This window comes from Cupriavidus sp. 8B (assembly GCF_054589115.1).
Genome location: NZ_BAAILO010000299.1, coordinates 18,326 through 63,315, shown reverse-complemented (window position 1 = coordinate 63,315; position 44,990 = coordinate 18,326). Strand labels below are relative to the sequence as shown.

Annotated in this window: 41 protein-coding genes and 5 pseudogenes; 25 read left to right on the top strand and 21 right to left on the bottom strand. The window is 62.1% G+C overall.

Features of this window, described 5'->3' with window-relative positions:
* The 5 genes from ACYP5B_RS29805 to ACYP5B_RS29785 all read right to left on the bottom strand — a co-directional run.
* On the bottom strand, nt 1-452 hold a 452-nt coding region (locus tag ACYP5B_RS29805; RefSeq protein WP_459572055.1), incomplete at its 3' end, for an amidohydrolase family protein.
* Between the two features lie 13 nt (nt 453-465).
* Entirely contained in the window at nt 466-1,767 is a 1,302-nt protein-coding gene (locus ACYP5B_RS29800) for an MFS transporter (protein ID WP_459572054.1), read from the bottom strand.
* Between the two features lie 91 nt (nt 1,768-1,858).
* Entirely contained in the window at nt 1,859-2,791 is a 933-nt protein-coding gene (locus tag ACYP5B_RS29795; protein WP_459572053.1) for a YncE family protein, read from the bottom strand.
* A gap of 23 nt (nt 2,792-2,814) precedes the next feature.
* Nucleotides 2,815-3,861, bottom strand: a complete 1,047-nt coding sequence (locus ACYP5B_RS29790; RefSeq protein ID WP_459572052.1) for a 4-hydroxythreonine-4-phosphate dehydrogenase PdxA — start codon at nt 3,859-3,861, stop codon at nt 2,815-2,817.
* Between the two features lie 4 nt (nt 3,862-3,865).
* Complete coding sequence (locus tag ACYP5B_RS29785; RefSeq protein ID WP_459572051.1) at nt 3,866-4,828, bottom strand: Bug family tripartite tricarboxylate transporter substrate binding protein; 963 nt, start codon at nt 4,826-4,828, stop codon at nt 3,866-3,868.
* A gap of 120 nt (nt 4,829-4,948) precedes the next feature.
* Here ACYP5B_RS29785 and ACYP5B_RS29780 point away from each other — a divergent pair, with 120 nt between their 5' ends.
* The 4 genes from ACYP5B_RS29780 (at nt 4,949) to ACYP5B_RS29765 (ending at nt 8,488) form a co-directional block, all read left to right on the top strand.
* Nucleotides 4,949-5,899: a LysR family transcriptional regulator gene (locus ACYP5B_RS29780; RefSeq protein ID WP_459572050.1), complete on the top strand. Its 951-nt coding sequence runs from the start codon at nt 4,949-4,951 to the stop codon at nt 5,897-5,899.
* A gap of 652 nt (nt 5,900-6,551) precedes the next feature.
* The gene (locus tag ACYP5B_RS29775) at nt 6,552-7,598 is read left to right on the top strand and encodes a porin (RefSeq protein ID WP_459572048.1); all 1,047 of its coding nucleotides are present in this window, start codon (nt 6,552-6,554) and stop codon (nt 7,596-7,598) included.
* A 27-nt stretch (nt 7,599-7,625) separates the two neighbouring features.
* A complete protein-coding gene (locus tag ACYP5B_RS29770; RefSeq protein WP_459572047.1) occupies nt 7,626-8,048 on the top strand; it encodes a group II intron maturase-specific domain-containing protein in 423 nt (140 codons plus the stop codon).
* Nucleotides 8,049-8,233: 185 nt separating this feature from the next.
* Nucleotides 8,234-8,488, top strand: a complete 255-nt coding sequence (locus ACYP5B_RS29765) for a hypothetical protein (RefSeq protein ID WP_459572046.1) — start codon at nt 8,234-8,236, stop codon at nt 8,486-8,488.
* A gap of 203 nt (nt 8,489-8,691) precedes the next feature.
* On the opposite strand, the gene ACYP5B_RS29760 is transcribed toward ACYP5B_RS29765, so the two are convergent.
* Nucleotides 8,692-9,546 carry an SDR family NAD(P)-dependent oxidoreductase gene (locus ACYP5B_RS29760; protein WP_459572045.1) on the bottom strand — a complete coding sequence of 285 codons (855 nt, stop codon included), beginning with the start codon at nt 9,544-9,546 and terminating at the stop codon, nt 8,692-8,694.
* 83 nt (nt 9,547-9,629) lie between these two features.
* Between ACYP5B_RS29760 and ACYP5B_RS29755 the strand changes: the two are divergent.
* Nucleotides 9,630-9,710, top strand: a pseudogene (locus tag ACYP5B_RS29755) (IS6 family transposase); the annotation flags it as partial.
* A gap of 130 nt (nt 9,711-9,840) precedes the next feature.
* Here the strand turns inward: ACYP5B_RS29755 and ACYP5B_RS29750 are convergent.
* Both ACYP5B_RS29750 and ACYP5B_RS29745 read right to left on the bottom strand, forming a co-directional pair.
* Nucleotides 9,841-10,743 carry an NAD(P)-dependent oxidoreductase gene (locus ACYP5B_RS29750; protein ID WP_400094612.1) on the bottom strand — a complete coding sequence of 301 codons (903 nt, stop codon included), beginning with the start codon at nt 10,741-10,743 and terminating at the stop codon, nt 9,841-9,843.
* A 534-nt stretch (nt 10,744-11,277) separates the two neighbouring features.
* A pseudogene (locus ACYP5B_RS29745) lies at nt 11,278-11,555 on the bottom strand (helix-turn-helix domain-containing protein); the annotation flags it as partial.
* 389 nt (nt 11,556-11,944) lie between these two features.
* On the opposite strand from ACYP5B_RS29745, the gene ACYP5B_RS29740 reads away from it, so the two are divergent.
* Entirely contained in the window at nt 11,945-12,700 is a 756-nt protein-coding gene (locus ACYP5B_RS29740) for a sulfite exporter TauE/SafE family protein (RefSeq protein ID WP_267602969.1), read from the top strand.
* 38 nt (nt 12,701-12,738) lie between these two features.
* On the opposite strand, the gene ACYP5B_RS29735 is transcribed toward ACYP5B_RS29740, so the two are convergent.
* Entirely contained in the window at nt 12,739-13,407 is a 669-nt protein-coding gene (locus tag ACYP5B_RS29735; protein WP_459572044.1) for an AAA-type ATPase lid domain-containing protein, read from the bottom strand.
* Between ACYP5B_RS29735 and ACYP5B_RS29730 the strand changes: the two are divergent.
* A pseudogene (locus ACYP5B_RS29730) lies at nt 13,370-13,674 on the top strand (sigma 54-interacting transcriptional regulator); the annotation flags it as partial. The gene ACYP5B_RS29735 and the pseudogene ACYP5B_RS29730 sit on opposite strands and share 38 nt — an antisense overlap.
* A gap of 50 nt (nt 13,675-13,724) precedes the next feature.
* Entirely contained in the window at nt 13,725-14,159 is a 435-nt protein-coding gene (locus ACYP5B_RS29725) for a lecithin retinol acyltransferase family protein (RefSeq protein WP_459572043.1), read from the top strand.
* 467 nt (nt 14,160-14,626) lie between these two features.
* On the opposite strand, the gene ACYP5B_RS29720 is transcribed toward ACYP5B_RS29725, so the two are convergent.
* The 3 genes from ACYP5B_RS29720 to ACYP5B_RS29710 all read right to left on the bottom strand — a co-directional run bounded on the left by ACYP5B_RS29720 (nt 14,627) and on the right by ACYP5B_RS29710 (nt 17,725).
* On the bottom strand, nt 14,627-15,247 hold the full coding sequence (locus ACYP5B_RS29720) for a flavodoxin family protein (RefSeq protein ID WP_459572042.1): 621 nt from the start codon (nt 15,245-15,247) through the stop codon (nt 14,627-14,629).
* An 854-nt stretch (nt 15,248-16,101) separates the two neighbouring features.
* A complete protein-coding gene (locus tag ACYP5B_RS29715) occupies nt 16,102-16,425 on the bottom strand; it encodes a hypothetical protein (RefSeq protein WP_459572041.1) in 324 nt (107 codons plus the stop codon).
* 28 nt (nt 16,426-16,453) lie between these two features.
* On the bottom strand, nt 16,454-17,725 hold the full coding sequence (locus tag ACYP5B_RS29710; RefSeq protein WP_459572040.1) for an MFS transporter: 1,272 nt from the start codon (nt 17,723-17,725) through the stop codon (nt 16,454-16,456).
* A 420-nt stretch (nt 17,726-18,145) separates the two neighbouring features.
* Between ACYP5B_RS29710 and ACYP5B_RS29705 the strand changes: the two genes are divergently transcribed.
* The 4 genes and pseudogenes from ACYP5B_RS29705 to ACYP5B_RS29690 all read left to right on the top strand — a co-directional run.
* Nucleotides 18,146-18,334, top strand: coding sequence for a 2Fe-2S iron-sulfur cluster-binding protein (locus tag ACYP5B_RS29705; RefSeq protein WP_459572121.1), 189 nt, complete (start codon nt 18,146-18,148; stop codon nt 18,332-18,334).
* Nucleotides 18,335-18,358: 24 nt separating this feature from the next.
* Complete coding sequence (locus ACYP5B_RS29700) at nt 18,359-19,114, top strand: FMN-dependent NADH-azoreductase (protein WP_459572039.1); 756 nt, start codon at nt 18,359-18,361, stop codon at nt 19,112-19,114.
* 66 nt (nt 19,115-19,180) lie between these two features.
* Nucleotides 19,181-20,449: an MFS transporter gene (locus ACYP5B_RS29695; RefSeq protein WP_459572038.1), complete on the top strand. Its 1,269-nt coding sequence runs from the start codon at nt 19,181-19,183 to the stop codon at nt 20,447-20,449.
* Nucleotides 20,450-20,548: 99 nt separating this feature from the next.
* Nucleotides 20,549-20,720: pseudogene (locus ACYP5B_RS29690) on the top strand (methyl-accepting chemotaxis protein); the annotation flags it as partial.
* A 30-nt stretch (nt 20,721-20,750) separates the two neighbouring features.
* Here ACYP5B_RS29690 and ACYP5B_RS29685 read toward each other — a convergent pair.
* On the bottom strand, nt 20,751-21,656 hold the full coding sequence (locus ACYP5B_RS29685) for a helix-turn-helix domain-containing protein (RefSeq protein WP_459572037.1): 906 nt from the start codon (nt 21,654-21,656) through the stop codon (nt 20,751-20,753).
* A 262-nt stretch (nt 21,657-21,918) separates the two neighbouring features.
* Here ACYP5B_RS29685 and ACYP5B_RS29680 point away from each other — a divergent pair, with 262 nt between their 5' ends.
* The 8 genes from ACYP5B_RS29680 (at nt 21,919) to ACYP5B_RS29645 (ending at nt 32,190) form a co-directional block, all read left to right on the top strand.
* Complete coding sequence (locus tag ACYP5B_RS29680) at nt 21,919-22,677, top strand: nitroreductase (protein ID WP_459572036.1); 759 nt, start codon at nt 21,919-21,921, stop codon at nt 22,675-22,677.
* A gap of 533 nt (nt 22,678-23,210) precedes the next feature.
* Nucleotides 23,211-24,527, top strand: a complete 1,317-nt coding sequence (locus ACYP5B_RS29675; protein ID WP_459572035.1) for an aromatic ring-hydroxylating dioxygenase subunit alpha — start codon at nt 23,211-23,213, stop codon at nt 24,525-24,527.
* A gap of 76 nt (nt 24,528-24,603) precedes the next feature.
* On the top strand, nt 24,604-26,040 hold the full coding sequence (locus ACYP5B_RS29670; RefSeq protein WP_400094632.1) for a glutamine synthetase family protein: 1,437 nt from the start codon (nt 24,604-24,606) through the stop codon (nt 26,038-26,040).
* Between the two features lie 21 nt (nt 26,041-26,061).
* Complete coding sequence (locus ACYP5B_RS29665; protein WP_459572034.1) at nt 26,062-26,385, top strand: 2Fe-2S iron-sulfur cluster-binding protein; 324 nt, start codon at nt 26,062-26,064, stop codon at nt 26,383-26,385.
* Nucleotides 26,386-26,388: 3 nt separating this feature from the next.
* The gene (locus ACYP5B_RS29660; RefSeq protein ID WP_459572033.1) at nt 26,389-27,615 is read left to right on the top strand and encodes an NAD(P)/FAD-dependent oxidoreductase; all 1,227 of its coding nucleotides are present in this window, start codon (nt 26,389-26,391) and stop codon (nt 27,613-27,615) included.
* Nucleotides 27,616-27,747: 132 nt separating this feature from the next.
* On the top strand, nt 27,748-28,476 hold the full coding sequence (locus tag ACYP5B_RS29655; protein WP_400094636.1) for a GntR family transcriptional regulator: 729 nt from the start codon (nt 27,748-27,750) through the stop codon (nt 28,474-28,476).
* A gap of 501 nt (nt 28,477-28,977) precedes the next feature.
* A complete protein-coding gene (locus tag ACYP5B_RS29650; protein ID WP_459572032.1) occupies nt 28,978-30,405 on the top strand; it encodes an MFS transporter in 1,428 nt (475 codons plus the stop codon).
* A 63-nt stretch (nt 30,406-30,468) separates the two neighbouring features.
* The gene (locus ACYP5B_RS29645; RefSeq protein ID WP_459572031.1) at nt 30,469-32,190 is read left to right on the top strand and encodes an amidohydrolase; all 1,722 of its coding nucleotides are present in this window, start codon (nt 30,469-30,471) and stop codon (nt 32,188-32,190) included.
* On the opposite strand, the gene ACYP5B_RS29640 is transcribed toward ACYP5B_RS29645, so the two are convergent.
* Nucleotides 32,187-33,107 (bottom strand): oxygenase MpaB family protein, encoded by a 921-nt coding sequence (locus ACYP5B_RS29640; protein WP_459572030.1) that lies wholly within the window; start codon nt 33,105-33,107, stop codon nt 32,187-32,189. The genes ACYP5B_RS29645 and ACYP5B_RS29640 overlap by 4 nt on opposite strands.
* Nucleotides 33,108-33,420: 313 nt before the next feature.
* On the opposite strand from ACYP5B_RS29640, the gene ACYP5B_RS29635 reads away from it, so the two are divergent.
* Complete coding sequence (locus ACYP5B_RS29635) at nt 33,421-33,897, top strand: 4-hydroxylaminobenzoate lyase (RefSeq protein WP_459572029.1); 477 nt, start codon at nt 33,421-33,423, stop codon at nt 33,895-33,897.
* Between the two features lie 297 nt (nt 33,898-34,194).
* On the opposite strand, the gene ACYP5B_RS29630 is transcribed toward ACYP5B_RS29635, so the two are convergent.
* The 6 genes from ACYP5B_RS29630 to ACYP5B_RS29605 form a co-directional block, all read right to left on the bottom strand.
* A complete protein-coding gene (locus ACYP5B_RS29630) occupies nt 34,195-35,697 on the bottom strand; it encodes a DHA2 family efflux MFS transporter permease subunit (RefSeq protein ID WP_459572028.1) in 1,503 nt (500 codons plus the stop codon).
* 402 nt (nt 35,698-36,099) lie between these two features.
* Complete coding sequence (locus ACYP5B_RS29625) at nt 36,100-36,951, bottom strand: pirin family protein (protein ID WP_459572027.1); 852 nt, start codon at nt 36,949-36,951, stop codon at nt 36,100-36,102.
* Nucleotides 36,952-36,996: 45 nt separating this feature from the next.
* Nucleotides 36,997-37,527: a carboxymuconolactone decarboxylase family protein gene (locus ACYP5B_RS29620; RefSeq protein WP_400094643.1), complete on the bottom strand. Its 531-nt coding sequence runs from the start codon at nt 37,525-37,527 to the stop codon at nt 36,997-36,999.
* 28 nt (nt 37,528-37,555) lie between these two features.
* Nucleotides 37,556-38,461 (bottom strand): NmrA/HSCARG family protein, encoded by a 906-nt coding sequence (locus ACYP5B_RS29615; protein WP_459572026.1) that lies wholly within the window; start codon nt 38,459-38,461, stop codon nt 37,556-37,558.
* Nucleotides 38,462-38,501: 40 nt separating this feature from the next.
* Complete coding sequence (locus tag ACYP5B_RS29610) at nt 38,502-39,110, bottom strand: FMN-dependent NADH-azoreductase (protein WP_459572025.1); 609 nt, start codon at nt 39,108-39,110, stop codon at nt 38,502-38,504.
* A gap of 21 nt (nt 39,111-39,131) precedes the next feature.
* Nucleotides 39,132-39,428: a hypothetical protein gene (locus tag ACYP5B_RS29605; protein WP_400094649.1), complete on the bottom strand. Its 297-nt coding sequence runs from the start codon at nt 39,426-39,428 to the stop codon at nt 39,132-39,134.
* 124 nt (nt 39,429-39,552) lie between these two features.
* Between ACYP5B_RS29605 and ACYP5B_RS29600 the strand changes: the two genes are divergently transcribed.
* Nucleotides 39,553-40,485 carry a LysR family transcriptional regulator gene (locus tag ACYP5B_RS29600; RefSeq protein WP_400094651.1) on the top strand — a complete coding sequence of 311 codons (933 nt, stop codon included), beginning with the start codon at nt 39,553-39,555 and terminating at the stop codon, nt 40,483-40,485.
* Between the two features lie 277 nt (nt 40,486-40,762).
* A pseudogene (locus ACYP5B_RS29595) lies at nt 40,763-41,422 on the top strand (Fic family protein); the annotation flags it as partial.
* Nucleotides 41,423-41,495: 73 nt separating this feature from the next.
* Here ACYP5B_RS29595 and ACYP5B_RS29590 read toward each other — a convergent pair.
* Complete coding sequence (locus ACYP5B_RS29590; protein WP_318233769.1) at nt 41,496-42,428, bottom strand: LysR family transcriptional regulator; 933 nt, start codon at nt 42,426-42,428, stop codon at nt 41,496-41,498.
* Nucleotides 42,429-42,666: 238 nt separating this feature from the next.
* Between ACYP5B_RS29590 and ACYP5B_RS29585 the strand changes: the two genes are divergently transcribed.
* Both ACYP5B_RS29585 and ACYP5B_RS29580 read left to right on the top strand, forming a co-directional pair.
* Entirely contained in the window at nt 42,667-43,440 is a 774-nt protein-coding gene (locus ACYP5B_RS29585) for a putative hydro-lyase (protein WP_318233817.1), read from the top strand.
* Nucleotides 43,441-43,610: 170 nt separating this feature from the next.
* Nucleotides 43,611-44,948 (top strand): MFS transporter, encoded by a 1,338-nt coding sequence (locus ACYP5B_RS29580; RefSeq protein WP_459572024.1) that lies wholly within the window; start codon nt 43,611-43,613, stop codon nt 44,946-44,948.
* Nucleotides 44,949-44,990: the final 42 nt, after the last annotated feature.

The following is a 44,990-nucleotide window of genomic DNA, read 5'->3' as shown; positions in this document are numbered from 1 at the left end:
CCGCGCACGCTGTGCGCGGGCGACGGCGCCGTCACGGGCTTGCTGCGAATGCCGCGTACCAGCGGGTATTGCAGGTGCTGCAGCAGACGTTCCTCGGTGTCCGGACGATCGAACCAGGCGTGCGCCACGACCGCACGCGGCAGGCCGTGCTTCTCATTAAGCTCGTGCAGCCAGGCCGTCTCGGCCACCTGCTCGTCGCGGCAACGCTCGGCCTCGACATGGACAGTCGCAACCACGCGAACGCCCCGGGCCGCAACCCGATAGTCAACCGGCAGGAAGTCCCGGCACAGTGCCCGGTAGTCTCCGAGGAAGAAGCGTTGTGGGTCGTAGTCCTCCTGTAGCCACGGGTAGTGGCCTTGCGACAGGTCCCACAGGTGGTGGTGCGCGTCGACGATCGGTACTGGCTCGTCGTCGGGGCGTGCCGGGTGGGAGGACGTAGATGCCGTCGTCATGGCGGGTCTCTCTTCAGCGCTCGCAACGAGCGGGCAACGTGCTCGAGATCACGGCGGCCAGCACCAGCGCCCCGGCCAGGCAGTAGACCCCAACGCCACCGTCGTAGCGCTGGATCAGCACCCCCACCGCGTAGGGTCCGCAGAACCCGCCAAGGTTGCCCAGGGCATTGATCAGCCCGCGGGCACCGCCGGCCACCTCCGCGCTGCACAGCTTGGGCGGGATGGTCCAGAAGACGCCAGCGGCGGCCTGCAGGAAGAAGCCGCTGCCGATCAGAAACAGGTAGGACAGTGCGACGGACGATTGAAAATGTACGGACAGGAACAGGCATAGTGCGAAGCCCAGCAGCGGACCGGTTACGAAGTGCCGGCGCATGCCTGTGCGGTCGGAGAGGTAGGAGGTCGCCCACATGCCGGCCATGGTCCCGATATAGGGCAGGATGGCCAGCATGCCGACCTGCCCCATGCCGCCGTGCGTTAGGTTCTTCAGGATGGTGGGCAACCACAGCGTGTAGCCATAGATGCCGGCCTGGTAGAAGAAGTTGAGCGCGATCAGGCGCCAGATGGTGGGGTCGCGCAGCACCGCGCCGAAGGATGCCGAAACTACCGCCTTCTCGCGCGCCGCGTTGCGTTCGGCCCTCAGCGAGGAAAGGATGTAGTCCTTTTCCCCGGGCGACAGCCACTTCGCCTTCTCCGGGCTGTCACTGGCAAACGGGATCCAGACGAACAGGAACAGTAGCGACAGCGCGCCCGTCGTGAAGAACAGGTAGCGCCAGTCCATCGTTGCCAGGATCGCGCCGGACAGCGGGGCGGTGATCATGCCGGCGAGCGGGACGAACATGATGACCATGGCGTTGGCCCGTCCGCGCTCCTGGTCCGGAAACCAGTTGCTGACCATGGTGAGCACCACGGGCAGCATGCCACCCTCGGCCACGCCGAGCAGGAAGCGCAGCGTGAGGAGCTGCCAGACCTCGGTGACCAGGCCGGTCAGCACCGAGATCACGGCCCATGCCACCAGCGACCACGCGATGAATTTCTTGCCGCTGCCCAGCGCCGCGAGCCGGCCGCCGGGAATCTGCAAGAACAGGTAGCCGACGAAGAAGATGCCGCCCGCCAGGCCTGCCATGCTAGCGGTCATGCCGAGCCCGGCGCTCATGCCCCCGGGCATGGCGAAGGCGATGTTGACGCGGTCCATGTAGGAGATGATGCAGGCCAGCAGGATGGGCGGGATGATGCGTAGCCAGCGCTTGCGCGGAATCGCGGCCACGGAGGCCGACGCGGCCAGGTTCGCCCGCTCGCTTGAATTGAGGGTTGTCATGTTGTCTCCACGATGGCGCCCGTTCGGGAGTCCCGACGCGGCGCCTGTTTTCTCTTTGTGTTGTGGCCTGTTGCCGCCTCGGCGGTGCCGTCTAGCCGCCCAGCACTACCAGGCCGTCGGGCTCCTTGCCGGTCGGGAACGCGTGTGAAAGCACCAGCGTCTTCAGATCCAGCCTCGCGACGCTGTTATCGTTCAGCGGGATATAGGCGAAGGACTCCGTCGGATGGAATGCCAGTGCGATGGGCTTGTGCTCGGTCGGCACGCGATGCAGCTCGGCCAGGGTCTCGGGGTCGTAGATGCCGATGCTGCGTTCGCCGTAGTTCGTGACGAACAGCCGGTTGTCGCGCGACAGGTAGATGCGGGTCGGGTCCTCGCCGGTGGGAACGGTCGCCAGCAGCTGCATGCTGGACGCGTCCAGCATCGACAGGGTGGCGTCATCCCGGCTCGCCACGTAGAGGATGGATTCGTCGTGGTTCAGGCAGCAGCCCTCGGGCCGCCCGCCGACGCTTGCCGCCACCGGCGCCTGTGAAGGATCGTGCGGATGCACCAGCGTGACGTTGTGCGACTGCAGGTTGGTCACATAGGCCTTTTCACCGTCGCGGCGCACGACGAACAGGTGGCTCTTCACGCCGCCTACCGGCACAGTGCGCGCCGGCACCCGGCTTTCCTGGGGCTGATCGAAAACCAGGAGCATGTTGTCATGTTCGCTCAGCGCATAGACACGATCCTGGCGGTCGATCTGCAGGCCGTGGATACGGTGATAGGGGGCGCAATCCAGCGAGGCGACATGCTCGCCGCGCGCGATATCCACCACGAAGACCTCGTGCCCGCCCAGACCCTCGTGGGCAAAGGTCTGCACGCCATAGTGGCCGACGTAGGCGAACGCGCCGCGAGAATCCACGACAAATTCGTGGGGGTATGCCGGCAGCTGCGCGCGGAAGGCCAGCGCACCAGTGTCCAGTTGATAGCCGCTGAAGCTATTGCCGAATTTCTCGACCAGTACGGCTTTGAGGGGGGATGTCATTGGGTCTCCGGAGTTGGAATGGTTCATGCGGGAGTGCCTGCCCGCTGATAATGCGCGGCGCCCATGCGGCAAGCGATCTGGAAGGCCTGCCACGTTGCTTCTACGTTGGCTTTGCCCTGGCCCGCGATGTCGTAGGCGGTGCCGTGGGCTGGCGTGGTGATGGGGATCGGCAGGCCACCCTGCACCGTCACGCCGCGCGAGAAGCCCAGCAGCTTGATCGCGATCTGGCCCTGGTCGTGGTACATGGTGACGATGGCCTGATACTCCCCGGCCAGTGCCTTCAGGAAGATGGTGTCGGCCGGGAAGGGTCCGTGGAAGGGACAGTCGCTTGGCCAGGCGCGGGCCTGCAGCGCGCGTACCGCCGGCTCGATGATGTCGATCTCCTCGCGGCCGCACACGCCGCCATCTCCGCCGTGGGGATTGAAGGCCGCCACCGCCACCTTCGGCGCTGTCACGCCATTGGCCAGTAGCGAGCGATACACCAGTTCGGCCGCCTGTTCGATGCGCTCCACGCTGAGGTGGCCGGCAACGTCCTTCTGCGGTACGTGGGACGAGATTCTGGAGGTCCACAGATCGCCGAGCGTATTGAATTCGCAGAAGTAGCCGGTCACGCCAAGGTGCTCGGCGAAGTGATGCAGCTCGTCCTCATGGCGCAGGCCCCCGAGCTTCATGGCCTGCTTGTTGAGCGGCGCGAAGCAAATCGCGTCGATGTCGCCGGCGAGCGTCGCGTCCATGCACTGGTCCAGTACCTGCAGCACCGACCGGCCGCCCGGCGCTCCGGCCCGGCTGCGCTGCACGTCGGCGGCTACGATGCTCTGGACCGCGAGGAAAGCGGGCCGCGCCGTGTCGGGCCTGTCCCGGACGTCGGCAAGCGAAGCCACTTCGTCCGTTGCCACCTCGGCGCCCGCGGTGCGCTGTCCGTCGGCCCACAGCCAGCGATCGCCGACCAGGACAATATTGGCCATGGCCGCCGCTGCCGGCTTGGCCAGCAGCTTGGCTATCAGTTCGGGGCCGATGCCGGCGGGATCGCCCAGCGTGAGCGCGACCACGGGTTTTGTAGAAGACATCATGGGGTCAGTCCAGTCGGGTGTGATTCTTGCGAATGATGTTGCCGTAGCGCTGGTATCGCGCGGCGTGGAAGGCCATAAACTGCAGTTGGGTCATCGGACTGATTTCGGCGCCAATGGCGCGGAGCCGGCCGATCAGTTCCGGTGTTTTCAGCACAGTGCTGATCGTGTCGTGCACCGTGTCCTGCACCGACTTCGGTGTGCTGGCAGGCATGTAGATTCCATACCAGGCGCTTATCTCGAGATCAGGGGCACCAGCCTCTGCCACCGTCGGTACATCCGGCAATAGCGAGCTGCGCTGGCTTGCCGTGACAGCAAGTGCCCGAATCGTTCCATTCCTGATCTGCTCAAGCACGGCTGGCATGGTGTCGAAACGCATCTGAACCTGCCCTTCAGCCAGGCCGGACAAAGCCGTGCCGCTGCCGCGGCAGGGGCTCTGCCTGATACTTAGGCCCTTCACATCCTGAAGGATTTCCGCCGCGATGTGCTGGACGCTACCCGAGCCGCTGCTGGCGTAGCCAAGCTGGTCAGGGCGCTGTCTGGCCAGCACGATCAGTTTCTGTAGCGAATCAATATGCAACCCGTTGCTTACTACCAGCACATTAGGGATATCGCCCACAAAGACCACCGGCACCAAATCGCGGTTGCCGTTGTAGCCGAGAGGCAGCAGGTGAGGGACGATCGTGTGGGCGGCTCCGATGCCCAACTCCAGCGTGTGGCCGTTGGTCGACTTGGCAGTCGCCTCGGCAGCCAGCGTGTTCCAGCGACCCGGCTTGTTCTCGACGAATACAGGCTGCTTGAGCATGGGGCCCAACTGATCCGCGATGGCGTGCGCGACTGAATCCGCTATGCCACCGGGGGCGGATCCCACCAGGATCCGGACGGGTCGCGTCGGCCAGTCTCGCGCCGATACGATGGACGCCGCGAGCAAAAGCACGACGGCGATCGTCGTGCCGATCACCGCTTTCATGAGTTGTCTCCAGTTTGATTTTTTGCTTTGTACGCCGCGCCGGTTGACCGTATAGTAGGCGGGCGATTGATCTCGGTATATTGAAAGAACTTGATCGATCTATAACCAGGAGTGATTGGATTGGGTTCCATCGACAAGCAGGATTCAACCCCGCTGCTGCTCAATCGGCTACGCATGCGGCAGATCGCGCTGATGCTGGCCATCGAGGAGCGCAAGACGCTTAGAGCGGCGGCCGACGAGCTTGGGCTCACACAGCCTGCGGCAACGAAAATGCTCCATGAACTCGAAGATGCGCTGGGGCAGCGTCTCTTCGAACGCGTGGGCCGAGGCCTGCTGCTCAATCCGGCAGGCGAGCGAGTGACGGGCTACTTCCGGGGCATTCGCGGCAGCATGGAAGCACTCAATCGCGATCTGGGTGAGTTGCGGCTCGGCAGCGCGGGGCGGTTCGCGGTGGGCAGCATCATGGCGGCGTCGCCCGGGCGGCTGACCGAGGCGCTGGTAGGGCTCAAGGCGAAGTTCCCGCTGCTCGCGATCGAGATCGCGGTAGACACCAGCGATCGCCTGCTTGCACAGTTGCATGAAGGCGTGCTGGAGGTCGTGATCGGGCGGGTGGTGGGAGATGAAGCACGGAATTGCACGTTCCGAGCCATCGATGACGAGGGCCTCTCCGTGGTCGTCGGCAACCATCACCCCCTGGCCGGCAAGCAGCGGGTGGACTTCGCCGCGCTGCAGGCCTACCCGTGGATCCTGCAACCCTGCGGCAGCCCCATGCGCGAGGTCATCGAGCGCGAATTTCGCGACCACCACACGGCCTTGCCGCGTGGGCTGGTGGAGACAGGCTCGATACTCACCACCATCAACCTGATCCGGCGCTCGGAGATGATCGGTGTCATTCCCGCGACTGTGGCTCGACGCGACGCCCAGCATCACGTGTTAAAGATCGTGGCGTATCCGATCCGCCAGAAGCTGGCTACCTATGGCAGCATCGTTCGCCAGGACCGGCCGCCGAGTCTTGCAGCGCTGTATTTCCTGGAACTGCTCCATGCCAAACCGGCCGGCGGCGGCAAGTGATCGATTCCGGCTTACCCCACGCACGGCACGTACGCTGCCCCGCCAACGTTGTTCAAGCCAAGTCGGTGAGGTTGCGCGGCTAGTCCGCGGCGTATCCACGTCATGCGCAGGCTGCCGCAGGCGGCATCATTGGCATCCAACTACGGTGCCCGATGCGCAATGGGAACGCCAGCCAACGCGAGCACCGATTCCGGCGGCGCGTGCAAAGGCGCTAGCGAGATAACCGCAAGGAATACACGCATCAGTTATTTTCAATTGTTCGTCACCCGTCAATCTCGCAGACTAGCGGCACACAAAAAAGCTGCAGCGCTCGCTTTACCGAGCAGTCTGTCGATATCCGGAGACACAAATGGAACTATCAGAACGCGTCTGCCGTCGACGGGCTTGCCGTCCATGGCAATAGCTCCCATTCCCGCCGCGCCGCGGATAGCGCAACGCTCCCCATTGTCCGACTGAGATCGCGCGGCAGCGCGGTACCAAAGACGATCTGATTCCCACGTGAATTGCCCATCTCGCCCTCATCGAATGAGCCGGCAGGGAGGCGCTTGCGCTCTGCATTCGTGCGACATGCGGCAGGCATGGATGCAAGACCGTCTATGAATGAAAGACCACGATAACGACAACGATTTTTCGGCAGAGGATGGAGAAGTGAATGATGAAGAAAGCTACCACGCTGTTGTTCCTGGGAGCAGCGGCGACACCGGTGCTGGCGCAGTCGAGCCTTACGCTGTATGGCCTGGTGGATACCAGCATCCGCTACAGTACCAATGAGAACGCCGCCGGCAACTCCAAGCTGCAGATGAGCGACGGTGTACTGACCGGCAGCCGCTGGGGCTTGCTCGGCAAGGAGGAGCTTGGCAAGAACTACCAGGCGATCTTCGTGCTGGAATCGGGTTTCGCTCCGGACTCCGGCCAGAGCCTGCAAGGTAACCGGCTGTTCGGCCGAAGGGCGTTCGTCGGGCTTCAGGGCGATTTCGGCACCGTTACACTGGGCCGCCAGTTCACCGTGATCCATGAAGTCATGGCGAGCTATGACGCGATGGCGCTGGCCAATCTTTCCATCGTCGGGTTTCAGGGCGGCAATTACACCGGCGGCGTCCGCCAGGACAATATGGTGAAATACACCGGCATCTTCGGCGGATTCAGCATCGCAGCCCAACATGCCCTTGGCGAAGTCGCCGGCAGCATCGCCAGATCGTCCTCGACGGGGGGTAGCCTGAGCTATGCCGCTGGCCCCTTTATGGTCGGCGCTGGCTACCAGATCATGCGCGACACCAGCAGCTACTATGGGGTGACCGTGCCTAACAGCAACCAGAAGGTGGGAACGCTGGGCGGCACTTACAACGCGGGGCCCGCCACGCTCTACCTGGGCTACACCAGCAGCAAGTTCAACACTGCCGACTATCGCAACCAGGCCGTCTACGTCGGGGTCAAGTACGTGTTCAACTCGGCGTGGTCTGCGATTGCGCTGGGTACTTACGATCGGCTCAAGCATAGCGGCGACTCTGGCAACCGCTTTACCGGCTCGGTTATGCTCGACTATGCCTTCAGCAAGCGCACGGATGTGTACGTGGAGAGCGACTACACCACCCTTTCGGGGGCCTGGCGCACGCTGGGCGGCCAGGCTAGTTTCGTCACGCCGTTCTACGGCTACGGCAGCCGCCTGGGCGTCATGGCCGGGCTACGACACAAATTCTGAGTGCGCCGGGAGGCCGGCAGGGAGTAGGTGGTGCAAGTCCACTACGATGAAGGAAGAGCGAACCACATCGGCCCCGAGCCGTGCGCAGACCGCCGTGAGGTGGTCTGCGAAGCGTCGGTAGGGGAATGTTCGGGCCAGACATGGAGCCGCGATCGTTGTGTTATTCCGGCTGCCGACGCGGTTCAGAAGGCGAAAAGGCAACATGACGGGGCATGCAAGCGCGAGCGCCTCGACGACCCGGTGTGGTCGACGACCCTGGCACGCAAACTGATCGAACGTCTTAATCCTATCCTGCGGGGCTGGGGGCACTACTACAGGCGCTCCCACGTCCGAAGGCTCTTGAACCGACTCGACCGATGGCCCAACCAGAAACCGGCGCTTGGCAACCCAGGGACGCCTCTTAAGCCAGCGCTTCATGCACGTGTGGCTACGAGGCTGGCAACCACCTAGTTCTGCAAGTTCATTCACCGTGAGATACGTTCTCACCTCATTCTCCAATCCGCCAGTCCCGGCGGGTCAATTCGATGAACCGTTGTGCTGCCGCGTCCACAAACTGGCATTGATGTGACTTGACTCGGCGCAACTTCACGCGTGATGCTGGTTGCTAGGCTCGTCTCACATTCTTGGAGATTCGCATGCGCGAAAGAGAACAGTCGTACAAAGGGTTCAAGGTCAGGCTTGTCATGCCAGATGGCGTCAATGCTGGTGAACACTATGGCCGGGTGCAGATTTCCGGTCCGGATCAGAGTGTCGGGGTTCGATTTACGCCGGACTGGATTCAGCCCCCCAAGACGGCCGAGGAAGCGGAAGCATGGCTTTTCGCATATGCAGCCGGTGTCATTGACTGTGAGTTGGCTGGTGGCCTTGGGATGGATCTCAGAAACGAATAGTGTCATTCGTTGGGCCTCCCGAACTCCACCACCCATCCCCAGGGATTTGTCTCCCAGGCGCCGGCTCCATTGATCGGCTTGTCCCATAGCGCCGAGTAGCCGTCGACCGCAGCGGGCAGCAATGTCCTGCGTGTTTGCGCGGCCGACACGGCATCGACACATAGCTCGCCGTCGTCGGATTCGACGTACAGCGCAATCGATCATCAGTCTGTCTTCTGGCTGAAGACCTCGAATGCCTTCGCGTAATCCGGATGCCAGCGCGAAAGCGGCGGCCGGTTATCGACAATATCTCTTGCAGCCCAGAGGATGCGTCGCTCGTCGAGCGAACGCGGCACATCGTTGTCGGGACAGAGAATGTAGAAGTCACCGGCCCCCAACCGGTCCATCATGAAATCGACGGTTTGCTCTGGCGTCCAGGCACCGGCCGGCTTCTCGGTACGACCTCGGGCAGCAAGATCCGTGAAAACAAAACCCGGAATCAGCAAATGAGCGCTGATCCGGCAGTTCGGCGTATTGCGCAGCTCGTGCTGCAGCGCCTCGGTAAAGGCCTTCAGGCCAGCTTTGGAGACGTTATAGGCCGGGTCGCCAGGCGGCGTGGTGATGCCCTGTTTCGAGCCGGTGTTAATGACCAGACCCGGGCGTCCGCGCGCGATCATGCCAGGCACAAAGGTCTGCGTGCCGCGGATGACGCCCCACAGGTTGATGTCAAGCACCCGTTCCCAGTTCGCGGCCGGCCCGAACAGGCCGCTGCCAGGCTGAATGCCGGCGTTGTTCACGAGTACATCTGTGCCGCCGAAACGATTCTGGACTGCAGCTTCGAGCCGACGCAGGTCTTCGAGGCGGCTGACGTCCGTCTCGAACGCCATCACGTCGGCTGTTCCGTTGGCCGCAAGAACGGCGACCTCTTGGGCAGCGCGAGCGAGTCGGCTCGCGCCGAGGTCAGCGATGCACACGCGAAGTCCGCGCTGCGCGAACCGCTTGGCAGCGGCGAGCCCAATGCCGGCAGCGCCGCCCGTGATAACGGCGACGGATCCGGGCGTGAAAGCAAAGTGTGTCATCAATGATCCTTCATTGTTCGTGGCTGCAGGGGTTGTGGTGCAATTCGGACGTGTCAGTCTGATACTTTGGAGAGCGCGAGCCGATGGGTAAACGCAAAGACATTGACAGGTTGTTCAATGGGCGCCACCTTGATCGCGAAGTTTTAGTCCTTTGCGTGCGTGGGTAGCTGCGTTACAAGCTCGGCTCCAGAAACGGGGCGGCTTCCCGCCCCCTGCTGAATTGCACCACAAGCCGGGACGGCACCTTAGGAAGAACCGTGGTTTCCCAGGCAAGCCGCCTCATATCGACTACGCTCAGCCGCCGTAGAGTTGTTTGCTCAAGCCCGCGTCGGTCAAGGCACAAAGCGCAATCGCGGACCAGTCATGCTCAGCGCCGATACCTTGTGAGCGTAAGCTCAGGAATCGGTCATGGACAAGGCTCGCAAGCGGTAGGGGAACGCCAAGCGCCTCAGCGGCCGCGAGCATCAGGCGGTTGTCCTTCTGGCCAAGCGGCAACGAGAAGCCAGGCGGCTGGAATCGTTGCGATGCAATCAGCGGGCCATAGATCTTGTACGGCGGCGCATTGAAATTTGCGCTCGTCAGCAACTCAACGAGGCGCATAGGGTCAAGGCCCGCCTTGCCCGCAACCGCACATGCCTCGCCCAATGTTTCGATAATCACGGACAGCATGAAATTACCGATGAGCTTGACCAGGTTGGCCTGAGAGGGATCCTCGCCGACAATGCCGACCGACTGCCCAAGCAGCTCAAGAAGCGGCACGGCAACCTTGAGGTGCTCATCCGCACCAGCGGCCATAATGAACAGCCTGCGCGCCGCCGCTGCATCGGGCCGGCCAAACACCGGTGCCGACACGAAGCCAAGACCGGCTCCGCGGTACTTCGCTGCGTGGTCCTGTGCGGTTGCCACACTGATGGTACTCATTGAGATGTGCAACGCGCCCGGTTTCAGCGTTGTGGCGATACCTGCCTCGCCGAAGGTGACCGCTACGTGCGCGGCGTCGTCGGACACCATCGTGAACACGACGTCGGCCGACATCGCCGCCTGCGCAGGACTTGTCGCGATGCTCGCACCTGCCGCACGCAGAGGTTCGGCGCGGGCGGGATTGCGATTGAAGACATGTACGTCATGCCCGGACTCGATCAGGTTAATCGCAATCGCGGCACCCATCGAGCCAAGTCCTACAAATCCAATCTTCATGATGAAATTCCTAATGATCAGCCGAGCGGGCGCGAGCTCGCTCAGACGGCAAATTGATAGACTTGGACGCCACGTAACCGTCCAGCGTAATGGTCTTTGGAGCGAGCTCTTGCCTTTTGATCGCCTGTTAAGGCTGATCTTGTAACGCATGTACCAACACACGCACAGGACGATGACTTCGCGGTCGAAGTGCCACCCGTTGAACAACCAGTCGATGTCTCTCAGCGTACTCATTGCGGGCTCGCGCTAGCCAAAAGCCCGAGCATCACCCACCGGCCCCCACGATTTGCACCAGAGCCGTTAGGGGAGCGTATGCGGAAGTGTGGGTCACGCCGGAGCAAAGATAAACCATGCAAGTCTTTCTTTAATCCAAAGAAGATATATGGATACAAGCAGGCCGACCGGTACCTGCGTGAGGCCGGCATCACCGCGTGCGAGCGGTTCGAGCTCAGCTCGCCGGTGGCCATCCCTCATCGTTTTCGCGGATGCAGATGCATGCATGCGCCAGCAAATCGCGGGGCACCTGCGGCACCCCGTGCGTGTCAACGGCTGGTCGTCGCGCTGGAAGGTCTCAGGCAGCGACTCCAACTGCTGTAGCAGCAGCTCAGCTTCGTGTGCGAAGCGCTCGCCTTCCGGGGTCAGGCTGAGCGGATGAGCGGTACGCGTGGCAAGCGCAAGTCCGAGCCTTGTCTCAAAGTTGCGTAGGCGCATAGACAGCGCTGGCGAGGTAACGTCGAGCGCCGCGCTGCGGCGCTGACCGATGGCGCTCGTGCCAACGCGGAGACAAGCTGCAAGTCCTCGATGCGGATCATTCAGTTCAGCTTAACAATAGATTTCCAGGCATTTAACCACGGAGATGACATGGTCGACTACAGTGGCTACATATGCACCGGTCTCATCTCCACGGCGCGCCGACGCCGCGAAGGAGGACTTTGGCTCTTTACAGGCGCGCTCCGTGACCCAGCAGCCTGCAGCTGCTATGGCGTGTCCAAAGGCTTTGGCGAAGCGCTTGGTCGCCTCTATGCGGACAATATCGCCTGTCGGTGGCGTGTCTGCGTATCGGGTCATTTCGTCCTGGCGACCAACCCAGGCTCTGTTCCATGGCGGCTTTGGCTGTCTTGTCGAATTTACGGGACGGCTTGAAGATATCGATTGACCGCGCATTCTCAGATGACTCCCCATTAAGAATAGGCCTTTACGCATGGATGCAGTGATCTTGGTTGTGGCAATTGGAGCCATTGTTGCGGGCTTCGTTCAAGGGCTCTCGGGCTTCGCCTTTGGACTCACTGCAATGTCGTTCTGGGCCTGGTCGCTGGATCCTAAACTGGCCGCGGCAATGGCTGTCTTTGGGGCGTTGACGGGGCAGATCATCGCCGCGGTAACCATGCGCCGAGGATTGAAGCTGGGCAGGCTGTTGCCTTTCTTGATCGGCGGCCTGGTGGGCATACCTATTGGCGTCGCGATTCTTCCGGCGCTCGACCTTCAACTCTTCAAGGCTCTCCTGGGTACGTTCCTTGTGCTGTGGTGCCCCACAATGCTTGCGGCACGAAACCTGCCGACAATCACGGCGGGTGGGAGGGTAGCCGACGGGATCGTGGGTGGCGTCGGGGGGATCATGGGTGGCATCGGGGGCTTCACCGGCACGATTCCTACGTTGTGGTGCACGTTGCGAGGATTCGACAAGGATGAACAGCGTGCGATCATTCAGAACTTCAATCTCGCCTTGCTGCTTGTGACGATGGCCATCTACGTGGAAAAGGGCATCGTGACACGTGAAATGCTGCCGATGTTTGCCATCGTCGGGCCGGCGATGCTAATTCCCACTCTCCTGGGCGCGCGTCTGTATGTTGGCATTTCGGAAGCAACGTTCCGCAAGATTGTGTTGAGCCTGCTCGCCGCCTCCGGGGTCGCGTTGCTGGCATCGTCCGCGCCACATTTGCTTCAGCGTTTGGCGTAGGGATTCTGTCACGGTACGGTCTCGACGTGCTGCTGGGCTTACTCCAGCAACCCACTTCCTTGTCTGCCGCGGGTTTCACTCACAGCCTGGAGCAACCCATATTTGCGGATCTTTTGATATAAGGTACTTTTGGCAATGCCCAACTGGAAAGCGGTTTTGGTCAGATTGCCGCCGTTGTAGGCGAGCGCCTCCCGGATTGATTCGGCTTCGGCCTTTTCCAGTGAACAGCTTTTTGCGCTCAATGGTGGCGTCGCTTCCTGCCCAGCACCACCTCGGCTCAGGATCGACCCGATGGTGATTTCAGGTGGCAGCTTGTCCGTGGTGATCACATCGTCTTGCGCCATCAGCAGGGAGCCTTCAATCGCGTTGCGCAGCTCGCGCACATTACCTGGCCAATCATAGGTTAGAAGGCACCCATAGGCTTCGTCGTCAAACGAAGTCGCGGGTAGGCCGTAGCGCTCGCAAAGATGGGTCAACCAGTGAGCGATCAGCACAGGCAGGTCGTCCTTGCGGTCACGCAGCGGTGGTATCGAAACAGTGGTCACGGCAATCCGATAGAACAAGTCCATGCGGAATTTCCCCTCCGCGATTTCGTCCCTCAGGTTGCGATGCGTGGCCGCGATCAGGCGAAAGTTGGCTTTGCGCGGCGAGTTCTCGCCGAGGCGATAGGTTCCGGTGCTTCTGCTAGGCGAGACCGGTGTCGGCAAGGAATTGTTTGCCCAGGGAATCCATCAGGCCAGCGCCTGCGCCGACGGCCCGTTTGTCGCGCTCACAATTGCGGCGGGCTATCGCGGGACCTGCTTGCAAGCGAGCTCTTTGGCTATGCGGATGGTGCCTTCACGGGTGCGCGCAAATCGGGGGCCGCCGGGAAAATCGAGGCCGCGAGCGGCGGCACATTGTTCCTGGATGAAATCGGCGAGATGCCCCTGGATATCCAGCCCCACTTGCTGCGGGTGCTGGAGGAGGGCGAGATCTGGAATGGAAAGGGAACACCGGAGCCGCAGTGAGATGGAGTGATTTCTCGATGCGTGCGGAACCGCCGCTAGGAGCCCAACTCGTGACGCCGCGCAGAGGGTATACCCATCATGGCCTCTACGTGGGCGACGGGAAGGTTGTGCACTATGCAGGGCTCTCGGGTGCCCTGCTCGCGGGGCCCATCGAAGAGGTCCCGGTAGCGCGCTTTGCCTGCGGCCACAAAGTGTGGATTGAGCCGGGCCTTTCCCCAAAGTACACAGGCGCGGAAGTCGTCCGCCGGGCTCGCTCCCGGCTGGGCGAAAACCACTACCGGCTGCTGACCAACAACTGCGAGCACTTCTGTATGTGGTGTCTATGTGGAGTAGCGCGCAGCGCACAGGTGGACAGATGTCTGGCGTTCCCCCGCCTGTTCCTGGGAGCAATTTTCCATCAGATCAAGGTAGGCGGCGCCATGTCTCTCCGGCGTTCCATATGCTCGCCGTGATTGGGGCGGCAGCCAACGTGAGTGATATCGGTGTCCCCCGTCCTTTCGAATCGGTTTCGGAGTCAAACTCAGTTCTACTTGTCCGACAGCGCTGTCGTAGGGGCGGCGTATGAGGACCATCCCATCTTCGCGCAGTCTATTGCGGTCAGCAAGCGGGTGGAGCCCGAGACGGAAGATGCCAAAATTGTTGCCGGCACACCTTCTGCCTCAGTTACTTCACAAGACTATTCGGAGAGATGAACATCGGTGCAAAAGGGGAACGTTATCACTTGGCCGCTGATCCGAGGCACTGCCGGTCACAGACGCAAGGGGGAGAGCTGATACTGGAGACTCGCCACCGTTGAAGTCGCGGGCGTATCGGTTCGCTGACATCAGATTCCCACGCGATCCCACCCCGGTATGTGAATCTAGCCGATCATGACTAATTCCAGGCTTTCCGCAACGAGAAGATAGGAAGGTGAAGGGCTTCAGGCCCGCTTTTCCAACGATGTCAGGGCAAGACGCCCCATGGCCAGTTGCTGTGCCACTCCCGCAACGCGTGCACCCAGGTGTTCTGCGGTGCGCAGATCCGCGAGGGGTGGTACCACATCGGATCCTTCATCAGCGTTCGACTGGGCCGCTGCGCCCAGGAAAAAGCCATGACGATTCAGGGAATCCTCCGTCGACTTCGAATTGTTGTGTCCCGGCGGCAGGCCGAGGTTCACCCAGTGCATGCCGTGCTGGGCGGCGAAGATTGCAATCTGCTGCAACGTGACCAGCTTGTCGCCCGAACGCGAAGCCGCATTGGTGAAGCCCGCCGCCACCTTGTTGGCCCACTTGCCGCCCTTGGCAAAGACATGGCGCGAAGTAGCGTCCATGAATCCCTTGAACTGCGCCGATGCACTGCCCATGTAGGTGGGCGCGCCAAAGATGATGCCATTCACGTTTTCCAGTGTGTCCCAGTGTTGATCGATTTCGTCGACACTGATCAGCAGGCTTTCCACGCCATCAACACTGGCTGCGCCGCGTGCGACGGCCTGCGCTTGTTTGGCGGTATGTCCGTAGCCACTGTGATAGACGATGGCGATTTGGGTAGAGCTGGAGTTCATGGTGCCAGGCCTCAATGTAGTTTGCAATAAATTGAATTTTCCTGCATCACGTGAAACGCCGTAGAGCTGGGACAGTGACGAAAGTTAGGGGGCGCAGCTTGTTCGCTGGAAATTCGACAACATCCCTTTTGTGCCGATTCCCATCGAGAATGCCGGGAGTAGCAACGCGCGAGCAACTCAACTCATGCCAGGTCCCCGAGGTCGTGAGAACGATCCTGCCGACGCTCCGGTTGGACTCCATGCGCCGATGCGCATCAGCAGCGTTCGACGGCGGGAACACGCTGCAGACCACTGACGTCAGGCCATCCGGGGTGAAATGATCGAGCCGCCGTTCGCTAAGGCGACGTACCATCGCATACTTGGCGGATTGTGCCCGCGATCTCTTTACGGTCCCGATGATCTGGGAGCGTCCATAAAGTACCCGCTCCAGCGGCAGCGCAGCCGCCGCTTTCCCATGGTTGGCGCTCTGCCTGAAGGCCAGGAGCATGCCGTACTTATCGTCTATTTGAATATGAGCCGAGCGAAGTCAATCGCACGCTGTCGATGGACGACGCGCTTGAACTGCTATGCGCACCGGCCGTGAAGGGGTCGCGCTTGCGAGTTACACGACTGCGGCCATCTTGTGGCGCATCCGCGCTAGCGGAATCTCCCGTAGCGGCGCTGGAGATGCCGGTGAACGGTGAACATGATTGTGATTGCGGTGATCAGAGGCGTTATCCGGATCGATGAACAAGTTAGCGTCTACGTGGAGAGCAGTATATTCAGACAACGGTAGCGGATCGATGGCTATTCAATGACGAGATTGCAATCTGCCGCACCCTACTGGGCCGCGGAGTCCTCAGGGTGCGAGCTTGTCACGCACATCGCGCCGGGCGCGGATTCTTGATACGCCGGTAGAGTTTGTCGAGCATCGCGTCGCTTTCCTTGGCCGACAGTGCAGGCGCATGCGTTGTGAAGACTTGATTGACGCAGAGCAGCTTGCGACCGGTTTCCAGGTGCACGACGACCGTCAGCTGGTGGTGGTGGTGGTGGTGGTGGTGGTGGTGGTGGTGGTTGTGGGCGAAGGGCTTGGCAGGTGCGCCGAAGCGATACTTTGCCCAAATCTTGGGGCCAGCTTGAACCGCGGTCGGGGCCTGAGAGAGCTTACGCCGCCAGATGTTCCTCAACAAGGCACTCACTTCAGTGCCTTGCTGCTGGAAACGCTACTTATACGCTTTGGCCGCAGTCCGGTCTGGTTCCAAGCCTTTCTCCCGGGGCAGAAGTTGAGCCAGTGTCCTTTTGACGGGTGAGGAAGCTCCCGAGCATCGCAAGGCCGACCAGTGCGAGGACCGCACCGAGTTCGAAGTCCGCTGGAATGCCAAGCCGGTCCACGACGCGGCCTCCGAGAGACGAGCCAACCGCGATCGCGACCTGGATTATCCCAACGAACAGTGCTGAGCCAGCTTCCGGTAGATCGGCTGTCGATTTCTGAATCCACAAGCTGAGGCACAGTGGAATCGCGCCGAATGCAATGCCCCACGCAAGAACGATCGCCACCACTGTCGGGGCAGAATGACGCAGCGCGGGCATCATCAACAGCGAGATCATCAGCATCAAGACCATCGCAGCCAGCGACGCCTTGAGGTTGCGCGTTACCGTTGCCGAGACGGCGAAATTGGAAACGAAGCCGATGGCGCCGAAGCCCAGTAAGACCCAAGTAATGCTTTCGGTGCTGAAGTCGGCGTATTGCAACAGAAAAGGGGCAATGAACGTATAGGAAGAAAAGTGAGCGCCGAAGATGAAGGCGACCATGATCAAGCTTCTGCGCGAGTGCGTCCGGTGCAAGAGCGCGAACAGATCAGCGATGCGCAACGCAGCTTTCGAGGGCAGTGATGGGACGAGGATGGCCTGGGCTACCATGGCCACGGTTACGAGTATACCGGTCGCTATGAACGATGCCCGCCACGACGCAAGGCTGGCGATGAACGTGCCGAACGGGACTCCAATCACTGTAGCAAACGTGACCCCTGCCAGAATCATCGCAGTCGCCCGCGCCGCTTCGCGCGGCTGCACCAGCCTTCCCGCGGCGGCAAGCGCGAGAGTCCAAAAGCCTCCCAGGCTTGCACCGAGGGTGGCGCGCCCGATCAGCATGACCGCGAAATTGGGTGCAAATGCGGATATCAGATTGGACGTCAGCAGCAACACCGAAAGTATGAGCAGGATATAGCGGCGATCGACCCGTCCAGCCCCCAGCATCATGCCCGGCGCGGAGATGGCTGCCATCACGCCAGGGATCGTGACCATGAGGCCAGCGGTGCCAGGCGTTACGCCGAACTCCTGGGCGACTTGTGGCAAAAGTCCGACCGGCAAGAATTCCGTTGTGACGAACGCAAAGGCGCCCACGGTTACGGAACCCACCGCTAGCCAAGCCCGCATAGGGGAGGGGTTGCGGGCTTCGTTCAATGGGTCACCTACCGGGTGACTGTTTTCCATCATCATAAATCTGCTTCCGGGCTTTGGGTCTACAGTTTGGGCTCGCCGATAGGTCTACCGCGACATCGTGCAGACAGGCTTTCCGGTAGCGCCATCTCGAAGCGGACGACGGCATCCGTCAACCGCGCCGATGTAACAGGAAACGCCAGCCTGACCGCGATACACGTGGTTAGGCTACCTAAGAAGTGCGAGGCGGGGTCGGCACCATACCATTGGTTCATGCTTTGCGCTGGCAGGTTGCAAATATGGCGCTAAACCTCGGTTGCCGACAGGGTCTTCTCGCATGCAGGCCTGACGAAAAGAGTCGCTTGCATTCGATGGGTTCTTACTCGAACAATGCTGACCACTCGGCGTCGATTTAATTACAGTTCTGTCATGCTGGTGGCGCAAGCCCGTACTATTGGATAGACAAAACTCGATGCAGCGCTGGCGGTGGGAATTCCCGTGCCGCACAGCTGCAAGCGCGGCGAACGCGGCTTGTGCGCTACCAAGGTCGTGAGCGGTGCCGCGTCCCACAGAGATCGCTTCCTGTCTGATGTCCGGCGCCAGGAAGACACCCTGGCCTGTGTTTGTGTCGGCTGGGCGGAAGACGATGCGATGACGCTCGACCTCTGAGCCGGGCGACATTCGCAAGCCCGGATGCGCGGCGCCGATCTGCCCGTGAAAAGCGCGCCGCTGTGGCGAAAGATGGGTCGAAGCCGAATCTCTATATTCGGCTTCGAGCGCCATCGCGCGAACCGAGTATCAAATAACCAACAGGATGCGGAAGTGTCAAACGTTCTTCATATTGTGGCGTCCCCGCGTGAGAGCAGCCAGTCCAGGCTGGTCGCGGGCGCATTCAGCCAGGAATACCTGCAGACCCATCCGGGCGGGCGCGTGGACGAGCTCGATCTCTGGGCACTCGACCTGCCGGAGATTCGGGAGGACATCCTCAACGCCAAGTATGCTGTTCTCGCTCGCCGCGAGCATACCGAAGCACAGGCGCGCGCGTGGGAGGTCATCAAGCAGGAGGCGGCTCGGCTGCTGGCCTACGACACGCTGGTGATCAGCACGCCAATGTGGAACTTCGGTCTTCCCTATAGGCTGAAGCACTACATCGACGTGGTTACGCAGCCGGGGCTCACGTTCAAATGGACACCGGAGAAGGGCTACGAGGGTCTCGTCCATGGGCGCCGCGCGGTGGTCATCTATGCGAGCTCCTTCGACTATTCGGCGGGTACACCCCTCGCTGGATTCGATCATCAGAAGCCCTATCTGGACGCGTGGCTGCGCTTTATCGGTATCACCGACATCAGCACCATCACGTTTGCACCGACGCATCCAGACGCCCCGGCGATGGGAAGCGCAAGGGACGCGGCGATGACGCGTGCGCTCGCGATCGCCGGATCCATGTAGGTCCCCCACATTCGGTCCATTGAGGATCCAGGTGGTCCACGCAGTCCACATTGTCAGCAGCCAGTCATGGAACACAAATCCCTCAGACAAGCCGGCGGTCGCTTCCCCGTGGGCACCCGCGCACGCGGCGTGGCGGTACTGCTTTGTCTGGCCGTAATCGGCTTCAACCTGCGCACGCCAATGACCAGCCTGGGTTCGGTGCTGAGCCTGATCCAGGATAGCGTGACCCTTGCCGGATGGCGTACTGGCTTGCTGACTGCGTTGCCTTCTGTTTGCTTCTCGCTGTTCGGCCTCGCCTCGCCGGCGCTTGTGCGTCGTATGGGAGACGAAACCTGCCTGTTTGCATGCCTTGGACTGACGGCCTGCGGACTGCTGCTCCGTGGTGCGGGCGGGGGATCCTGGCTCTTCTTTGGTCAGGCCCTGTCTTGCGCCGGGATCGCCGTTATCAACGTCCTGCTTCCTGGGTATTTGAAGCGCCGGTTTCCCGAGCGAACTGGCTTGCTGACGGGCGTGTACTCGATGGCGCTGTGCGCGGGCGCTGCGCTGGCGTCGGGCCTGACCGTACACATGGCGCAACAGCTGCACGGGTCGTGGGAGCTGGCTCTGGCTGCATGGGCTGCGCCGGCGGGCCTGGCCACAGCCGGATGCGCGCTTGTATTCGGAGTGCGCAACGACGAGAAGCCCGGCTTGGCGACGCCCGGCGTTCAACATGGTGCGGTCTGGACGAGTCCTCTTGCCTGGCAGGTGTCGCTGTTTATGGGCTTCCAGTCCTCGCTCGCCTACATCGTCTTCGGGTGGCTGCCTTCGCTGCTTCAGTGGCGGGGGCTGGACGCCGTCTCGGCCGGCACGATGTGCGCACTCTCCGTCATTGTGCAAGCACCGGCATCGTTGGCCGTGGCGATATGGGCGAGCCGCACGCGCGACCAGAGGGCAGGGATGGCGGTGGCCTCGCTGACATGCGCTGCCGCGTTGTGGGCTTGCCTGCTCCTTCCGCTCGGCAATCTGCAAGTCGCGGCCGTCGCTCTGGGTGTCGCGCAAGGCAGCTTGCTGGCGCTAGGACTCACCGTCATCGGGATGCGCGCGCCGGATGGAGCGGTGGCTGCGAGCTTGTCCGGCATGTCGCAAAGCGTCGGCTACGCGATTGCCGCGCTGGGGCCGGTAGTGGTCGGCCTGCTGCACGCGCGTGCTGGCGGCTGGTGGCTTGTCGGTTGTCTTTGCCTGGCCATCGCCTGCGCCGCCGCGCTGTGCGGGCTCGGCGCAGGCCGTGCCCGGTTGATTCCGGCGCGCCGCCGCACCGATCTGGCGATGGTGGGTGGCGACAATGTCCCTTGGTAGGCAGCGCTGTCGTCGCAGGCCCCGTATCTCTCATTCAGCTTGTGGCTGAGCCCGGGTCCTTTTCCATAACAATCACAGGAACTCGCGCGGCCTGCCGCGGGCATCGCCTTCCAGGCCAACATCCTCGCCGGCGCGCGCGAACGAGCATGGCGGTGGCTTCGCCGTGGTTGCCGGCGAGGTTCGGATGCTCGCGCAGCGAGCAGCTACGGAAGCGAGGTCCATAGCGGCGCTGATTGCTGAATCCGTTTGGGCAATGGCCGGCGGGGCGGCCGCAATCGCCCCGCGCCCGGCGGCGCGGCTCTTAAGACCGATCCCGCCGAAAGCGCGCCGGCGTATTCCCCTCGAGACGGCGGAAACATGTTGTCATATGCGCCTGATCCGCGAAGCCGCAGTCGTGGGCGATCTTGATGAGCGGAAAGTCCGTTTCCAGCAGCAGCGCTTGCGCGCGCTTCACGCGCCGCTTCATGATGAAGCGCAGCGGTGCTTCACCGGTCGATGCGCGGAATGCGCGCATGAAGTGAGGAAGACTCAGTTCGGCTAGGGCAGCCAGTTCGAGCATCGAGATATCCTCGCCGATATGGCCTTCTATATAGTCGACGATCCGGCGCAGGCGATAGGGGGCGAGTCCACCCTTGTTGGCTGCGAGCGCGTCACCTTGCTTGAAGCGCGCAATCTCCACCGCCAATTGCCCGACCAGGCTTTCGCAATACAGCTGGCGCCCCAGTTTCGGCGTGACGCATTCCATGGCGAGCTTGTCCGCGATCGCCCACATTGCCCTGTTCTCGAACATCAGCCGCGTCGTGAAGGCAGGCGGTGTCTCCTCGCTTTCGCACGCCTGCCTCAGCAACTCGTCCGGGAAATGGACGGCGACACACCTGAAGCCTTTGATGAATTGTGTGTGGCCGTACGCTTCGCCGTCCTTCGCGATCAGGCTGAGGTGATCGTTGCCGCGGTAGGCGCCTTCGAGCGGCCTGGAGGGCTGGTGGCGTGCATCTATCTTGCCGCCGGTCTCCCGAAGCGCGGCGCGCAGGCTCAAGCGGCCGGAGCCGAGGGGGCGCGCGATGTCCGAGAGCTGGTCGAATTCGACGACTTCCACTTCGGTGTTGGCCCAGCGGCCAACCACGCGGCTGCGATGAAGATTACTGGCGATGCGTACCATGACGCCCTCCTGTAACTGATACGGCACGATGCGAATGAGCTGCGCCAAGATCTCCACTGCCCATCGGCGTCGACGCTACTGCCAGAGAATGCCTGCTCTTCCCGTGCAATATTTGCGCCTGCGGGCTACCTATACTGACCTCGGCTGTGAAGCCAGCGCTGCCTGTTGCCCGGCATGCAACCCCTGACGATGAGGACTGAAACAAAGGAGCACCCTGTGCAGTATCGGTATGCAGCATCCGCCGGCGACGCGGCGGCAGGACGAGCAAGCGGCGCAAGCCGCCGCGGAAGAAATCGCATGAAACGCAGCCATGAGCGGGCAAGTTTTTTGTTCGACAAGGCGAAAGCCGAACACGCAGGGAGTGGAAATCATGACGAGCGGAGCTAGTCCGGTATCTGTCTGCGAGGTGATCAAGAGTCGCGTCGCGGTGCGTCGATTCCTGCCCCGGGGCGTCCCTGAGGCCGTCGTCCGTGAAATCCTGCATACCGCCAGCTATGCGCCAAGCGGAGCCAACCTGCAGCCGTGGAGGGTGTATGTCGTCGCCGGCGCGGCGAAGGATGCGCTTGCCGAACAGTTGCATGCCGCGTTTCATGATCGTGCGGAAGCACATAGTGAGGAGTACCGCTACTACCCAGACCCGGGTCTGGAGCCATACGCTTCCCGGAAGCGTGCCTTCGGGCGCTTGTTCTATGGCGCGTTGGGAATTCGGCAGGAGGATGCCGAAGCCCGGGTGCGACAGACGGTGCGTAACTACCGGTTTTTCGATGCTCCCGTCGGGCTGGTCTTCACCATCGACAGGCGACTCGAGCAGGGCAGTTGGCTCGACTACGGGATGTTCCTTCAGAGCATCATGCTGGCAGCCAGGGCGGCCGGGCTCGACACTTGTCCTCAGGTATCGTTTGCAAAGTTTCATGTTGTCCTGCGTAAGTGCATGGGGATACCGGAAAACGAACTCGTTCTGTGTGGCATGTCCCTCGGCTATGCGGATCCGGAATCCCCCGAGTTGAGCACCCGGCAACCCAGGATTCCCGTGGATGCCTTCGCCTCGTTCTCGGGATTTGCCCCTTAGACGGGCGCCACACGGTTCACCCTCATCTGATCCTTCCGCGTCCTGCGGATTCGCTGCGACCGGTGCGATTTCACCGATTGCACCTGGATATCCCTCGCCTGGCCTCGCTGTCCTCTGGGCGGCGACGGCCGCCCTCCAGTCCTTTCTTATCGCACCGCCTCCGAAATCGTCCTGTGGCCGCGCCAGTTCAGCGGTGCCGCGCTCCCCCGGCGGGCCCTGCATGCAAGCCCGGCAGACCCTTACCAATAATTTCATCTAGCTGACGTGCATTGTATGCAGCGATCTACTCCTTGGCATCAGCGGGTAAACGCTTAGCTGACGCTCTGTGATCGATGTATTACCGTATAAAACGTTTAAAAATCAACATATTAGGATGACTTTCACGATGATTTATCAGGAACGGGTCCGCCGATTCGGGTATTGCCAATCATGACGTGTCTTGCGATTGCTGCATGCAGTAAATAGTATGCTGCATACAGAGACGCGATGAACGCCTCTCGCTGGCAACCCACCCAAGTAGGAGATTCCCCACCATGATGTCCAAGGAACAGAACGATTTCATCACTCGCGTCGGCGAGCAGACACCGGCCGGCAAGCTGTTGCGCCAGTACTGGCAACCGGTTGCATTGGTGGACGAGTTCGCTGGTGAGCGGCCGGTTCGTGCGGTGCGCCTGATGGGCCAGAACTTCGTCGTGTTCCGCGACGAGCAGGGGCGCTACGCGATGCTGGATCGCGATTGCCCTCACCGCGGCGCAGACCTGAGCTTCGGCCGCCTCGAAGACGGTGGCCTGCGCTGTCCCTTCCACGGCTGGTTGTTCGACGCCAGCGGCACATGCCTCCAGACGCCCGCGGAGCCGGCGGGGAGCAAGCTCTGCCAGCGCATCAAGCAGAAGGCCTATCCGGTCGTGGAGCGCAGCGGAATGCTGTTCGCCTTTATCGGCGAAGGCGAGCCGCCGGCGTTTCCGGCCTTTGACTGCTTCGTTGCTCCGGGCGAGTACACCTTCGCGTTCAAGGGCTTGCTCGAGTGCAACTGGCTGCAGGCGCTTGAGGTCGGCATCGATCCCGCGCATGCGTCGTTCCTGCACCGGTTCTTCGAAGACGAGGATGTTTCCGAGAGCTATGGCAGGCAGTTCCGGGGCGCATCCGCCGACTCGGCAATGCCAATCACGAAGGTTCTTCGCGAGTTCGAGTGCCCCGAAATCAGCATCGCCACGACAGACTACGGCATGCGGCTGATGGCCCTGCGCGAACTCGGCGGCGAACAGCGCCACGTGCGCGTGACCAATGTGGTGTTCCCTCAAGCGTTCATCATCCCCATGAGCGCGGAGATGACGATTGCGCAGTGGCACGTGCCCATCGACGACACTAGCTGCTACTGGTATGCCATCTTCACGAGCTTCACAAAGCCGGTGAACAAGCAGCAGATGCGCGATCAGCGCCTGGCGCTCTATGAGCTGCCGGACTACCGCCCGCGCCAGAACAAGCACAACGACTACGGCTTCAATCCCTACGAGCAGCGCAACGAAACCTACACTGGCATGGGCAGTGACATCAACGTCCATGACCAATGGGCGGTCGAGTCACAGGGCGCAATCCAGGACCGAACCCGCGAGCACCTCGGCACCACCGACAAGGGGATCATTGCGTTTCGCAAGCAACTGGTCGAAGCCATCGAGGCAAACCAGCGCGGTGAAAAGACGCTGATGATGATCGATGCCGCGCAGGCCAGTGCGCTCAGCGGACCGCCTTCGATCGACGGTGTCAGTGACGGCCTCGGCGCCGATGAGTACTGGCGTGGCGCGGATGCGATGCGTCGCGAGGAATCGGAATGGGCTTCGCAACGCAAGTAATCCGCGCGCGCACAAGACAAATCACTGACAACCGAGGAGGCAAGTCCGTGTCGCAGACGCGGACCGCCCGACCCATATGGCATTTGTAGAAGACTTCGGCCTTTGGACCGACACCCACGCCCGCGCAGCCAACGACGTGATTCGTCGGCTCGCCAGCGGAGATATCGATGTTGTTCGATTCTCCTTCCCGGACCAGCACGGCATCCTGAGGGGCAAGACGCTGGTCGCGTCCGAGGCACAGAAGGCCCTGAAAAGCGGCATCAACGTGACCACGACGCTGTTCGCAAAGGACACTTCGCATCGCACTGTGTTCCCCGTGTTCTCTTCGGGCGGCGGATTCAATATCCCTGGCATGCAAGGCGGCGCGGACGTGACGCTGGTGCCGGACCCGCTTACGTTCAAGGTGCTGCCCTGGGCGCCGAATACGGGATGGATTCTCTGCGACCCGCACTTCCATGACGGAACGCCGCTGCCCTTTGCCACGCGCCCCATTCTGCGGCGCGCCGAAGAGCAATTGGCAAAGGCTGGTTACGAACTGATCACGGGGCTGGAAGTCGAGTTTCACGTGTTCCGCTTGCTGCGCGAGCACATGACTCCGGATGATGCTGGCCAGCCGGGCGAGCCGCCCGACGTTGAACTGCTCTCCCACGGCTATCAGTTCCTCACGGAGTTGCGATATGACGCGACGGAGGAGGTGATCGAGCTGATCCGCCGCAACGTCCAGCAGCTCGGCCTGCCCGTGCGTTCGCTCGAAATCGAGTTCGGTCCGAGTCAGTTCGAATTTACCTTCGCGCCGGCAACGCCGGTGGAAACTGCGGACTGCATGGTGCTGTTCCGGAGTGCAGTCAAGCAGGTTTGCAAGCGCCATGGCTACCATGCAACGTTTATGTGCAGACCCAAGATCCGCAATGTGGTCTCCAGCGGATGGCACCTGCATCAGTCACTGAAGCGGCGGGAAGACGGTGCGAACGCTTTCATGCCCGCCGGCGCGGCTGACGAGCTTTCCGCTGTAGGGAAGCACTATCTCGGCGGGCTCCTCAGCCACGCATGCGCGGCGACGGCGTTCTCGACGCCGACCATCAACGGGTACAAGCGCTATCGGGCGTACTCGCTCGCGCCCGATCGTGCGATCTGGGCGCGAGACAATCGCGGGGCCATGTTGCGCGTGCTTGGTGGCCCGGGAGACCAGGCAACGCGAATCGAGAACCGCGTCGGGGAGCCTGCCGCGAATCCCTATCTCTACCTTGCTTCGCAAGCCATCTCCGGGCTGGATGGCATTCAAAGGCAACTGGACCCGGGACCTTCCGCCGACTCTCCCTACGAGACACCGGCGCCCAACCTTCCGCGCACCCTGGAAGAAGCGATTGGCTGTCTGCGTGAGAACGAAACCCTGCGCAACGGCATGGGTTCCGACTTCATCGACTATTTCTGTCACATCAAGGAAGCAGAGATCGCACGGTTCAATCTCGAGGTAAGTGATTGGGAGCAACGCGAGTACTTCGACATATTCTGATGCTAGCGTAGGGAGAATGCCATGCCAACGATCACCTATATTCTGAAGGACGGCAGCCGCAAGGCCGTCGCCGCGCCAAACGGCAAGTCGCTGATGGAGGTTGCCATCGCCAACAACATTCGCGGCATTGATGCCGAGTGTGGGGGTTGCTGTTCCTGCGCAACCTGTCATGTCTATGTCGATGAAGAATGGAGCGGCCGGCTGCCCGACGCCGACCAGATGGAGGACGAGCTCCTCGACGGCGTATCCGCGCAGCGCAGGCCAGAGAGCCGCCTGAGCTGCCAGATCACCGTGAGCGATGCACTGGACGGCCTGGTCGTCCGCGTACCGACAACGCAAGGATAAACCATGGCACATCTTGTCATCGTAGGCGCCTCCTATGCGGGGACGCAGCTTGCCCTTGCCGCTCGCGAACTCGGCTTCGATGGTGAGGTCACCATGGTTGGCGAGGAGCCGCACGCCCCGTACCAGAGACCTCCGCTGTCAAAAGGCTTCCTGAGCAACAAGATCGACGCTTCGAGCCTGCCCTTGCAGTCGCAAGCACGCTTCGATGAAGAGCGAATCGTCCTTAAGGCGGGTGTCTCCGCGCAAGCCATCGACCGCACGCACCGCGAACTATCGCTTTCAGATGGCGAGCGAATCCGCTATGACCATCTTGCGCTGACCACGGGCGCACGCTGCCGGCAACTGCAGTGCGACGGCGCAAGGCTTGCGCAAGTCCACTACCTGCGCAATCTGGCGGACGCCTGCGCCATCAAGGCAAGCGCAGGGGTTTCCCGGCGTGCGGTTGTTGTCGGCGGAGGCTTTATTGGCCTGGAGGTAGCGGCTTGCCTGTGCGCGCTCGGGCTGGAAGTCACCGTGGTGGAAATGCAGGGCCGGCTGCTCGAGCGGGCGGTGCCCCCACTGGTATCAACGTTTCTCCTGGGCGTACACGAGGCGCGGGGCGTGACTTTCAGGATGGGCAGTCAGATTGCCAGGATCTGCGGAGCAGACGCCGTAACGGGCATCGAGCTTGAGACAGGCGAGCATCTTGCTGCGGATATGGTGGTGGCCGGACTAGGTGTCGTGCCCAATGTCGAACTGGCATCCGGCTGTGGACTTGCGGTCGACAACGGCATTGTTGTGAACAGCTTTGGACGCACCAGCGATGCGTCCATCGTGGCGGCGGGTGATTGTGCGTCCTACCCCAATCCGTGGGCGGATGACACGGGAAAATGTGTCAGGGTGGAGTCCATTCAAAGCGCAAATGATCTCGCAAAGGCGGCGGCAGCCACGATCGCTGGCGTGCCGGCTCCGTACGACGCGGTTCCCTGGTTCTGGTCTGATCAGTATGCCTACAAACTGCAAATGGCCGGCTTCTCTCGCGGCCATGATACGACCGTGGTACGCGGAAGCCCGGATGAGGGGCGGTTCACGGCGCTCTACCTGCGAGACGGCCGCCTCATCGGCGCCGACTCTGTCAACCGTCCGCAGGACCATATGGCGGTGCGCCGTTTGCTGGCAGCTCGTATCCATCCAGGGGAGGGCGTTCTGGCGGACGAGACGGTGGCGTTGAAATCCCTGCTTCCCGTCTAGGGCACGCCCCTATCTGCCTGCGCTGCCGGCTGTTTGTATGGTGGACCCGGGTGTACCATATCGACGTTGCATGCAGCATTGCCTGAATGGTATCCAAGCAGGCGGTGATGTGGCGTTATGTCAGAGGTTGAAATGGAATCGCATCAAACACGGGTCCTCGTGCAGCTTCGCGACCTGATCCTAAAAGGAGAGTTTGAACCAGGGGCGCGCCTGGCCGAGATTCCCCTTGCGGAAAAGCTGGGGGTTTCTCGCACACCTGTGCGCCTTGCATTGGGGGCGCTCGAGCAAGAAGGTCTCATCGAGCCGGCGCCGAACAGCGGATACATGATGCGGCGCTTCACCCCTCGTGAAATCCAGGATTCCATCGCCGTGCGCGGTCATCTGGAAGGCATGGCGGCCAGACTAGTAGCCGAGCATGGCCTGTCGCGCCAGCTGGCGCTGGACTTGCGAGACTGCCTGCGCGAGGGTGACCGGGTCCTCACCAAGGCCACGCTCGATTACGACGACTATGTTGCCTACAGCAATATGAACGACCGTTTCCACGCGCTGGTCGTCGAGGGCAGCGGAAACAGCGCCCTGGCGCGCGCGATCGAACTCAATAACCGTCTGCCATTTGCGGCGGCAAGTGCGATGCTGCCAATGCAATCGGCGCTCGATGAAGGCCACCAATGGCTTGTCTATGCGCACCGTCAGCACCACGGTTTGTTTGACGCGATGGAGCGGGGCGAGGGCACCCGTGCACAGGCGCTGGCTACCGAGCACGTCAATGTCGCGCGCCTCAATCTCGAGGGTGCCCTTGACCGGCCAGAGCAGGCATCGCAGGTCATGCCTGCGATGAAGTTGTTCGTCAGCGCCGCCTAGCGCGGCGAGCACCAGGCGGCCAAATCGGGCGGCGAGCATCGCGCACAATCAGGCGGGTCGGCGAGGAGCTGGCCCTTTTTTTTGGTGTGCCAGGCATGGCGCGTTGCGCGAACGAAACGAAACTCGCTGGGGCGGTATGCCCAGTAGGCGGGAGCCGCCGTATAACCGTACGTACGGTGGTGTGGGAGGACGGCGGGGGCGACCCCGCCTCCTACCCGATCCCCGTCTTCGTCCTGGATCGCACCATGCGATAGCCCGAGAAAATCAGACCTCGCTACATACAAAACTACGCCGAACCGCATCGCTAAGCTGGAGATTGCAGGGGAGTTCACCCGCGGTTCCGATGCGTTGACTTGCGTGCGGCCATCCAGGCTGCGGCAGAAGCCGGCGATAGCCCGCGGTAGTCCCCTGATGCCTTCCCGGCAAATGCTGCTAGGAAACCCATGCGAGAGGGGCACGGACGTCCAGGCGCCGCACGCCTCCTATCCGGAGACTACGTTCATGACATCCCACCAATCTTCCGCCGGAGCGACATCGTCGCTGCACTCCGGCACGCCAACCGCCGATGCCACCACGGTCGACGTCCAGGCATTCATCGACGACCATCGATTTTCCGGCTTCCAGTGGATCGTGCTCGCCTTGTGCTTTCTCATCCTTGCCGCGGACGGATTCGACACCGCAGCCATCGGTTTCATCGCACCGGCCCTCGTCAAGCACTGGGGCGTCAGCAAGACGCTGTTGGGCCCGGTCATGAGCGCGGCGCTGTTCGGCCTGGCGGCAGGCGCGCTGGTCGCGGGGCCGCTCGCGGACAGGTTCGGCAGAAGAATTGTCCTTGTTGTGTCCATCCTCTGGTTTGGCGGATGGAGCTTGGCGGCGGCTTTTTCCCCCTCCCTTGATGCCCTGACCATCATGCGCTTCCTCACCGGCGTCGGCCTGGGCGCCGCCATGCCAAACGCTGTCACGCTGATGTCGGAATATGCGCCGGCCTCTCGCCGTGGGCTGGCGGTCAACACCATGTTTTGCGGCTTTACGCTCGGGGCGTCCGCCGGCGGCTTTGTCGCAGCCTGGCTGATTCCGGCATATGGATGGACCTCGGTGTTACTGGTCGGAGGCGTGGCGCCGCTTCTGCTTGCCGTGCTGCTAGTGGCTCTGCTGCCCGAGTCGGCACGCTTCATGGTTGCGCGCCAATACCCCGGTGAGAAGGTTGCCAAAGTGCTGGACCGCATCGCCCCCGGAACGCTGACTGGCGCCGAGACCTTCGTGGTGAAGGAGTACGGCGCCACTGTTCAAGGCTCGCCGCTCAGGCAGATCCTGTCGCGTCCCATTGCTGCCAGTTCACTCATGCTCTGGCTCACGTACTTCATGGGGTTACTGGTCTTCTATCTGCTTACCAGCTGGCTGCCAACGCTGATCACCGACGCCGGCTTCAACATCGGAAGCGCCGCGGTTGTCACTGCACTCTTTCCGCTTGGGGGGTGCTTTGGGACCGTGGTGACCGGCTGGCTGATGGACCGTTCGAGTCCTTATCGCGTTGTAGCTCTCGCATACGGACTCGCCGGCCTGCTTATCTTCGCGGTCGGCTATGGCTCGGGCGACCTCATCCTGCTTGGCTTCCTGGTGTTCGGGGCCGGCATCTGCATGAACGGCGCGCAGTCTTCGATGCCGACCCTCGCCGCGGGCTTCTACCCGACGAACTGCCGTGCCACTGGGGTGGCGTGGATGCTCGGAATTGGCCGCTTCGGCGGCATCACCGGTGCGCTCCTCGGCGCACAACTGGTGGGTTTTGGCTGGAGCTTCACCACCATCTTCGGGCTACTGGCGCTACCTGCGCTGGCGGCGGCACTTGCCTTGCTGGGGGCCGGCATGCGTAGTCGTACGCGCTTCGCCGCCAATCCAGCACATACAAAATTGCCGTCCGCGAGCCACTGATCACCAAACAAAAGGAGGAACGCGATGACAAAAACAGGCTTCCCTCAATCCGGAGCGCGTGCGATGCAGCGCCGGTCCGTCCGGGCGATGCTCGGTTCGCTGGCGGTGGGCGCCTGCCTGGCAACACCGTTTGCGCTGGCAGGGGTGCCGCTGTATGCAGATACGATACTGATCAACGGGCACATCCTGACAGCCGACACGGCATTCGCCGCCGCGCAGGCGGTGGCCATCAAGGATGGCAAATTCCTCGCGGTGGGAACCACGCGTGCGGTGAACACCTATCGCGGCCCCGCGACACAGTTGATCGATCTGCACGGCAAGACGGTCGTGCCGGGGTTGATTGATACCTACGCCCACATGGAGCAGGCCGGGATCGCGCTCTACACCGTGCCGCTCTATCGCGCCACCAACGCGGCACAAGCGCTTGACCTGATCAAGGAGCAGGCCAGGCAAGCACAGCCCGGCGAGTGGGTGATCGGCAGCGGATGGCATCCGCCATCGCAGCTCAAGGAGAAGCGCTATCTCACCAGGCAGGAGCTGGATTCCGTTTCGCCGGAGAATCCCGTCTATCTGCCCACGGTCGGGCATGTCGTCATGGTCAACAGCGCGGCGCTCAAGCTGGCGGGCATTACCAGCAAGACGCCGAACCCGCGCGGCGGGGAGATCGAGCGGGGTCCGGATGGCGAGGCCACGGGCGTGCTGCAGGAGGCCGCAATCGGCCTGGTGAAGGACTTCGTGCCTCCGTGGCCCTTCGAGGTTCAGGTCACCCAGTTCCGCGAAGCCATGAAGATCTTCAACGCGGCCGGCCTCACCAGTGTCGTGGTGGGCGCGAGCAGCCCGGAAGACCTGCGCGTGTACGAAACTATCCATGCGCGTCACCAGGCCACGGTCCGCGCGGGAATCATGTTCATGCCCACTGGAGAAACGATTCCCTCGGTGTCCGTCGACGAGTGGGAGACGACGTTCCGTCGCATCGGGGTCAACTCAGGCTTTGGTGACGACTGGCTTCGCCTCGCGGCCATCAAACTCGCCATTGACGGTGGCATGACGCTGAAGACGGCGTTCATGCGGGAAGCCTACGCGGATGACTTGCACTATCACGGGATTCGCACCATGCAGCCCGAATTTCTCCGGCAGCTGGTGGCGACGTGCGCCAAGTACGGATGGCGTGTGGGCGTGCATGTGGTGGGCGATGCCGGCGTAGACACGGTGCTCGATGCCTACGAGTTCGCTAGCCAGCGCTACCCGATCGGCGATAAGCGCTTTATCCTGATTCATGGCAGTCGGATGCGGCCAGACCAGATGCAGCGTGCGCACAAGCTGGGCGTACGGGTGGATATGCAGAATGTCTTCATGTGGACCAAGGCGGAAACGGTAGCCCGCTTCCTCGGCAAGGAGGTTGCGGACCGCGCGGTTCCTACCCGCTCGCTGATCGATATCCTCGGCATCGAGAACGTCGGGGCCGGCACCGACTATTCAACCAACGTGATGAATCCCTTCATCAATATGTACGTGATGGTCACCCGCAAGGACATTAACGGCAACGTGTACGGCAAGGACCAGCGCGTGACGCGTGAGGAAGCGCTGCGCCTGTACACGTCATCGGCTGCCCGCTACACCTTCGAAGAAGGCAAGAAGGGTTCCATCGAGGCAGGAAAGCTCGCGGACCTGGTGGTGCTGTCGGATAATCTCATGACGGTGGCTGACGAGCGTATCAAGGACATCAAGCCGCTGCTGACTGTTGTTGGCGGGAAGACGGTGTTCGGAGACGCGAAGGCACTCTAAGGAAGTTTGAGGGGGCTGGCGGAGACGCGCTGATGGGCGCGCGTCCCCGCACTGCCTCTGATTGCCCATCTGAGCGTCGCACATGCCACTATCATTGCCGGCCTCACCAGAGCATGCCTCGTCCTCGTGAGTTCCCCGCCTAGCAATTTCTGTGTCCAGTCCGGCAAGAGCTGAATCGCCGCGCCGAGGAATATCGGCATCATGGCGCGCGCCAACGGCGTGGCGCCAGGCAGCTCGCCAAGCAAACGGATGGCCGCGTACATCTTCTCGCTCGCCTCGAGCTGGTCACTATGCGCGCGGATATACTCGTCAACGCTTGCCCGGGTTTCAGGCACATCCAAGGCGCCCAAGCGGCGCGCAATGCAGGCGGTCTCGGCAAAATAGCGATCCTGCTCGGTTGCGGGCAGGGCAGGATTCATATATCGCAAGTAGGCCGAAAGGAAGCTCGATGCTTCCGCAACATGCACCCATGTCAGCAGGCCAGGGTCCGTGGCGGAATAGGCGGCGCCGGATGGCGTGGTACCTCGGATTCTCTGGTGGATGCGGTTCACGTGGTCAATCAGCCCATCGGCATCCCGCCGACTGCCATACGTTGTGCCCGCGATGAACTGCGCGGTGCGCCCCAGGCGTCCCTGGATATCCTGCTGAAACACCGAGTACTCAAGGACGCCTGCCAGAGCCAGCGGATGGAGCGCCTGCAGGATCAACGCCCTAATCCCGCCGACCATCATCGTGGGGAAATCGTCATGGACACGCCAACAGACTGAGTCGGGTCCGAAGAGGCCCGGATCACCCGGTGGGGTAGCCAGGTCGATGGAGTAGCCGGAGGCGGCACGCGTGACGGACCAGACCTGTGCTTCGATGCGGCGTCGCAGCGCCTCGATGGAAGGAAACCACGCGACGGGAAGATGAATCATGAGCTTGAATCGTTGGTGACGCAGAACGCTGCACCGCGTCAACACAGATGTCGGTTTGGGGGATTGCATTCTATGTGTGGCACTGCGTTCGTGGTGTTGGAAAGGATGCACTCTTCAGGCAGAGGCGCCACGAGGCGCATGCCTGCAAAAATACGCGCGCATGTGACACAAAACGACAAGGGCCCACCGAACCTAGACTAGAAGCATGTACCAAGTCGTCTCCCCCCAGGCGTCTGGACATTCCCACAAATGCATGAGAGGCGACGAGACAGGAGACCGAATCGCCTCGAACACGATTGAAGGAGTGCAATACATGGATACGCGCGAACGGCTACGTATGGAGTCAATCAGGCTTTTGGCACAGGTCAAGGACCAGCCGCTAGGCCCTGAGCTGGAGGCTTGGCTCAACAAGACACATCCTCCAGGCAGCGAACTCTATGACAGCCTTGCATCGCTCATCATTGCCGGCGAGCGTGAAGGCTGGGCCTGCAACATTGAGATCACTGGCCCGACGTATCGGCGCAGCCCGGTGTTCGAGGCAAGTCCGCAGACGTATGGATTCAGCGTCAACAGCGTCTATATGGACAATCTGGTTGGTCAGTTTCACGCCCACCCGAACGGTGAAATCAATATGATTGTTCCGCTCAATCCTGGCGCCGAATTCTGCGGCCGGCCTGCTGGCTGGACCGCACCGGAGCCCATGAGTGAGCATTTCCCAGAAGTTCAAGGCGGGGCAGCCATCATGTTGTACTTTCTGCCAAACGGCGAGATTACTTACACGGGGCGATAGGTACCTTCGCATCTGGTCTGGGTAGCTCAGCAGGGGGGGCGCTACCGTTGCCGCGTTGAGGCGGCTCCTTCTTCGTCGTCATCGGCTGATGTTCCCATCTTTCCAATAGCCCGGCCAGGTCTGCCGATGTTGCCGGCCGTCTCATTTCGAATGAAGCAGCGTGCAAAGTGCCTTTGGCGACATCTTGCATGTGGATTCTTGTCCACCTGATCGATCGAGACGGCCTTGGGGCGACCGTAGGCATGGATGCGAAGCGCACGGTTGGCGTGATCTACTGCCGACACGGCTCGTGTTCGGTCAGTAGTGTTCCGTCGCTGCCGCGTTGCAGGTTGCGGGTGCGGGGTCCGCTGTCACCACGCCGTGACTGTCAGCAACCGGTCGTGCGCCGGCGCCGCCTGGCTGCCCAGGACGCAACAACAAACCGCCCAGCACACCCGCCGCCGCCGCGAAGATCGCACCGAACAGAAACGCCACGTGATAGCCGCTATTGAGCGCCGCCGTGGCGCTTTCGGAAGCCTGCATCGCGTCGCTGCGCGCGGCAGCGAGACTTGCGAGCACCGCGAGGCCGAGTGCGCCCCCCATCATCAGCGACGTATTGACGATACCGGACGCGAGGCCAGAATCGCTCGGATCGACGTCGCTCATGGCAGCCAGCAGCACGGCATTGAATGCGATGCCCGCGCCAAAGCCGAACAGGATCATGCCAGGCAGCACGTCGAGCACGAAGTTGCCGTTCACCGGTGCCCGTGCGAACAGCGCGAGGCCACACGCCGCGACGAGCAGCCCGAAGGCAAGCGGAAGGCGCAGACCGAAGCGCATCACCACGCGCGCCGACAGGCCCAGCGAAAAGAACGCCATGATCAGACTGGCCGGCAAAAACGCGAGCCCGACCTGCAAGGGCCGGTAGCCGAGCACGCGCTGCAGATACAAGGCGGAGATGAAGAACCACGCGAACATTGCCGCTGCCCAAAGTACGCCGACCACATTGGCAGTCGCGACGTTGCGCAAGCGGAACAGACCGAGCGGCATCAACGGATGCTGCACGCGCGCTTCGATCACGAGAAACACGGCCAACAGCGCCAGCGCGGCGAACAGCAGGCCCAGCGTCTGCGCCGAGGTCCAGCCCGCTTCATTGCCGTTCACGACAGCGTACACGGCGAGCATCAGCGAAGCCGTCACCGTCACCGCGCCGGCCACGTCGAGCCGTTCGCCATGAGCATGGCCGCGTGCTGACGGCAAGAGCGCGACGCACAGCGCATAGACGGTGATGCCAATGGGCAGGTTGACGAGAAAGATCCAGTGCCAGCTCAGCAGGTTGGTCAGCAGACCGCCGAGCAATACGCCGATGGTGCCGCCCCCTGCGCAGACAAAGCCGTACACGCCCATCGCTTTGGCCCGTTCGCCGGTCTCGGTGAACAGATTCATGATCAGCGACAGCGAAACAGCGGAGACGACCGCGCCACCCAAACCCTGCACGGCACGCGCGCATACCAGCAGGATTTGCGAATTCGCCATGCCACATGCGAGCGACGCCAGCGTAAACAGCGTAATGCCGCCGAGGAACAGCTTGCGGTGGCCGTAAAGATCGCCCAGCCGGCCGCCCAGCAGCAAGAAGCCGCCAAAGGTCAGCATGTATGCGTTGACCACCCACACGAGCGAGGTTTCGGTAAAGCCCAGGTCCGCCCGGATGGACGGCAGTGCGACGTTCACGATGGTCGTGTCCAGCACGATCATCAGCACGCCCAGGCAGAGCACGATAAGGGCAAGCCAGCGTTTGCGTTCGTCGATGCCATGCGTCATGGAACTGCTCCGGTTGGATGCTGGCAGTTCAAGACTGCGCAGCGGAATCGAGATTGGCGAAGCCGGTTGCAAAAGCCTTGCCGCACACCGCGTTCGTATAGTCAATTGCGCGCCGCACGCGAGCGCATGAATCATTCGAGCATCGTCAGCTTGCCCGCGCGGTCTTCAGGGCTTTGGTCCACCACAGCAGCTCGTCGCTCGTAGAACGGCATCGGAAAGTCTTCGAGGTCGAGCAGGCGCGCGTCAACGCCTTCGCGCTTCTTCGCTTCTTCATATGGTCGGGAATCCAGCGCGCGGGTTTCTCGGAGAAGCGTCCCTGACGGACGCTACCAATGAAGACGGAAGTAACGGCCACGATGTGCTCTGGTTGAGTGGAATCGCATCGGTCTACGAAAAGGCGGATCAACGCACCACGCCCTTGGCGCGCAGTTCTCGACCGATGCGCGCGATTTCGCGTTCGCCCTCGATCAGCGCTGCGGGGCTGGTGTGCACCGAGTAGTAGCCAAGGTGGAGATCGTGCGGATGCGGGATTGCCGTACCGAGCACGAAGCGCGCATCGGTCACAGCTTCGAATTCGATCGCCGCATCGGACTGGTCAAATACGGCCAGTTCACCTTTGTCGACTGGATCGGGCGTGCACAGGCTACCGTCCATCACTGCGATCCAACCGACCCGGTAGTCCCGCGGCGGCTGGTAGGTCCAGCGCTGGCCGGCCTTGAGCTGCACAACGAAATAGTTGACTCCCGGAGGTGCATCAATCGGGCTGACCGCCTCGCCGCTACGGCCGAGCAGCACGCGCGCCGGGCCATCCGACGGGATTTCGTTTACCGAAAGATGTTGGCTGAACGCGGGAGCCAGTTCGCGCTCTGGCGGCAAGGCGACCCATAGCTGGAAGGCCTTGATCGGGGGCACGGCGAAGCCGGAATGCCAGACGCCACGCCCGGCGCTCAACCATTCGATGTCGCCCGCCACCATCGTTCCTTCGTGGCCGATGGATTCGACAAAGCGACCTTGCCCTTCCATCGCCAAGGTCAACGTAGCGATGCCCGAATGCGGATGCCAGCCGAAACCCTGTTGGCCAATCGCCTCTTGCGTATCGACGAGATCGAGAAATACAAACGGCTTAATCATCTTGCCGACGTCGGTGGGGCCGACCATGCGGACGACCGGACCGTGCGCGTAGCCGCGCGTGCGGAAGATTACGTTACGGCCGACACCGACGAGGGGGGGCGGAGTTTGGATGACGGCATGCATGGGGCGCTCTCCAGGTATTTGACTTGCCATAGATGTGGTGCCTGGTCAGATGTCTGTATCGGTTTGCGCGTAATTGAGGAAGTATCCCGTGAACACCGTCAGCCCCAAGAACGCGAATGCCTCAGTCAGGTGCTCATCGCTCCAGCCGGCTTGTTGAGCGGCCTTCCACGTGGCGTCGGTGACGTTTCCCGAATTGGCAGCGGCTTGCCTGACCACGCGGGTCAGCGCGTCGATCTTGGTGTCGCCCGTTGTTGTGCCTGTCCGCAGGGCGGCAATCTGTGCTTCGGTCCAACCGTTCATGCGGGCGAATCGACTGGCGATACCAATCATGTAGTCGTTCCCGACCGTGGCCGCAGTTGCGAGATTTAGCGCCCAACTCACCTTCGGATCTAAGGTGCCGTGCTCGGCGGTCACGGCGCGCAGCGATGTGTACGCCGCCAGCACCGCCGGAGAATGCGCCATCTGGGCATGCACGTTCAGGGGACGTCCCGTAGGGGAAGACTGGGCAATCTCTTGCAGAAGCGGGCGCGACGCATCGGGCGCGCCCTCGGCTGTGTGGGTAGGAATCCGGCTCATGGGTATTTTCCTTCGGAGAGATGTGTCTTCAGGCGGCGGCCGGAGTCGCGAAGTTCGCCTTGGCCCATGCGGCAAACTTCGTCGGCTGCTGGCCGGCGACTTGGTTGGCGAGCGCGATCGCGTCGCGCGAATCCGAGCCGAGATACGTGTGCGCTTCGAAGTAGGCGAGCATCGCCGCGACGCCCTCGGCGCCCGGGAACCAGCCAGCAAAAACCTCGCGTGGGACTCGCGTGAACGAGAACTCGTTTCCTTGACGATTCAGGGTGGCGATGATCTCGTTGAAGCTCAGGAAGTCGCCGACAAGCGGCAAATGTTCACCGTGCCCCGCGAGTCCCGGCTGCGCGAACGCACCAACCACCAAGCGGCCGAGTTCAGTGATATCGCCCATGTGGATGACCCGCCGCTCGGGATCAAGCGGCAGCGCCCAACCCGCGGTGCCATCCGCTTGTTTCTGCGGGGCCATTACGCCGAGCAGGTTTTGGTAGTAGAACGAAGCGATCACAAACGTGTGGTAGGCAAATCCAGCTTCGCTCACGATACGCTCGACCTTTGCCTTGGCCGTGAAATGCGGGACATTGATCTTGCCGTGGCTGATCGTCTCCACGTTTGGGAGCGTCGACCAGATGAAGTGCTGCACGCCGGCGTCTTTTGCCGCGTTGACGGCGGCGAGTGCCTGCTTGGGTTCGTCCGCACCTGCTTCCCAGGCATTGGTCACCAGGAAAACTCCGTGTGCGCCGGCAAACGCGGCTTTCAGCGTTTCCGGACGATTGAAATCCGCCAGAAGGACTTCGTCACCCAGCTTCGGATGCTTGGCCGGATTGCGCGTCAACGCGCGCACTTTGAATTGACCGCTCGCCTGCAGCGCGCGCAAAACCGCGCCGCCTTGCTGACCGGTTGCGCCGACGACGGCGATGAGCTTCTGGGTGTTCGACATGGTTGTTCTCCAGTGCGTATTTTGTTGGGGCGGTGCTATCTCATGCAGCGAGCGCGGCGGTCTCTTTCTTCGCCGAGTCGATGGCCCCACTGCGTGCCTCCGGGCCCATCGCCACACCTTTCGCGCGAACGAAGGTGATATCGGTGATGCCCAGAAAGCTGAAGGCCGCCTTCAGATAGGTTTCCTGATGATCGAAGAAGGCTGCGGGCGAGCCTTCGCTGTAAATGCCGCCGCGCGACGAGGCGATGAACAGCTTCTTGCCGCCGCACAGTCCGACCGGGCCGTGCTCCCCGTAGCGGAACGTCTTCCCGGCGACAGAGATGCGGTCGATCCAGGCCTTCAGTTGAGAGGGCACGCCAAGGTTGTACATCGGCGCGCCGACGACCACGATGTTGGCTGCCAGGAACTCCTCGAGCGCGACCTGGCCCATGGCAACGTCGGACTTCAATGCATCGTCGACCGGAGCGCCTTGCGCGGCCGCGAGGTGTGCTGCCGTCAGATGGCCGATCGGTGTGGCGGCAAGGTCGAGACGAGTGACCGCAAGGTCGGGATGGCGGCCCCGGAAGGTCGCGACTACATCCGCTGACAGATCACGGCTGACGGAGCCTTGCCCGAGGATGCTGGAATCTACGTGTAGCAGCTGCTTCATGAGACTTATCTCCGAACGGGCTTACTGCTTGAGCGCTTCGGCCGATATGAGCAGCTTGGTCTTCATATCTGCCTTTGGTGGCTGTACGGCAGTCCGGCGATGGTCATGCCGAAGCGCAGCAGGTCGCAGATCGAGCAGCCGCGCATCGACGTCGCGCTGCTCGAGGTGCCGAAGAGTCCACCGCGCCAGCACGACGAGCGTCGCGCCGGGGCGCTTCTCGCGCGGGCCTTGCACCACATCGCTGGCGAGGCGGGTGGAATGCGAGCCGCTTCCGCTTGCGTCGGAACGGGCGCCCGAGTTGATTTGCGGGATGTTCATGGTTACTCCAATGTGGCGTTGACATTGATGTTTTGGAGTCTATAAACTTCAACAGCGCAACGATAGATGGCGAAATGCACTCCTGCGTTGCGCCAGTGGAACGCTGGAAAATAGGCTGCCTACCATGATCGACCTCGACGCCAACGATCTCCTGCTATTCGCTCGCGTTGCCGAAGTCGGCAGCTTCAGCCGCGCAGCCGAGCGCGTGCGCCTACCCAAATCCACCGTTTCAAGGCGCATAGCAGCGCTGGAGAAACGCCTGGGCGAGCGACTCGTCAACCGCAGTTCGCGCAAGCTCACCATTACCGATTTCGGCGTCCACGTTCTCGAACACGCTCGTGGCGTGGCAGCGGAGGTCGATGGCGCGCTCGCTTTGGCGCAACATCGCCAGGTCAAGCCGAGCGGGCGCCTGCGGGTCTCACTGCTGCCCGATCTGGCAGCGAGCGCACTGTCGGAAATGCTGGCCAATTTCGTGCGCGAGCATCCCGCCATCGTGCTCGACATGGACTTGTCATCCCGGCGGGTGGATCTGATTGGCGAGAACTTCGACCTCGCGCTTCGCGCAGGAGACTCGCTCGAAGACAGCGACCTTAGCGCGCGCAAGCTTGCCGAGGCCACAGTGGGGTTGTATGCCTCGCCGGCCTACTTGACGAGCGTGGATACGCCGCAAGCGCCTGATGATCTGCTCGATCTGCATGGCTTGCTGCAGCTGACGCGCACGGGGGAAGCGCGCGGATGGACCCTCGAGCGTGGTGTGGGTGAAGAGAAAGAGCGCTGGAGCGGAACGCCCCGGCAATACACATTGGCCAACTCCATCACCGTGCTGTTGCGCATGGCGCAGGCGGGTTTCGGCGTCGTAAGCGTGCCGGACTTCTACGCGCGTGAGGCTGTGCAACGCGGTCTGCTGACACGCGTACTGCCTCAATGGAACATGCCTGCCGGACGGATCTGGGCGGTGTTTCCGGGACGTCGGCTCATGCCCGCTCGAACTCGGGCATTTCTAGATGCGTTGGTTACTGCTTTAGGGGATGGCTCCGAAGCTCAAGAAAAGGGATGATGCTGCGGATGTGAGTTTTTCCACCTGATGCCTATCAGTGAGCATCTAACCAGGCCGCTATCCGGTCCCCACCGCATTCGCTGCAAATCAAGACGCAGCGAAGTGACGCGACACGCAAGCTACGGAGGCACGTTCGGCTGCCGTACCGATCATGCGCGCGCTGGGCATGTACCTGGATCGTTACAGGGCTAGGCGACCGGCCAGTTTTGCCTTCCTGCAGTGAATATCAGGGGCTATCACCGCACTAGGTACGGCGAATAACTTGCGCCTGCGGAGAAGGGTGGTGTCCGGCCCCATCGGCCGACAACGTGTGCATTTCGAAGCGCCGCCAGCCACTCGCCTGGAAGCTGAAACAAGCCGATTTCTTGACTGGGTCAATGGTGCATCGAACGATCCACCTCTGCTCAAGGCGGGCCTCGGCCATTTGTGGCTCGTCACCGTGCATCCGTTTGACGACGGCAATGGCCGTATAGCCCGTGCGATCGGCGACCTGCTGCTGGCGCGCGCCGATGGCAGCCCGCAGCGTTTCTACAGTTTGTCAGCGCAGATCCAGCGGGAGCGCCAGGCCTACTACGATATCCTGGAGCGGACCCAGAAGCGGTCGATGGATGTCACCGAGTGGCTGGCCTGGTTCCTCGATACGCTGCATTGCGCGGTCGATCAGGCGCAGGAGACCCTTGATGCTGTGCTGGTCAAGATGCGGTTCTGGCAGCGCTGGGCGACCACGTCACTGAACGAGCGGCAAGCGAAACTGCTCAACCGACTGCTCGATGGCTTCGAAGGCAAGCTCACCAGTTCCAAGTGGGCGGCGATTGCCAAATGCTCTCCAGACACCGCGCTGCGCGATATCACTGATCTGCTCGCACAAGGCGTATTGCGGAAATCGGATGCAGGTGGGCGCAGCACCAGTTATGAGTTGAACGACCTATCCGAATAGGCACGCCTGCGGGAAATGACTTGGCTCGTGGGTGGAACAGCGCCTTCATGGACTTTTGCCAACTCATGCGACGTCACAGCGGCTCAACCAGCCGCCTGTTGCTGTTGCGGCAGTATTCTGCACAGGCCGCGCGTGCCGAGTTGGCGGCGCCGTGCACGAATAGCGGCGCGTCGGCGCGCCGCGACATCGACACCACGATGGACGGAGGCGCGGGCTGCAGCGGTAACTCCACGACTTCGCCGCTCTCGATCAGCTTGTCGACGAACAGGCGCGGAATAGCGGCCACGCCGAAACCGTCGCGCACGAGCTGCACGATCACGGCAATCGACGGCGACCCGGTAATTCGGGTTTCCGAAAGTGGCACACCGTTGGCTCCCGCGAGTTTGGCCACGATGTCCTCTAGCGCGCGATGCGGCGCGGTCCCTCGACCGAACGTCAGGATGGGATGCTGCAGCACCTGTCTGGCGAGCCCGCCGCGCGCGTGCGACAGCAAGCCTGCGCGCGCTACCCAGTGCACGGGATAGTTGGCAAGTGCATTGCACACCACGTTGCTTTCGTCACTGCCTTCGACGCGAATGATGAGATCGAGCTCGTCGGCAATCAGCCTGCGCTGGAGCACCACGCTCACATCAGCGGTCAGTTCGACTTCCAGCTGGGGGTAGTCTGCGGCGAGCCGTCGCATATAGTTCGGCAACCAACTGTGCACCACGGTCTCGATCACACCCAGGCGCAGGCGCCCGCGGATCTTGCTGTCGCCCGAGGCGGCGGCCTGCAGCCGCCGTGCGGCCTCGACCACTCCCTTGGCGTATCCGAGCAGGTACTCGCCATTGGGTGTCAGGCGAAATTCGCGACTCTCCCGATCGACCAGCGCGGTTTGCAGCTCATCTTCCAGTGCCTTTATCCGTTGGGAAATGGCAGCAGGCGTCGCGTGCAGCGCGGCTGCTGTTGCGCGAAAGCTGTGCAATTTGGCCAGCGTGACAAAGGTTTCGAGGAATCGCGTATTCATCAGGCGGTGGAGCGGATCGCTGCAGAAGGCGTCAAATTGCTGCGGATATCCCGGCAATTAGCGTTCGTCCCGCTTTGGCACCAGCTCGGTGCGGGTAGGGGAAAACCCGCAAAATTGTTAAGAAATTCTATACGGAGGTGCCAACAAAAAGTCGTTGGCGATAAAAAATTTTACTCTCTATCGTTCAAGACATACACGACAACGTCATAACGACATGAGAACGCAGATGCCCGAGGACCTGATGCCTTTCGACTTTCGCCAGGCCGTGCGCAGCGGCCAGTTCCGTGGCCCAACCGCAGGCTATTGCGGCGACTACGCCCAGGCCAACCTGGCCATCCTGCCGTCGGCGCACGCCAGCGATTTCCTGCGCTTTTGCCAGGCCAATCCGAAGCCGTGTCCATTGTTGGGCGTTGGTGAGCCGGGACAATGGCATGTGCCGGTACTCGGGCGCGAGGTGGATATTCGCAACGACGTGCCTGCGTATAACGTCTATCGCGACGGGCGGCTCGCCGAAGAAACCGAATCGCTGGCCGACCTGTGGCAGAACGACTTCGTGGTGTTCGCCATCGGCTGCTCGTTCTCGTTCGAACAGATGCTGGCGAAGGAGGGCATTGCGTTGCGCCACGTCGAGGAAGGCCGCAACGTGCCGATGTACCGCACCAGGATCGCGAACCGGCGCGCGGGCGTTTTCGGTGGCGAGCTGGTGGTATCGATGCGGCCCATGCGCGGTGCCGATGCGATTCGCGCCGTGCAGATCACCAGCCGTTTCCCTGCCGTCCATGGTGCGCCAATTCACATCGGCGACCCGGCCGAACTGGGGATCGAAGACCTGGCCAGGCCCGAGTTCGGGGATCCCGTCACGATCAAGCCGGGCGAGTTGCCGGTCTACTGGGCCTGTGGCGTCACGCCCCAGACCGCGATCATGGCCGCCAGGTTGCCGCTGGCGGTCGCGCACAAGCCCGGCCACATGCTGGTGACCGATATCAAGAACGCCTCGCTTGCCGTGTTTTAGGCCGCCGGAGCAACGCGGGCCGTTTTCCCTTAGCAAGGCCGGACGCCGCAGACGACCGGCGGTTACCGAAAGATCCGCGCGAGGCGGAAGGCCGTACTCATCCATCAAGGGGGGGCCGGTCCCGGTACTCGTGCGAAATACCGTTCACCCTACGCGCCTAGGAGCGTTTCATGGACAACAACACCCCCGCGGCGGCGGCTGCCGCCAATCCCGCAACGGTTTCCTCCCTGGCACCAGCCGCGCCCCTCGACGCCGGCGGCAGCCTGTTCTCCTGGTACGGCGATGCGTCGCCCCGCGAGAAACGCGCCTTCTGGAGCTGCAAGGTCGGCTACATGCTCGACGGCATGGATACGCAGATGCTCTCGTTCGTCATTCCGACGCTGATCGCTACCTGGGGTATCAGCCTGGCCGACGCCGGCTTCATCGGCACGCTCACATTGCTGGCTTCGGCACTGGGCGGCTGGGTTGCCGGCATCTTGTCGGACCGCATCGGCCGGGTGCGGACGCTGCAAATGACGGTGGTGTGGTTCGCAGTCTTTACCGGCTTGTGCGGACTGGCGCAGAACTACGAGCAACTGCTGGCCGCGCGTGCGCTCATGGGCTTCGGCTTCGGCGGTGAATGGACCGCCGGTGCCGTGCTGATCGGGGAGGTGATCCGGGCCAAGGATCGCGGCAAGGCTGTCGGCCTGGTGCAGTCGGGCTGGGCGATTGGCTGGGGGTTGACGGCCATCCTGTATTCCGTGCTGTTCTCGGTCATGCCCGCTGAACTGGCGTGGCGCGCGCTGTTCCTCATCGGCCTGCTCCCGGCGCTGCTGGTGGTGGTCATCCGCCGCTACGTGAAGGAGCCTGACGTCTACGAAAAAGAGAAGGCGGCGCAAGGCAAGGCGAGCGATCGTCCCCGTTTCACGGAGATCTTCAGCCCGAAGCTGCTGTCGACGACGGTGCGCGCGGCGCTGTTGGCGACTGGCGCACAAGGCGGGTACTACGCGATCACGACCTGGCTGCCGACGTACCTGAAGACCGAACGTCACCTGACTGTGATGGGGACGGGGGGCTACCTGGCCATGATCATCTTCGGCTCGTGGATCGGCTACCTCGTCAGTTCCTATCTGACCGACAGGCTTGGCCGCAAGCCGAACTTCATTCTCTTCGCGGTGGGCTCGATGACGGTTGCCTTTGGCTACACGATGCTGCCGTTGAGCAACAGTGCCATGTTCTGGCTCGGCTTTCCGCTCGGCTTCTTCGCCTCGGGCATTTTCAGCGGCATGGGCGCGTTCCTGACCGAACTGTTCCCGACGCGGGTGCGTGGTTCCGGCCAGGGCTTTTGCTACAACTTCGGCCGGGCTGTCGGCGCACTTTTTCCCTTCCTGATCGGCGCGCTGTCCAAGCAATATGGTCTCGGCGCCAGCATCGGCATCTTCGCCGCGGCGGCCTATGGCGTGCTGATCATTGCCGCGCTGACGCTGCCGGAAACCCGTGGCCGCGAGCTCGAAGCCGCCGGCATGTAAGTCCCCGGCAGCTGGCGCCATGGCGCCGGCCGCCACCTCGAC

Bases quoted from the DNA above. Each gene is read 5' to 3' on its own strand.
- ACYP5B_RS29800 (WP_459572054.1), bottom strand. From the start codon at position 1,767: ATGACAACCCTCAATTCAAGCGAGCGGGCGAACCTGGCCGCGTCGGCC.
- ACYP5B_RS29795 (WP_459572053.1), bottom strand. From the start codon at position 2,791: ATGACATCCCCCCTCAAAGCCGTACTGGTCGAGAAATTCGGCAATAGC.
- ACYP5B_RS29790 (WP_459572052.1), bottom strand. From the start codon at position 3,861: ATGATGTCTTCTACAAAACCCGTGGTCGCGCTCACGCTGGGCGATCCC.
- ACYP5B_RS29785 (WP_459572051.1), bottom strand. From the start codon at position 4,828: ATGAAAGCGGTGATCGGCACGACGATCGCCGTCGTGCTTTTGCTCGCG.
- ACYP5B_RS29775 (WP_459572048.1), top strand. From the start codon at position 6,552: ATGATGAAGAAAGCTACCACGCTGTTGTTCCTGGGAGCAGCGGCGACA.
- ACYP5B_RS29765 (WP_459572046.1), top strand. From the start codon at position 8,234: ATGCGCGAAAGAGAACAGTCGTACAAAGGGTTCAAGGTCAGGCTTGTC.
- ACYP5B_RS29760 (WP_459572045.1), bottom strand. From the start codon at position 9,546: ATGACACACTTTGCTTTCACGCCCGGATCCGTCGCCGTTATCACGGGC.
- ACYP5B_RS29750 (WP_400094612.1), bottom strand. From the start codon at position 10,743: ATGAAGATTGGATTTGTAGGACTTGGCTCGATGGGTGCCGCGATTGCG.
- ACYP5B_RS29740 (WP_267602969.1), top strand. From the start codon at position 11,945: ATGGATGCAGTGATCTTGGTTGTGGCAATTGGAGCCATTGTTGCGGGC.
- ACYP5B_RS29725 (WP_459572043.1), top strand. From the start codon at position 13,725: ATGCGTGCGGAACCGCCGCTAGGAGCCCAACTCGTGACGCCGCGCAGA.
- ACYP5B_RS29720 (WP_459572042.1), bottom strand. From the start codon at position 15,247: ATGAACTCCAGCTCTACCCAAATCGCCATCGTCTATCACAGTGGCTAC.
- ACYP5B_RS29710 (WP_459572040.1), bottom strand. From the start codon at position 17,725: ATGATGATGGAAAACAGTCACCCGGTAGGTGACCCATTGAACGAAGCC.
- ACYP5B_RS29700 (WP_459572039.1), top strand. From the start codon at position 18,359: ATGCGCGGCGCCGATCTGCCCGTGAAAAGCGCGCCGCTGTGGCGAAAG.
- ACYP5B_RS29695 (WP_459572038.1), top strand. From the start codon at position 19,181: ATGGAACACAAATCCCTCAGACAAGCCGGCGGTCGCTTCCCCGTGGGC.
- ACYP5B_RS29680 (WP_459572036.1), top strand. From the start codon at position 21,919: ATGAGCGGGCAAGTTTTTTGTTCGACAAGGCGAAAGCCGAACACGCAG.
- ACYP5B_RS29675 (WP_459572035.1), top strand. From the start codon at position 23,211: ATGATGTCCAAGGAACAGAACGATTTCATCACTCGCGTCGGCGAGCAG.
- ACYP5B_RS29670 (WP_400094632.1), top strand. From the start codon at position 24,604: ATGGCATTTGTAGAAGACTTCGGCCTTTGGACCGACACCCACGCCCGC.
- ACYP5B_RS29665 (WP_459572034.1), top strand. From the start codon at position 26,062: ATGCCAACGATCACCTATATTCTGAAGGACGGCAGCCGCAAGGCCGTC.
- ACYP5B_RS29660 (WP_459572033.1), top strand. From the start codon at position 26,389: ATGGCACATCTTGTCATCGTAGGCGCCTCCTATGCGGGGACGCAGCTT.
- ACYP5B_RS29655 (WP_400094636.1), top strand. From the start codon at position 27,748: ATGGAATCGCATCAAACACGGGTCCTCGTGCAGCTTCGCGACCTGATC.
- ACYP5B_RS29650 (WP_459572032.1), top strand. From the start codon at position 28,978: ATGACATCCCACCAATCTTCCGCCGGAGCGACATCGTCGCTGCACTCC.
- ACYP5B_RS29645 (WP_459572031.1), top strand. From the start codon at position 30,469: ATGCAGCGCCGGTCCGTCCGGGCGATGCTCGGTTCGCTGGCGGTGGGC.
- ACYP5B_RS29640 (WP_459572030.1), bottom strand. From the start codon at position 33,107: ATGATTCATCTTCCCGTCGCGTGGTTTCCTTCCATCGAGGCGCTGCGA.
- ACYP5B_RS29635 (WP_459572029.1), top strand. From the start codon at position 33,421: ATGGATACGCGCGAACGGCTACGTATGGAGTCAATCAGGCTTTTGGCA.
- ACYP5B_RS29630 (WP_459572028.1), bottom strand. From the start codon at position 35,697: ATGACGCATGGCATCGACGAACGCAAACGCTGGCTTGCCCTTATCGTG.
- ACYP5B_RS29625 (WP_459572027.1), bottom strand. From the start codon at position 36,951: ATGCATGCCGTCATCCAAACTCCGCCCCCCCTCGTCGGTGTCGGCCGT.
- ACYP5B_RS29620 (WP_400094643.1), bottom strand. From the start codon at position 37,527: ATGAGCCGGATTCCTACCCACACAGCCGAGGGCGCGCCCGATGCGTCG.
- ACYP5B_RS29615 (WP_459572026.1), bottom strand. From the start codon at position 38,461: ATGTCGAACACCCAGAAGCTCATCGCCGTCGTCGGCGCAACCGGTCAG.
- ACYP5B_RS29610 (WP_459572025.1), bottom strand. From the start codon at position 39,110: ATGAAGCAGCTGCTACACGTAGATTCCAGCATCCTCGGGCAAGGCTCC.
- ACYP5B_RS29605 (WP_400094649.1), bottom strand. From the start codon at position 39,428: ATGAACATCCCGCAAATCAACTCGGGCGCCCGTTCCGACGCAAGCGGA.
- ACYP5B_RS29600 (WP_400094651.1), top strand. From the start codon at position 39,553: ATGATCGACCTCGACGCCAACGATCTCCTGCTATTCGCTCGCGTTGCC.
- ACYP5B_RS29590 (WP_318233769.1), bottom strand. From the start codon at position 42,428: ATGAATACGCGATTCCTCGAAACCTTTGTCACGCTGGCCAAATTGCAC.
- ACYP5B_RS29580 (WP_459572024.1), top strand. From the start codon at position 43,611: ATGGACAACAACACCCCCGCGGCGGCGGCTGCCGCCAATCCCGCAACG.